This is a genomic window from Rhizobium sp. P28RR-XV (assembly GCF_012641385.1).
Lineage (GTDB): Bacteria > Pseudomonadota > Alphaproteobacteria > Rhizobiales > Rhizobiaceae > Rhizobium.
Genome location: NZ_JABAIG010000015.1, coordinates 1 through 56894 on the forward strand (window position 1 = coordinate 1; position 56894 = coordinate 56894).

55 protein-coding genes and 3 pseudogenes (1 of these 58 running past the window's edge) are annotated in these 56894 nt (G+C 58.3%); 23 read left to right on the plus strand and 35 right to left on the minus strand.

The window, feature by feature from the left end; genetic code table 11:
* Window positions 1–208: 208 nt before the first annotated feature.
* The 14 genes from HGP12_RS34550 to HGP12_RS27175 form a co-directional block, all read right to left on the minus strand.
* Window positions 209–808: a PAS domain-containing protein gene (locus tag HGP12_RS34550; RefSeq protein WP_168879767.1), complete on the minus strand. Its 600-nt coding sequence runs from the start codon at window positions 806–808 to the stop codon at window positions 209–211.
* A 116-nt stretch (window positions 809–924) separates the two neighbouring features.
* Entirely contained in the window at window positions 925–2262 is a 1338-nt protein-coding gene (locus HGP12_RS27115) for an NAD(P)-binding domain-containing protein (protein ID WP_168879768.1), read from the minus strand.
* Window positions 2263–2330: 68 nt separating this feature from the next.
* Window positions 2331–3371: a heme-dependent oxidative N-demethylase family protein gene (locus HGP12_RS27120; RefSeq protein WP_168879771.1), complete on the minus strand. Its 1041-nt coding sequence runs from the start codon at window positions 3369–3371 to the stop codon at window positions 2331–2333.
* A 28-nt stretch (window positions 3372–3399) separates the two neighbouring features.
* Window positions 3400–4365: a PDR/VanB family oxidoreductase gene (locus tag HGP12_RS27125; RefSeq protein WP_168879774.1), complete on the minus strand. Its 966-nt coding sequence runs from the start codon at window positions 4363–4365 to the stop codon at window positions 3400–3402.
* Window positions 4362–4967: a dimethylamine monooxygenase subunit DmmA family protein gene (locus tag HGP12_RS27130; protein WP_168879777.1), complete on the minus strand. Its 606-nt coding sequence runs from the start codon at window positions 4965–4967 to the stop codon at window positions 4362–4364. The genes HGP12_RS27125 and HGP12_RS27130 overlap by 4 nt, the downstream gene beginning before the upstream one ends.
* 9 nt (window positions 4968–4976) lie before the next feature.
* Window positions 4977–6110, minus strand: a complete 1134-nt coding sequence (locus tag HGP12_RS27135; RefSeq protein ID WP_168879779.1) for an aminomethyltransferase family protein — start codon at window positions 6108–6110, stop codon at window positions 4977–4979.
* Window positions 6111–6221: 111 nt separating this feature from the next.
* A complete protein-coding gene (locus HGP12_RS27140) occupies window positions 6222–7121 on the minus strand; it encodes a bifunctional methylenetetrahydrofolate dehydrogenase/methenyltetrahydrofolate cyclohydrolase (RefSeq protein WP_168879878.1) in 900 nt (299 codons plus the stop codon).
* A 9-nt stretch (window positions 7122–7130) separates the two neighbouring features.
* Window positions 7131–8015, minus strand: coding sequence for a formyltetrahydrofolate deformylase (gene purU, locus HGP12_RS27145; RefSeq protein WP_168841379.1), 885 nt, complete (start codon window positions 8013–8015; stop codon window positions 7131–7133).
* 99 nt (window positions 8016–8114) lie between these two features.
* Window positions 8115–9422 (minus strand): type III glutamate--ammonia ligase, encoded by a 1308-nt coding sequence (gene glnT / locus HGP12_RS27150; protein ID WP_168879780.1) that lies wholly within the window; start codon window positions 9420–9422, stop codon window positions 8115–8117.
* 78 nt (window positions 9423–9500) lie between these two features.
* On the minus strand, window positions 9501–10829 hold the full coding sequence (locus HGP12_RS27155) for an FMN-binding glutamate synthase family protein (RefSeq protein WP_168843091.1): 1329 nt from the start codon (window positions 10827–10829) through the stop codon (window positions 9501–9503).
* Between the two features lie 15 nt (window positions 10830–10844).
* Entirely contained in the window at window positions 10845–11531 is a 687-nt protein-coding gene (locus tag HGP12_RS27160; RefSeq protein WP_168879781.1) for a GXGXG domain-containing protein, read from the minus strand.
* 31 nt (window positions 11532–11562) lie between these two features.
* Complete coding sequence (locus tag HGP12_RS27165; RefSeq protein WP_168879782.1) at window positions 11563–12471, minus strand: glutamine amidotransferase family protein; 909 nt, start codon at window positions 12469–12471, stop codon at window positions 11563–11565.
* Between the two features lie 93 nt (window positions 12472–12564).
* On the minus strand, window positions 12565–13248 hold the full coding sequence (locus tag HGP12_RS27170) for a helix-turn-helix domain-containing protein (protein WP_168843094.1): 684 nt from the start codon (window positions 13246–13248) through the stop codon (window positions 12565–12567).
* 78 nt (window positions 13249–13326) lie between these two features.
* Entirely contained in the window at window positions 13327–14286 is a 960-nt protein-coding gene (locus tag HGP12_RS27175) for a GlxA family transcriptional regulator (protein WP_168879783.1), read from the minus strand.
* Between the two features lie 88 nt (window positions 14287–14374).
* Here HGP12_RS27175 and HGP12_RS27180 point away from each other — a divergent pair, with 88 nt between their 5' ends.
* The 7 genes from HGP12_RS27180 to repC all read left to right on the plus strand — a co-directional run bounded on the left by HGP12_RS27180 (window position 14375) and on the right by repC (window position 23360).
* Window positions 14375–15625: a sarcosine oxidase subunit beta family protein gene (locus tag HGP12_RS27180; RefSeq protein WP_168879784.1), complete on the plus strand. Its 1251-nt coding sequence runs from the start codon at window positions 14375–14377 to the stop codon at window positions 15623–15625.
* 12 nt (window positions 15626–15637) lie between these two features.
* Complete coding sequence (locus tag HGP12_RS27185) at window positions 15638–15916, plus strand: sarcosine oxidase subunit delta (protein ID WP_168843097.1); 279 nt, start codon at window positions 15638–15640, stop codon at window positions 15914–15916.
* Entirely contained in the window at window positions 15913–18843 is a 2931-nt protein-coding gene (locus tag HGP12_RS27190; RefSeq protein WP_168879785.1) for a sarcosine oxidase subunit alpha family protein, read from the plus strand. Before HGP12_RS27185 ends, HGP12_RS27190 begins: the two co-directional genes overlap by 4 nt.
* Window positions 18836–19381, plus strand: coding sequence for a sarcosine oxidase subunit gamma family protein (locus tag HGP12_RS27195; RefSeq protein ID WP_168879786.1), 546 nt, complete (start codon window positions 18836–18838; stop codon window positions 19379–19381). The genes HGP12_RS27190 and HGP12_RS27195 overlap by 8 nt, the downstream gene beginning before the upstream one ends.
* Window positions 19382–19692: 311 nt before the next feature.
* Window positions 19693–20916: a plasmid partitioning protein RepA gene (gene repA, locus HGP12_RS27200; protein ID WP_168843100.1), complete on the plus strand. Its 1224-nt coding sequence runs from the start codon at window positions 19693–19695 to the stop codon at window positions 20914–20916.
* Window positions 20913–21941, plus strand: a complete 1029-nt coding sequence (gene repB, locus HGP12_RS27205; protein ID WP_168879787.1) for a plasmid partitioning protein RepB — start codon at window positions 20913–20915, stop codon at window positions 21939–21941. The genes repA and repB overlap by 4 nt, the downstream gene beginning before the upstream one ends.
* A gap of 195 nt (window positions 21942–22136) precedes the next feature.
* The gene (gene repC / locus HGP12_RS27210; protein WP_168879788.1) at window positions 22137–23360 is read left to right on the plus strand and encodes a plasmid replication protein RepC; all 1224 of its coding nucleotides are present in this window, start codon (window positions 22137–22139) and stop codon (window positions 23358–23360) included.
* 165 nt (window positions 23361–23525) lie between these two features.
* Here repC and HGP12_RS27215 read toward each other — a convergent pair whose 3' ends face one another.
* Window positions 23526–23696, minus strand: a complete 171-nt coding sequence (locus tag HGP12_RS27215) for a hypothetical protein (protein WP_168843103.1) — start codon at window positions 23694–23696, stop codon at window positions 23526–23528.
* A 367-nt stretch (window positions 23697–24063) separates the two neighbouring features.
* Here HGP12_RS27215 and HGP12_RS27220 point away from each other — a divergent pair, with 367 nt between their 5' ends.
* A complete protein-coding gene (locus HGP12_RS27220) occupies window positions 24064–24831 on the plus strand; it encodes a methyltransferase (RefSeq protein ID WP_168879789.1) in 768 nt (255 codons plus the stop codon).
* A 246-nt stretch (window positions 24832–25077) separates the two neighbouring features.
* Here HGP12_RS27220 and HGP12_RS27225 read toward each other — a convergent pair whose 3' ends face one another.
* Window positions 25078–25692, minus strand: coding sequence for a TetR/AcrR family transcriptional regulator (locus tag HGP12_RS27225; RefSeq protein ID WP_168843105.1), 615 nt, complete (start codon window positions 25690–25692; stop codon window positions 25078–25080).
* 101 nt (window positions 25693–25793) lie between these two features.
* Here HGP12_RS27225 and HGP12_RS27230 point away from each other — a divergent pair, with 101 nt between their 5' ends.
* Both HGP12_RS27230 and HGP12_RS34245 read left to right on the plus strand, forming a co-directional pair.
* A complete protein-coding gene (locus HGP12_RS27230) occupies window positions 25794–26825 on the plus strand; it encodes an MFS transporter (RefSeq protein ID WP_246703557.1) in 1032 nt (343 codons plus the stop codon).
* Window positions 26744–27226: an MFS transporter gene (locus HGP12_RS34245; protein WP_246703565.1), complete on the plus strand. Its 483-nt coding sequence runs from the start codon at window positions 26744–26746 to the stop codon at window positions 27224–27226. Before HGP12_RS27230 ends, HGP12_RS34245 begins: the two co-directional genes overlap by 82 nt.
* Window positions 27227–27316: 90 nt before the next feature.
* Here HGP12_RS34245 and HGP12_RS27235 read toward each other — a convergent pair whose 3' ends face one another.
* Window positions 27317–28522, minus strand: coding sequence for an MFS transporter (locus tag HGP12_RS27235; RefSeq protein ID WP_246703558.1), 1206 nt, complete (start codon window positions 28520–28522; stop codon window positions 27317–27319).
* 153 nt (window positions 28523–28675) lie between these two features.
* Between HGP12_RS27235 and HGP12_RS27240 the strand changes: the two genes are divergently transcribed.
* Window positions 28676–28954, plus strand: coding sequence for a hypothetical protein (locus HGP12_RS27240; protein ID WP_168879791.1), 279 nt, complete (start codon window positions 28676–28678; stop codon window positions 28952–28954).
* Window positions 28955–30063: 1109 nt separating this feature from the next.
* Here HGP12_RS27240 and HGP12_RS27245 read toward each other — a convergent pair.
* From HGP12_RS27245 to HGP12_RS27255, 3 genes are all read right to left on the minus strand, one after another.
* Complete coding sequence (locus tag HGP12_RS27245) at window positions 30064–30591, minus strand: HIT family protein (RefSeq protein WP_246703559.1); 528 nt, start codon at window positions 30589–30591, stop codon at window positions 30064–30066.
* A 1741-nt stretch (window positions 30592–32332) separates the two neighbouring features.
* Window positions 32333–32806 carry a VOC family protein gene (locus tag HGP12_RS27250; protein ID WP_168879792.1) on the minus strand — a complete coding sequence of 158 codons (474 nt, stop codon included), beginning with the start codon at window positions 32804–32806 and terminating at the stop codon, window positions 32333–32335.
* Window positions 32807–33189: 383 nt separating this feature from the next.
* Window positions 33190–33456 (minus strand): hypothetical protein, encoded by a 267-nt coding sequence (locus HGP12_RS27255; RefSeq protein WP_168879793.1) that lies wholly within the window; start codon window positions 33454–33456, stop codon window positions 33190–33192.
* A gap of 614 nt (window positions 33457–34070) precedes the next feature.
* Here HGP12_RS27255 and HGP12_RS27260 point away from each other — a divergent pair.
* Entirely contained in the window at window positions 34071–34373 is a 303-nt protein-coding gene (locus HGP12_RS27260) for a DUF982 domain-containing protein (RefSeq protein ID WP_168843112.1), read from the plus strand.
* Between the two features lie 239 nt (window positions 34374–34612).
* Window positions 34613–35047 carry a DUF4168 domain-containing protein gene (locus HGP12_RS27265; protein ID WP_168843113.1) on the plus strand — a complete coding sequence of 145 codons (435 nt, stop codon included), beginning with the start codon at window positions 34613–34615 and terminating at the stop codon, window positions 35045–35047.
* A gap of 225 nt (window positions 35048–35272) precedes the next feature.
* On the opposite strand, the gene HGP12_RS27270 is transcribed toward HGP12_RS27265, so the two are convergent.
* From HGP12_RS27270 to HGP12_RS27285, 4 genes are all read right to left on the minus strand, one after another.
* Window positions 35273–35629, minus strand: a complete 357-nt coding sequence (locus HGP12_RS27270) for an avidin/streptavidin family protein (RefSeq protein ID WP_168879794.1) — start codon at window positions 35627–35629, stop codon at window positions 35273–35275.
* Window positions 35630–35713: 84 nt separating this feature from the next.
* A complete protein-coding gene (locus HGP12_RS27275; RefSeq protein WP_168843115.1) occupies window positions 35714–36016 on the minus strand; it encodes an alkylphosphonate utilization protein in 303 nt (100 codons plus the stop codon).
* Between the two features lie 193 nt (window positions 36017–36209).
* Window positions 36210–37220 (minus strand): polysaccharide pyruvyl transferase family protein, encoded by a 1011-nt coding sequence (locus HGP12_RS27280; RefSeq protein WP_168879795.1) that lies wholly within the window; start codon window positions 37218–37220, stop codon window positions 36210–36212.
* 55 nt (window positions 37221–37275) lie between these two features.
* On the minus strand, window positions 37276–38760 hold the full coding sequence (locus HGP12_RS27285; RefSeq protein WP_168879796.1) for a lipopolysaccharide biosynthesis protein: 1485 nt from the start codon (window positions 38758–38760) through the stop codon (window positions 37276–37278).
* Window positions 38761–39415: 655 nt separating this feature from the next.
* Between HGP12_RS27285 and HGP12_RS27290 the strand changes: the two genes are divergently transcribed.
* The 3 genes and pseudogenes from HGP12_RS27290 to HGP12_RS34250 all read left to right on the plus strand — a co-directional run.
* Complete coding sequence (locus HGP12_RS27290) at window positions 39416–39814, plus strand: DUF1236 domain-containing protein (protein WP_168843118.1); 399 nt, start codon at window positions 39416–39418, stop codon at window positions 39812–39814.
* Between the two features lie 322 nt (window positions 39815–40136).
* Window positions 40137–42068: a methyl-accepting chemotaxis protein gene (locus HGP12_RS27295; protein WP_168879797.1), complete on the plus strand. Its 1932-nt coding sequence runs from the start codon at window positions 40137–40139 to the stop codon at window positions 42066–42068.
* A gap of 159 nt (window positions 42069–42227) precedes the next feature.
* Window positions 42228–42357: pseudogene (locus HGP12_RS34250) on the plus strand (type II toxin-antitoxin system VapC family toxin); the annotation flags it as partial.
* Here HGP12_RS34250 and HGP12_RS27305 read toward each other — a convergent pair.
* Window positions 42352–42927 carry a LysR substrate-binding domain-containing protein gene (locus tag HGP12_RS27305; RefSeq protein WP_246703560.1) on the minus strand — a complete coding sequence of 192 codons (576 nt, stop codon included), beginning with the start codon at window positions 42925–42927 and terminating at the stop codon, window positions 42352–42354. The pseudogene HGP12_RS34250 and the gene HGP12_RS27305 sit on opposite strands and share 6 nt — an antisense overlap.
* Before the next feature lie 458 nt (window positions 42928–43385).
* Here HGP12_RS27305 and HGP12_RS27310 point away from each other — a divergent pair, with 458 nt between their 5' ends.
* On the plus strand, window positions 43386–43856 hold the full coding sequence (locus tag HGP12_RS27310; RefSeq protein ID WP_168879799.1) for an Hsp20 family protein: 471 nt from the start codon (window positions 43386–43388) through the stop codon (window positions 43854–43856).
* A gap of 325 nt (window positions 43857–44181) precedes the next feature.
* On the opposite strand, the gene HGP12_RS27315 is transcribed toward HGP12_RS27310, so the two are convergent.
* The 3 genes from HGP12_RS27315 to HGP12_RS27325 all read right to left on the minus strand — a co-directional run bounded on the left by HGP12_RS27315 (window position 44182) and on the right by HGP12_RS27325 (window position 45365).
* The gene (locus tag HGP12_RS27315) at window positions 44182–44457 is read right to left on the minus strand and encodes a hypothetical protein (RefSeq protein WP_168879800.1); all 276 of its coding nucleotides are present in this window, start codon (window positions 44455–44457) and stop codon (window positions 44182–44184) included.
* Between the two features lie 346 nt (window positions 44458–44803).
* Complete coding sequence (locus tag HGP12_RS27320) at window positions 44804–45028, minus strand: hypothetical protein (RefSeq protein ID WP_168843124.1); 225 nt, start codon at window positions 45026–45028, stop codon at window positions 44804–44806.
* A gap of 127 nt (window positions 45029–45155) precedes the next feature.
* Complete coding sequence (locus tag HGP12_RS27325) at window positions 45156–45365, minus strand: cold-shock protein (RefSeq protein ID WP_168843125.1); 210 nt, start codon at window positions 45363–45365, stop codon at window positions 45156–45158.
* A 283-nt stretch (window positions 45366–45648) separates the two neighbouring features.
* Between HGP12_RS27325 and HGP12_RS34255 the strand changes: the two are divergent.
* Window positions 45649–45816: pseudogene (locus tag HGP12_RS34255) on the plus strand (GntR family transcriptional regulator); the annotation flags it as partial.
* Window positions 45817–45898: 82 nt separating this feature from the next.
* Here HGP12_RS34255 and HGP12_RS27335 read toward each other — a convergent pair.
* The 4 genes from HGP12_RS27335 to HGP12_RS27350 all read right to left on the minus strand — a co-directional run bounded on the left by HGP12_RS27335 (window position 45899) and on the right by HGP12_RS27350 (window position 48920).
* A complete protein-coding gene (locus HGP12_RS27335) occupies window positions 45899–46690 on the minus strand; it encodes an amino acid ABC transporter ATP-binding protein (protein ID WP_168879801.1) in 792 nt (263 codons plus the stop codon).
* The gene (locus HGP12_RS27340; RefSeq protein WP_168879802.1) at window positions 46687–47355 is read right to left on the minus strand and encodes an amino acid ABC transporter permease; all 669 of its coding nucleotides are present in this window, start codon (window positions 47353–47355) and stop codon (window positions 46687–46689) included. Before HGP12_RS27340 ends, HGP12_RS27335 begins: the two co-directional genes overlap by 4 nt.
* A complete protein-coding gene (locus HGP12_RS27345; RefSeq protein ID WP_168843128.1) occupies window positions 47352–47993 on the minus strand; it encodes an amino acid ABC transporter permease in 642 nt (213 codons plus the stop codon). The genes HGP12_RS27340 and HGP12_RS27345 overlap by 4 nt, the downstream gene beginning before the upstream one ends.
* Window positions 47994–48092: 99 nt before the next feature.
* Window positions 48093–48920, minus strand: coding sequence for a transporter substrate-binding domain-containing protein (locus tag HGP12_RS27350; protein ID WP_168879803.1), 828 nt, complete (start codon window positions 48918–48920; stop codon window positions 48093–48095).
* Window positions 48921–49146: 226 nt separating this feature from the next.
* On the opposite strand from HGP12_RS27350, the gene HGP12_RS27355 reads away from it, so the two are divergent.
* The 3 genes from HGP12_RS27355 (at window position 49147) to HGP12_RS27365 (ending at window position 52279) form a co-directional block, all read left to right on the plus strand.
* Window positions 49147–49890 carry a UTRA domain-containing protein gene (locus HGP12_RS27355; protein WP_168879880.1) on the plus strand — a complete coding sequence of 248 codons (744 nt, stop codon included), beginning with the start codon at window positions 49147–49149 and terminating at the stop codon, window positions 49888–49890.
* The gene (locus HGP12_RS27360; RefSeq protein ID WP_168879804.1) at window positions 49887–50819 is read left to right on the plus strand and encodes a LysR family transcriptional regulator; all 933 of its coding nucleotides are present in this window, start codon (window positions 49887–49889) and stop codon (window positions 50817–50819) included. The genes HGP12_RS27355 and HGP12_RS27360 overlap by 4 nt, the downstream gene beginning before the upstream one ends.
* A gap of 113 nt (window positions 50820–50932) precedes the next feature.
* Window positions 50933–52279 carry an LLM class flavin-dependent oxidoreductase gene (locus HGP12_RS27365; protein WP_168879805.1) on the plus strand — a complete coding sequence of 449 codons (1347 nt, stop codon included), beginning with the start codon at window positions 50933–50935 and terminating at the stop codon, window positions 52277–52279.
* Here HGP12_RS27365 and HGP12_RS27370 read toward each other — a convergent pair whose 3' ends face one another.
* Both HGP12_RS27370 and speB read right to left on the minus strand, forming a co-directional pair.
* Window positions 52280–53443, minus strand: coding sequence for an aminotransferase (locus tag HGP12_RS27370; RefSeq protein WP_168879806.1), 1164 nt, complete (start codon window positions 53441–53443; stop codon window positions 52280–52282).
* A gap of 130 nt (window positions 53444–53573) precedes the next feature.
* Window positions 53574–54623: an agmatinase gene (gene speB / locus HGP12_RS27375; RefSeq protein WP_168879807.1), complete on the minus strand. Its 1050-nt coding sequence runs from the start codon at window positions 54621–54623 to the stop codon at window positions 53574–53576.
* A gap of 207 nt (window positions 54624–54830) precedes the next feature.
* Between speB and HGP12_RS27380 the strand changes: the two genes are divergently transcribed.
* Entirely contained in the window at window positions 54831–55067 is a 237-nt protein-coding gene (locus HGP12_RS27380; protein WP_312862950.1) for a hypothetical protein, read from the plus strand.
* Between the two features lie 177 nt (window positions 55068–55244).
* On the opposite strand, the pseudogene HGP12_RS27385 reads toward HGP12_RS27380, so the two are convergent.
* Window positions 55245–55457, minus strand: a pseudogene (locus HGP12_RS27385) (VOC family protein); the annotation flags it as partial.
* Window positions 55458–55802: 345 nt separating this feature from the next.
* Here HGP12_RS27385 and HGP12_RS27390 point away from each other — a divergent pair.
* Window positions 55803–56894: the 5' portion of a hypothetical protein gene (locus tag HGP12_RS27390; RefSeq protein ID WP_168879881.1), read on the plus strand. 867 nt of this gene lie beyond the right edge of the window; only the first 1092 of its 1959 coding nucleotides appear in the window; it begins with the start codon at window positions 55803–55805; the stop codon falls past the right edge of the window.

The window sequence follows — 56894 nt, forward strand, 5'->3', positions numbered from 1 at the left end:
CTTTTTTCTTGCTTTTGTTGGGGGTGGTCTTGGTCTTTTGTGGGCGGGTGGTTTTTTTTTTACCACCCCCCCCCCACGTCCGCCGGCCGCTTCTTTAAGGTTGCCGCAACGCAACACAGCTCTACGAGGAACCGCGAGGGAACTCCTTAGCTCACGCATTATCGGAACCTGAGCTGCGCCGAAGTTACGGAAATACCTAGAGAACGCTTTACTCTGCTTTTCGCTGCGCGCTCGAAATCGCGCGCGCCGCTTCTTCCGAGGAGTTTGCGAGCGTACGCATCTCCGCCGCCAATACGGCAAAGCCCGATCCGGCCGTACCCGCTCTTGCCGCCTCGATGCCGGCATTGACGGCAAGCAGCTTCAGGTAGCGCAAGGACTGCAGGATCTCGTTGGTCTTGGATGCCGTGACCCGCATTCCGGCGGTCTGTTCGTCGAGACGCTGATAAAGGGATTCGACGTTCAGGATACTGCCCTCAAGATAGAGCAGCTCGCCAGCCTCGTCCCAGACACCGCCGCCGGTCTCCGTCACCCAGACAAGATGTCCGTCGCTGTGGCGAATGCGATATTCCATCGTCCAATCCGTGCGAGCTTCCAGCGCCTTGCCGACGAGCTCGTCCATGATCGGAATGTCGTCCTCGTGCATGATCGAGGTAAATGTTCGCGTGCGGTTACCGATAATCTCGTTGGCGGGATAGCCGAAGATCCGCTCGATGCCATCGGTCATTTCGAGCATCGTATAGTTTTCGTCTGCCCGGCAGCGATAGAGGAAACCGGCCATGCGGCCGAGAACGCTTGTCTGGAAATCCATGGATGCCATGCCCGAAGAGAAGGTTGCGGATGAACTCGTTTCGTCTCGACGCACAAAAGGCCGGCAAGGGCTGCACTTCGCCTCCCTTGCCGGTTAGGTGGGGAAATGACCTCGGATCAATTGCGCAGATATTCCTCCATCGAATCGTCAAGCGCGTCGACCCAGGGTGTATGATGTTTCGGCGACATGTTGCCGGTCATCAGCGAGCGATAGGCGTGGTCGCGGAAGCCCATAATGTTTTCCGCCTTGTGATGCTCCCACTCCATGAAGGTCTTGTTGGTGCCTTCGATGTCGAAGCTCGGATAATCTGTTTCGGCGAGCAACTCCTTCACGTAGTCGCCCTGATACCAGATCATCTGCTCGGCATCCTCGAGCGTTTCCTCGCGGGCGCGCCACTTGTCGAAGTTCGCCTGCAGCTCTTCTTCCGGCGGCAGCTTGATGCGGCCCATGATGACATCGCGCGCCCACCAGGCCTGCACGTCGAACATGTTGAAGGTGTAGAACTGATCCTGCATGCCGATGTAGAAGAGCTGCGGATTCTTGTCGAAGATCACGCCCTTGTAGAGATGGTCGGCCCATAGGCGGTTGGCCGTCTTCAGGCGGAGATCATCCGGCAGGAAGGGGAAATGATGCTGATAGCCGGTGCAGAGGATCAGAGCGTCGATATCCTTCGATGACCCGTCGAGGAAATAGGCCGTCTTGTTCTCAAGATGCGTCAGCAGCGGGCGCTCCTCGAAATTGTCAGGCCATTTGAAGCCCATCGGCTTGGAGCGATAGCTCGTCGTGACGGATTTTGCCCCGTATTTCCAGCATTGCGAGCCGATATCCTCGGCCGAATAGCTGCGGCCGACGAGCAAGACGTCCTTGCCCTTGAACTCCAATGCGTCGCGGAAGTCATGCGCATGCAGCACGCGGCCGTTGAAGGTCTTTACGCCCTCGAAATAGGGCACGTTCGGCGTCGAGAAGTGACCTGACGCAACGACGACATAATCGAACTCCTCGTCATACATCCGGTCCTGCGCGCGATCGTGCGCGGTCACGGTGAACTTCTTCGTCTCTTCATCGAAGCGCACCATGCGCACGGGCGTGCTGAAGCGAACCCATTTGCGCACATCGGCCTTCTCGACACGGCCCTTGATATAGTCCCAAAGCACGGCGCGCGGCGGATAGGAGGCGATCGGCTTGCCGAAATGCTCTTCGAAGGAATAGTCAGCGAACTCGAGGCATTCCTTCGGCCCGTTCGACCATAGATAGCGATACATGCTGCCGTGAACGGGTTCGCCATATTCATCGAGCCCCGTGCGCCAGGTGTAATTCCAAAGACCGCCCCAATCCGACTGTTTCTCGTAGCAGACAACTTCCGGAATATCAGCGCCCTTCCTTGCAGCCGATTGAAAGGCCCTCAACTGTGCAAGGCCCGAAGGGCCGGCACCGATAACGGCAACTCGTGTCATGTCGCATTCCCCTTCTCGATTATTTCGAAGTTCTTATGGCAGTCAGAAGTTTGGTGCGGTGCCCGGCATCAATCCGGAAAAATGCCGGGGCTGGTCGGCGCCCCGTCGTCATATTTCGAAAGCCAGTCGATCGTGGTCTCGTGGAAGCGCGTCAGGCCCTTGTAGTTGATGAGTTCCGGCGGCAGGGTTTTCAGCACACGCGGGAAGCGGCGCGCCCATTTCGGCACGGTCACGAGCTCATTCATATTCATCAGATAGCAGCGGATGACGAAGAGAATGGCGTTCGAGCGCGGCAGGCGCCACAGGCTCTGCAGCTCGACACGAAGATGCACCTTTTCGCCGACATTCTCCGGCGTCACCGTGGTGCGATCCGGCCCCCATTTCGGATAGTTTTCGGGGCTGGTATCGAGGCGGGGATTGATCGTCATCGTCCAGTTGAAACGGCGCGTCGGCTTGCCTTGCTGCAGGTTCAAGAGGAACTTCAGCGCGCGGTCGAAGACGCCGATCTGGTGGGCGAGCGGCACCGGCCCGTGCCACTCCATGAAATTCATGCCGATATCGAAATCGAGCGACCAGTCGGCCTGGGTCGTCACCATGCCGGCATCCATCCAGAGATTGCTGTCACGCTGGTCGACGATGCAGAAATCGCCCTGCGCCTGGCGGGTAATGTATTCGAATGGCTCGTAGGGCAGCGTCGACGCATCGCCGAATGTGAAGGTGTCGTCGATGCCAAGGGGACGGTTGGTCCAGCGCCATTGATCGCCGTTCTTGGTGAGCGTGAAATGCTCGGGATATCCGGCCGCTTGCTCTTCCATCAGCAATTCCAGCGTATCCCATTGCGCTGTCATCATGTGCGGCAGCGCTTGATATCGTAAGGGGTCCTCCTTCAGGACGAGCGCCCGGTCGTGCATTTCGGCGACGTAGTGCTCATCGACGTCGATAAGGCTTTCGTAGACCGTGTTCTTCTGGCCCTTCACATGCGGTTCCATGTTGACGGAATACATGTACTCGTCGCGGTCGAAGGGAAACGGGAAGCGCCGGATGTTTTCCGGACTGTTGCGATAGCTGAAATCGTCCCGGAACGTTTCCTGCTTGAAGGCGATTGCCATGTCCGTTCTCCTGGGTATCGGCCGAAGCCTAGAGGTCGAGATGCAGCGCGCTTCCTTCGAAGCGGGAAACGCAGATCATCACCTTTCGGCCGGAAGCCTTTTCTTCGTCGGTCAGATAGACGTCATTATGCAGAAGCTTGCCGTCGCAAACGGCAACACCGGTCTCGCACTGGCCACAGGCGCCGCCGCGACAGAGAAACGGCGCGTCCACACCGGCTGCCTCGATCGCTTCCAACATGCTTTCATGATGGCCGACGTGCACTGTCTTGCCTGATCGGGTCAGCACGATGGAGAAGGGTTTGCCGGGCTGCGAGGACAGGAACCGCTCCGAGTGCAGGTTCTGTTCCGGCCAGCCAGCCTCCAGACCGGTTCTCAGCACGCCGTCGATCATGCCGGCAGGTCCACACACATAGAGATGCGTGCCGAGCGGCTGGCTTTCGAGAAGCCGGGCAACGGACAAGAAATTGCAATCGGCGTCGCAGTAGATCTTTATGCGCTGCGAGCCATATTGCTCGACAAGTTCGCGGCAATAGGCCCCACGATCCAGCGAGCGTACGGCATAATGCAGCTCGAAATTGGCGCCTTCGCGGGAAAACTGCTGCATCATCGCGATGAAGGGCGTGATGCCGATGCCGCCGGCGATCAAAAGGTGCTTGCGGCCACGCCAGTCCGGCTGGAAAAGATTGACGGGATAGCTGACCCTGAGCTCGTCACCCTCCCTCACCTTCTCATGCATGAAGGCAGAGCCGCCACGCGAATCCTCGACGCGCAGCACGCTGATCTCATAGGCCGAGCAATCATGCGGTGGTGACATCAGAGAATAGGCATTGCGCCGCATATGTCCTTCATCGTTCATCGACACGATCACATGGGCGCCGCCGGAAAAATAAGGCATCGGCTTGCCGTCGAGACGCTCGAAGCGGAAGCGCTTGATGCGCTCGGCAATGGGAGTGACCTTCGCCACGCGAACAGGAATTTCCGTACCACCGCTCACAGGAACAGCTCCTCTGGATCGGGCGCGCTGCCGGGCTCTTCCGCATCGATATTGACGCCCTGGAAAGCGCCGAGGCGACGCGAATAATGGTCACGCACCAGAAGCGGCAGCCCGCAATGGCTGCAGGCAAAGGGGCTATGCGTGACATCTTCGGTAATGCCCTTGCAATGGACGCATTGCACGCGGCGGGCCAGCGATCCACGATGTTCCGTGATGATCGAGGCATGGTCCATGCCATAGTCGAGCGCCACCATCATTGCCTGGCCGATAAAGCCTTCGGTGCCGGCGATGTAAAGCCGGGTGCCCATATGCGCCGTCGAAAGCGACCCTTTCAGCCGAAAGAGCAATGTCGCGATCGTCGGCGCCCTGAAGAACATATCGGCGCCGAGCCTGCGCAGGGCCTCGTCGTGGCCTCTGCCCTGCGAACCGCGCGCGACATAGAGCACTTCGCTGCGAGGCAGGATGGCATCGTCAAGTGCCGTCACCTGGTCGAGGAGGGCGTTGGCCCCCTCGCCTTCGAGCACAAACAGATGCCGCCGGGCGTGCGGCTGGATGGAGAGACCTTTGTAGACCGGTCGGCTCTTTATGCCTTCGACGAGCATGAGCGCCTCCTAACCGATGGCCGTCCTCTTCTTCTTTTCCGGATCGTCGAACGGCAGCGTATGGGCAATCGCGCTCGCCTTGAGGCTCTTGCCCCGCACTTCCAGCCTTGTGCCCTGCACGGCCTTGTCGACATCGAGACGCGCGATCGCCATGGATTTGTTGGTCAAGGTCGAATAGCAGGGGCAGGTGATGACACCGACCTTCTTGCCCTCGGCATAGACCTCGTCGCCGAGATCTGCCGGGTCGTCTGCATCGATGAGCATGCCGAAGATCTTGAAGCGCTCCTTGCCCTTGAGACGGGCATGTTCCTCGGCGCCGCGGAAGCCGGTCTTGCCGGGGCTGACCGTGAAATCCAGGCCGAGTTCCCATAGGCTGTCGCCGGGCGGTTGGTCGGCGAAAGGATACATCTGCGAGTTATCATAGGGATAGAAGAGCAGGTAGCTTTCGACCCGAAGCATATCGAGGACGCTGAAACAGCAGGGCATGATTCCCATCTCCTCGCCTTCCGCGACGATGCGGTCCCAGACCATCGGAGCATCCTGGCCGCGAACGAAGATCTCATAGCCGCGCTCGCCGGTATAGCCGGTGCGCGAGATCATGACCGGTGCGCCGAACAGCGTTGTCTGCATGTGATGGAAATATTTGAGGTCGCGGATGCCGGGCACGTATTTGGCGAGATAGTCGACCGCGACGGGGCCTTGCAGCGACAGGTCGTGCAGATCGTCGTCGAAGAGAACGGCGCAGTTGCGGCCGGCGGCCTGCTTGACGAGTTCTTCGTGACCCGAGCCCGAACCATGCACCAGCATCCAGGAATTCGGTCCGGTGCGATAGACAATGCAGTCGTCGGTGAAGTAGCCGCGGTCGTTCAGCATCGCGGCATAGACCGAGCGGCCAGGATAGATCTTCGACATATCGCGGGTGGTGATATAGTCGAGCACCGCAATGGCATGCGGCCCGACCAGATGCACCTTCTTGAGGCCGGAAACGTCCATCAATCCGGCCTTGGTGCGGATCGCGACATGTTCCTGCGACATGTCCTTGTCGTAGGTCCAGGCGGTGCCCATGCCGCTCCAGTCCTCAAGCTTCGATCCGAGAGCACGGTGCCGGTCCGCCAAGGCGGAGAAACGCCATGATAATGCCATTTCGTTCCCTCATTTTCTTCTATGGAATATTTATTTCCTGACTATAGTCGTCTTTCACGCCTTGGCAAGCCGATCCGAGTGGTTTTTGTCATCTATGGGATGGCATTTTCTTCAGAACTTCGGCGGCTTTTTACCGGCGGCACGATGCGCTGCGATGACGGTATTGGCCATCAGCATGGCGATCGTCATCGGACCGACACCGCCCGGAACCGGCGTGATCGCACCGGCGACATCCAAGGCTTCGGCATAGGCGACATCGCCCACCAGCCGGCTCTTGCCCGCGCCGCGCTCAGGGGCCGCGATCCGGTTGATGCCGACATCGATAACTGTCGCGCCGGGCTTCGCCCAGTCGGCCTTGACCATCTCCGGCCGGCCGACGGCCGCCACCAGAATGTCGGCGCCGCGTGCGACGGAGGCGAGATCCTTCGTCCTCGAATGCGCCGTCGTGACCGTCGCATTGGCATTGAGCAGCAATTGCGCCATCGGCTTGCCGAACAGGTTGGAGCGGCCGATGACCACGGCGTTCAGTCCCGACAAGTCCTCGCCATGGATGCGCCGCACCAGAAGCATGGCGCCGGCCGGCGTGCAGGAGATCAGCCCGGTTTCGAGATCGCCGGTTGCTAGCTTGCCGGCATTGACGACATGCAGGCCGTCGACATCCTTGTCCGGCCGGATCGACTGGATGATCGCATCGGAATTGAGATGCTTCGGCAGCGGTAGCTGCACGAGGATGCCATGAATGGACGCATCTTCGTTCAGCGAAGAAACCAGACCTCCGAGCGCGTCCTGCGTCGTCTCGGCCGGCAACGTGTGCTGGACGGAGTTGAAGCCGCATTCCTTGGCCATACGGCCCTTGGCGCCGACATAAGTGTGGCTGGCCGGATCGTCGCCGACGATGACGACCGCAAGTCCGGTCTTCACGCTCGCGTCGGCTTCAAGCCCGACTGCTGCAGCCTTCACGGCCTCGATCACCGATGCGGCTGCCTGTTTCCCGTCGATCACTGTCGCGATAGGCATGGCTTAGCCCATCCTTTCGGAGGCGTATGATCCCGGGCTTGCCGGGAAGACGACGGTGCGGTTGCCGTTGAGGAAGGTTCGGAAGTGGATATGCGCGTGGATGGCACGGGCCAGCACCTGGCTCTCGACGTCGCGGCCGATCGAGACGTAATCCTCGGCCGACTGCGCATGCGTGATGCGGGCCGTGTCCTGCTCGATGATCGGACCCTCGTCGAGATCGGCGGTGACGTAATGCGCCGTCGCCCCGATCAGCTTCACGCCGCGCTCATAGGCCTGCTTATAAGGATTGGCGCCCTTGAAGGACGGCAGGAAGGAGTGATGGATGTTGATGATCCGGCCCGACATTTTTTGGCACATCGAGTCCGACAGGATCTGCATGTAGCGGGCCAGCACGATCAGCTCCGTGCCGGTCTGCTCGACCACGTCCATGATCCTGGCTTCGGCCTCCGGCTTGTTGGCCTTGGTCACCGGAATATGATGGAAGGGGATGTCGTGGTTGACGACCACTTTCTGGTAATCGAAATGGTTGGAGACGACGCCGACGATGTCGATCGGCAATGCGCCGATCTTCCAGCGGTAGAGCAGGTCGTTGAGGCAATGGCCGAAGCGCGACACCATCAAGAGCACCTTCATGCGCTTCTTGGCATCGTGGATATCTGAAACCATGGCGAACTTTGCCGCGATCGGCTTGAAGCCTTCCGCCAGGGCGGCTTCGCCCACCCCTTCCTCGGAGATGAAGGAGACGCGCATGAAGAACATGCCGGTATCGAGGTCGTCGAACTGGCTGGAATCGACGATGTTGCAGCCCTGCTCGGCCAGATAATTCGAGATCGCCGCCACAATCCCGCGCGTCGACTTGCACGCTACTGTCAGTACATAGCTCGTCATGGTGAACTTCCTCCGCCGTCTACGGGCAAAAACCTGCCGCTGCGCCGAAGCATCCCGCTCCGGCGCATGTGCCAATTCAGGCATTTGTTTGCTCCGCGCTCAGATATCGAGCGTGCTGTCGCGCTCCCACTGGGTAAAATGCGAGCAGTAGGCATTCCATTCTTGATGCTTGAGCTTGAGATAGGCTTCGGAGAACTCCGAGCCGATCGCCTGCTTCAAGCCTTCGTCCTCGTCGTAGGCCCTCAACGCATCGAGCAGGTTGAGCGGCAGGCGCGGCGCATTCTTCACCAGATGGCCCTCCGCATACATGTCGATATCGTGGTGCGGTCCGGGATCGGCTTTGTTGCGCAAGCCGTCGAGGCCGGCGGCGATAATGATCGCCTGCAGCAGGTAGGGATTGACGGCGCCGTCAGGCAGACGCAGCTCGAAGCGGCCGGGACCGGGCACGCGCACCATGTGCGTCCGGTTGTTGCCGGTCCATGTCACGGTATTGGGAGACCAGGTGGCCCCCGAGGTCGTGCGCGGTGCGTTGATGCGCTTGTAGGAGTTCACAGTCGGATTGGTGATGGCCGCCAGCGACGAAGCATGTTTCATGATGCCGCCGAGGAAGTGCTTGCCCTCCGCTGAAAGGCCGAATTCCGCCTCTCTATCGGCAAAGACGTTGGTCCTGCCGTCATTGCTCCACACCGAAATATGGCAATGGCAGCCATTCCCCGTAAGACCCTTGAAGGGCTTGGGCATGAAGGTCGCGCGAAGCCCATGCTTTTCAGCGATCGACTTGACCATGAACTTGAAGAAGGAGTGCTTGTCGGCCGTCTGCAGCGCATCGTCGAACTCCCAGTTCATCTCGAACTGGCCGTTGGCGTCCTCATGATCGTTCTGATAGGCGCCCCAGCCGAGTTCGAGCATGTAGTCGCAGATCTCGGCGATGACGTCGTAGCGGCGCATGACGGCCTGCTGGTCATAGCAGGGTTTTTCGGCGGTGTCGTATTCATCAGATATCTTGCTGCCATCTGCGGTGATCAGGAAGAACTCGGCTTCAACACCAGTCTTGACCCGCTTGCCTTCCGCCTCGGCTTGGCTGACGAGCTTCTTCAACACGTTGCGCGGGGCCTGGGCGACGATCTCGCCATCCATCATCAAATCAGCGGCGACCCAGGCAACCTCCTTCTTCCACGGGAGTTGGATGACGGAGGACGGGTCTGGCACGGCGAAAAGATCGGGATGCGCAGGTGTCATGTCGAGCCAGGTCGCAAAACCGGCAAAGCCCGCACCATCTTCCTGCATCCCGGCAATCGCCTGGGCCGGCACCAGCTTGGCGCGTTGGCCGGAGAAAAGATCCGTATAACTGATCATGAAATATTTGATGCCTTTGTCCTTTGCAAAGGCAGCAAGATCCAGTGTCATTCTCGTTCCCCTTTGGATTTCTTCGAGACACTTCGATTTATGTATGCAACCGCCGGGCTCTTCGGCCCGGCCGGAAAGTCAAAAGCCTCCTTTGCCCGGATACCAGTTGGTACCGGCAAGCGGAATCTGCGCCATGGCGGCGGCTTCCATCGTCAGCGCGCACAAATCCTCCGGCTCGAGGTTGTGCAGGTGATTCTTGCCGCAAGCGCGCGCGATCGTCTGCGCTTCCAGCGTCATGACTTTCAGATAATTGGCAAGACGACGGCCAGCGGCAATGGGATCGAGCCGGCTTGCGAGCTCCGGGTCCTGTGTTGTGATGCCGGCCGGGTCCTTACCCTCGTGCCAATCGTCATAGGCGCCGGCCGTCGTGCCAAGTTTCTGATACTCTTCCTCCCACTTGGGATCGTTGTCGCCGATCGCAACCAGCGCCGCCGTGCCGATGGCGACCGCATCCGCGCCGAGCGCCAAAGCCTTTGCCACGTCGGCACCGGAACGGATGCCGCCGGAGATGATGAGCTGCACCTTGCGGTGCATGCCAAGATCCTGCAGCGCCTGGACGGCGGGACGGATACAGGCGAGTGTCGGCATGCCGACATTCTCAATGAAGACATCCTGGGTCGCCGCCGTGCCGCCCTGCATGCCGTCAAGCACGACGACGTCGGCACCGGCCTTTACCGCAAGGGCCGTATCGTAATAGGGACGCGCGCCGCCGACCTTCACGTAGATCGGTTTTTCCCAGTCGGTGATCTCGCGCAGTTCCATGATCTTGATTTCGAGGTCGTCCGGCCCGGTCCAGTCCGGATGACGGCAAGCCGAGCGCTGGTCGATGCCCTTCGGCAGATTGCGCATATTGGCGACGCGATCGGAAATCTTCTGGCCGAGCAGCATGCCGCCGCCGCCGGGCTTTGCGCCCTGTCCGACGACCACTTCGATGGCATCGGCGCGGCGCAAGTCCTTAGGGTTCATGCCGTAGCGCGAGGGAAGATACTGATAGACCAGCATTTGCGAATGGCCGCGCTCCTCGTCCGTCATGCCGCCATCGCCCGTCGTGGTCGACGTTCCTGCCAGCGTCGCGCCACGACCGAGCGCTTCCTTGGCGTTGCCTGAAAGGGCACCGAAGCTCATGCCGGCAATGGTAATCGGGGTCTTGAGCGTGATGGGCTTCTTGGCAAAGCGGCTGCCGAGGACGACAGTCGTATCGCACTTCTCGCGATAACCTTCGAGCGGATAGCGGGAGATCGACGCACCGAGAAAAAGCAGGTCGTCGAAATGCGGCACCTTGCGTTTCGTGCCGGCGCCGCGAATGTCATAAATGCCGGTCGCCGCCGCCCGGCGGATTTCCGCCAGCGTATGATCGTCGAAGGTCGCGGACTTGCGCGGCGGCGTATGCGGATTGTGGTAGCTCATAAGGTCCCCTTCGCCTTAGTACGCGTCGGCATTGTCGATGTTGAAGTTATAGAGCTTGCGCGCCGATCCATAGCGCTTGAACTCTTCCGGTCTGACGCCGCGCACGCCGGCCCTTTCCAGAAGCTCGGAGAGCTTTTCCAGGTGCTCCGGCCGCATCTCCTTCTCGATGCAATCGGAGCCGAGGCTTTTCACCGAGCCGCGAACGAAGAGCTTGGCCTCATAAAGGCTGTCGCCGAGTGCATCTCCGGCGTCGCCAAGCACCACCAGATGGCCGGATTGACCCATGAAGGCGGACATGTGGCCGATACTGCCATGGACGACGATGTCGATGCCCTTCATCGAAATGCCGCAGCGCGAGGCGGCATTGCCCTTGATGACGAGCAGGCCGCCGTGGCCGGTCGCGCCGGCATACTGGCTGGCATCGCCTTCGATGACGACCGTACCGGACATCATGTTTTCCGCAACGCCGGGGCCGGCGGAGCCATGCACGGTGACATTGCCGCCATCGTTCATCCCGGCGCAGTAATAGCCGACGGACCCTTTAATATCGACGGTGACCGGCGCGTCGATGCCGGCGGCGACCGCATGATGGCCGCGCGGATTGACGACTTCGAAGGCTGTATCGTTGGCGCCCGCCGCAAGGCCATGGAGAGCGCTGTTGAGTTCACGCAGCGGCGTGACTGATAGGTCGAAAACTGGCATGAAAGAACTCTCTCGATTGCGACAAGCCTGATCAGGCGGCTTTTTCGTGATCCCAGAAATAGACGGTTGCCGGCTCCGGCTCCCAGATGCGGGCATTCTCGATGCCCGGGAGACTGACCAGCGCGCGATATTCGGAGCCGAAGGCTACATATTGATCGGTTTCCGCCATGACCGCCGGCTTGCAGGCGATGGGATCACGAACGACGCCAAAGCCGGACTTGGTACCGACGACGAAGGTGAAGAAGCCGTCGAGATCGTGGACCGCGCTTTCGAGTGCTGCCCCGAGATCCTTGCCTCTTGCCATCTCGGCCGTGAGATAAGCGGCCGCCACTTCGGTATCGTTTTCCGTCTCGAACGTCATGCCCTGGCGCTTCAGCTCACGGCGCAGGTTGTTGTGGTTCGACAGCGAGCCGTTATGGACCAGGCATTGATCCGAGCCGGTCGAGAACGGATGCGCTCCGAGCGTGGTCACGGCCGATTCCGTCGCCATGCGCGTATGGCCGATGCCGTGCGTGCCGGACATGGCGGTGACTGCGAAGCGAGAGAGGACGTCCTTCGGTAGACCGACTTCCTTGTAGATCTCGACGGTATCACCGCTGCTCATGACACGGATATTCGGACGCATTGCCGTCAGGGCCACCCTGCCCTCATCAAGCTTGTCTTTGGCAAGAGTGATGACTGCATGCGTGCTCTTGACCACCACGGTCACCGGGACATCGAGCGCCCGCCTCAATTCATATTCCAGTCCGTCGAAATCCTTTACCGGATCCGCCGACTGAACGGTTATCTTCGCCGTGTTGCCATTGTCGTTCCCGTAGATCGCAATGCCCGCGCTATCAGGTCCGCGATCGGTCATCGTGATCAGCATGGAAGACAAAAGCGCGCCGAGTTTCGGTTCCAGCGCCCTGTCCTTCAAGAAGAGACCGACAATTCCACACATGCCCAAACCCTCCGTTTTCGCATCTGCAAAAATGGCTATCAGGTCTAATGCCGTTTTTCAACTCAAAAGAATATTTTTTTCTTTTAAGGCAAGTCAGTCGGTCTTGCCGCGTTGTGGGTAACTGATGATCGACAGATATTTTGCCGGCAGTTTCACCAGTACTTCCGGCCCATGCGGCGCGTCTGCATCGAAGAAGAGACTGTCGCCTGGCTGCATGGGATAGAGCTGATCGCCGTGGCGGTACATCACCTCGCCTTCCAGCATATAAAGGAACTCCATGCCCTCATGTTGGAAAGTGGGGAAGATATCGGAATCCGCCGTCAGCGTAATGAGATAAGGCTCGACGATGACGCCGCTCGAATTGTTGTCGATATGGCCGAGGAGATTATACTGATGGCCGGCACGCGTGCCGCGGCGTTCGAGTTCGACACCCTGGCCGGCCTTCACGAAAACAGCATTGCGCGGCTCTTCGTACCGACGGAAGAAGGCGGTGAGCGGCACGCCGAGCGCGCGCGACAGCGACTGCAGCGTCGTCAGCGACGGCGAGATATTGCCGTTCTCGATCTTCGACAGCATGCCAAGCGAAATACCGGTTGCGGCCGCTAGATCCGTCACCGTAATGCCGAGCTTCTTGCGATAGGCGCGAACCTCGTGGCCGATCGCCATTTCGAGATTGTTTTCCTTCGGTTCGCGAACCGCATGCGGATTCTGCAAGAATGCCGAGCGTGCAGCATGGGATTGGTCGTCGGTCGATATTTTGTCTGCCTTGGTTTTCATTCTATATCCTTTTTGCCGGCAGGGCTTGCTGGGAAGGACTCTATCCTCTCAGTGAAATTTCCTCAACTGCCACGAAAATCAGGCGCGTCGGGTTTCGCCGGGCGCGATCCCATAGCGAGAGCGGTAGGCCCTGGAAAAATGCGCGCCGCTGGAAAAGCCGGTGGCGATGGCGATTTCGGAAATCGACAGCGGGCTCTGCTCCAGGAGCCGCCGGGCATGCTGCAGCCGTATCAGCCGATATTGATCGAGGAATGTCGCGCCGAGATGAGCGGCAAACAGCCGGTCGAGATGACGCGGCGTGACGCCGGCAATTCGCGCCATCGCGGCACGGTCGAGCGGCATCTCGATCGTCTCCTCCATTTTTTCAAGCACGCTCAGCAGACCCGGGTGGTGAACGCCATAACGTTCGGCAAGCGAACCGCGTTGTGGCGCCGTCGGCTCGCCGACTTCGGTGTGCAGATACCAATCGCTGACGCGCCGGGCGAAATCGGCGCCCATGCGCTCGGCAATCAAGACATGCATCATGTCGAGCGGCGCGATACCGCCGCCGCAGGTGATCCGATTGCCGTCGATGACGAAGCGTGCCTGGCGCGGCGAAAGCGCCGGAAAGGCTTCCAGCAAGGCGGGCGCATGCTCCCAATGAATGGTGAAATCGCGCTCCGCCAGAAGACCGGCGGCGGCGAGCAGATAGGGACCGCCGGAAATCCCGCCGATTCGGACGCCTTCGCGTGCCAACTGGCGAAGACAGGCGAGAACAGCGGGATAATGCCAATCGCGCGGTGACCCGCCGGCGCAGACGAAGACCGTGCCGAGGCCGGATCCGCGACCTGGAAGAGGCCCGGCCGGCACCGGCACGCCGCCCGACGATACCGCCGGAGTGCCATCAGGCGAGAAAGTCGACAATCGATAGATTTCTCGCCCGGCCAGCAGATTGGCGGCGCGCAGCGGCTCGCTCGCGGACGCAAATGACATCAGCGCGAATCCCGGGATCAGGATGAAGCCGATATTTTGGATATTCCTTGCGTCAATCGAAGCCATGTCCCTTTTCTATCGAAATAGGTCCTAATTGTGCAAGTCGACATTTTCTACTCTGTCATCATGGCCGGAATTCAAAGCGGACACGACCATGCGCTATTCGGCTTTCTCTGTCTTCCTCAACGGGCTTCGCGGCAATACAGGCTGGGCGCCCGCCTGGCGCCAGCCGCAACCGAAACCGCATTATGACGTCATCATCGTCGGTGGTGGCGGGCACGGTCTGGCAACCGCCTATTATCTTGCCAAGACGTTCGGCATCACCAATGTCGCAGTGCTGGAAAAGGGCTATCTCGGCTCGGGCAACATCGGCCGCAACACCACGATCATTCGCTCGAACTACCTGCTGCCCGGCAACAACCCCTTCTACGAGCTCTCCATGAAGCTCTGGGAAGGACTGGAGCAGGACTTCAATTTCAACGCCATGGTCTCGCAGCGCGGCGTGCTTAACCTCTTCCATTCGGATGCGCAACGCGACGGCTATACGCGGCGCGGCAATGCCATGCGCCTGCACGGCGTCGATGCCGAATTGCTCGATCGCGAAGCCGTTCGCAAAAAGCTGCCCTTCCTGGATTTCGAAAACGCGCGCTTCCCGATCATGGGGGGGCTATTGCAGCAGCGCGGCGGCACCGTGCGTCATGACGCCGTTGCCTGGGGCTATGCCCGCGGCGCCGACAGCCGTGGCGTCGACATCATCACCGGCTGCGAAGTGATCGGCATCCGCACCGACAATGGCCATGTCCTGGGCGTCGAGACCACGAAGGGCTTCATCCGTTGCGGCAAGCTGGCGCTTGCGGCGGCCGGCAACTCCACTGTCGTCGCCGACATGGCGGGTCTGCGCCTGCCGATAGAAAGCCATGTGCTTCAGGCTTTCGTTTCCGAAGGCCTCAAGCCGTTCATCGACTGCGTCGTCACCTTCGGCGCCGGGCATTTCTATGTCTCGCAATCCGACAAGGGCGGCCTCGTCTTTGGCGGCGATATCGACGGCTACAATTCCTATGCGCAGCGCGGCAATCTTGCGACCGTCGAGCATGTCGCGGAAGCGGGCGTGGCGATGATCCCGGCGCTGACGCGCGTGCGCTACCTACGCAGCTGGGGCGGCGTCATGGACATGAGTATGGACGGTTGTCCGATTATCGACCGAACCCATATCGACAATCTCTATCTGAACGCCGGCTGGTGCTATGGCGGCTTCAAGGCGACACCGGCGTCGGGCTATTGCTACGCCCATCTGATCGCCCGCAACGAGCCGCATGAGACGGCTCGGCAGCTGCGTCTCGATCGATTTCGGCGCGGCTATCAGATCGATGAAAAGGGCGTCGGCGCCCAACCGAACCTGCATTGAGGACATGACGACATGGCCAGCCTGATTTCCTGCCCTCATTGCGGCATCCGCCCAAAGGAAGAGTTCACTATCAAAGGCGATGCGAGCCTTGCGCGTCCGGCTCCGGATGCGGGTTCCGATGCTTGGTACGACTATGTCTACCTGCGCGACAATCCGAAAGGGCGGCATAAGGAATATTGGCACCACTCCTCGGGCTGCCGCCGCTGGCTGATCGTCGAGCGCGACACAGTCACCCACAAGATCCATGGCGTCAGCGATGCGGCGCTTGCCAAGCTTGGGGGTGGCGCATGAGCAGCCGTCGCCTCCCCTCCGGTGGCCTGATCGATCGCTCCAAAACCATTGCCTTCCGTTTCGACGGTCGGGATTTGAGCGGTCACCCCGGCGATACGCTTGCCTCCGCCCTGCTTGCCAACGGTGTCCAGCTCGTCGGCCGCAGCTTCAAATATCATCGGCCGCGCGGTATCCTGACGACCGGTGCCGCCGAACCCAACGCGCTTGTCACGACCGGGACCGGCGGGCGCACAGAGGCCAACACTCGCGCCACGATGATCGAGCTTTACGACGGGCTGATCGCGCGCAGCCAGAACCGTTGGCCTTCGCTCGCCTTCGATGTCGGCGCCGTCAATGGGCTGCTCTCGCCTTTCCTCAGTGCCGGCTTCTACTACAAGACCTTCATGTGGCCGGCAGCCTTCTGGGAGAAGGTCTACGAACCGCTGATCCGCAAGGCAGCCGGTCTCGGTAAGGCATCCTACGAGATCGATCCCGATTCCTACGAGAAATGCTGGGCGCATTGCGATCTGCTCGTCATTGGCGCCGGGCCTGCTGGCCTTGCCGCGGCGCTGACGGCGGGACGTGCCGGTGCGCGCGTTCTTCTCGCGGATGAAGGCTTCGCTCTCGGCGGCAGTTTGCTTGCAGAGCGCAGTTCGCCGATTCAGGAGATGCTGGACGAACTTGACGGTTTGCCAAACGTGCAATGCCTGCCGCGCACGACGGTTATCGGCTGGTATGACGATAATGTCTTCGGCGCGGTCGAACGTGTCCAAAAGCATGTGGCAGCGCCCGATCCACGCCTGCCGGTCGAACGCCTGTGGCGCATCATCGCCAAGCAGGCGATCCTTGCGACCGGGGCCGAGGAGCGGCCGCTCGTCTTCGGCGGCAACGACATTCCAGGCGTCATGATATCAGGTGCCATGCGCAGCTATCTGAATCGCCAGGCTATTGTCCCCGGCAAGCGCGCTGTGCTCTTCACGACCAACAATTCCGGCTACCGGACCGCCGGTGACCTCGAAGCCGCGGGTGTCGATGTGGCCGCCATCGTCGATACGCGCGCCAATAGCGAACACTGGAACGGCAAGGCGCAGGTGCTGACCGGCGCATCCATCATCGACGCGCTTGGCACTAAGCAAGTCCGTGGCGTCAGCATTGCAAGCGCGTCGGGCCTGCAGCATATCGATGCCGATGCTCTGGCCATGTCCGGCGGCTGGAGCCCGATCATCCACCTTGCCTGCCATCGCGGCGCCAAGCCGGTCTGGTCGGAAAAGCACGCGGCCTTCCTCGCGCCCGAGAGACAGGATGGCTTGCTGATTGCTGGCTCCGCGGCCGGCCTTTCCTCCACGGATACTTGCCTTGGCGATGGGGCGATCAAAGCTGCCGAGGCGCTGGAAGCAATCGGCTTTGGAAAGATTGATCCCGCCTTTGCTTCAACAGAGGAAGCGCCGTCCGCCGCCAAGGCGCTCTGGCATGTCAAGGGCGGAAAGGGCAAGGCCTTCGTCGACTATCAGAACGACGTGCACCTGAAGGATCTCGGCCTTGCCGTTCGCGAGGGCTACGGTGATGTTGAGCTCGCCAAACGGTATACGACCAACGGCATGGCGACCGATCAGGGCAAGCTCTCCAATATCAACGCCATTGGCATCCTCGCCGAGGCCCGCGGCATCTCGCCGGCGGATGTCGGCACCACGACGTTTCGGCCTTTCTATACGCCGGTTTCCTTCGGCGCGCTCACGGGTGCCTCGCGGGGCAAGCACTTCCAGCCCGCGCGCAAATCCCCTTTACACCAATGGGCGAAGAAGAATGGCGCGATCTTCATGGAGACCGGCCTCTGGTATCGGTCCTCCTGGTTTCCGCGCGAGGGCGAAAAGACCTGGCGCGACAGTGTCAATCGCGAAGTGCTGAACATCCGCAAGAATGCCGGCATCTGCGATGTCTCGACACTCGGCAAGATCGAGATCTTCGGCAAGGATGCCGCCGCCTTTCTCGACCGCATCTATTGCAATGGTTTTGCCAAGCTGCCTGTCGGCAAGGCGCGCTACGGCATCATGCTGCGCGAGGATGGCATGATCTATGACGACGGCACCACCAGCCGCCTGAGCGACGATCACTTCTTCATGACCACGACGACGGCGCTTGCCGCCGGCGTGCTGACGCATCTGGAATTCTGCGCACAGACCCTGTGGCCCGAGCTCGAGGTCTATTTTGCCTCGTCGACCGACCAATGGGCGCAGATGGCGGTCGCAGGCCCAAAATCACGGGCAATCCTCTCGGAGATCGTCGACGAGGACATATCCGATGCCGCCTTCCCGTTCATGAGCGCACGCACGGTTTCACTATTCGGTGGCAAGCTCGAAGGCCGCCTCTTTCGCATCTCCTTTTCCGGCGAGCTCGCCTATGAGCTTGGCGTGCCCGCCGCCTATGGCGAATTCGTCGCCGATGCCATCATGCAGGCTGGTCAGAAACATGAGATCTGCGCCTATGGCGCCGAGGCGCTCGGCGTTCTGCGCATCGAGAAAGGCCACGTTACCCATGCCGAGATCAACGGCACGGTAACGCCGGGCGATCTCGGTTTTGCCCGGATGGTCTCCGCGACGAAGCCCGACTTCATCGGCAAGGCGATGCTCGCCCGCGAGGGTCTCCAGGCTGCGGATCGTCCGCGCCTCGTCGGCATCAAGCCGCTAGATCCGGCCACCAGTTTCCGCACCGGCGCCCATATCCTTGAGGATGGCGTGGCGGCGACGCTCGAAAATGACCAGGGCTATGTCACGTCGAGCGCCTTTTCGCCGAGCCTCGGCCATACGATCGGGCTGGCATTGGTCAAGAACGGGCCGGAGCGCATCGGCGAGAAGGTCACCGTCTGGAATGGCCTTAGAAACGAGTACACGGACGCGGTAATCTGCAGCCCCGTCTTCATCGACCCTCAGAACGAGAAGCTCCATGCCTGATTTGCCGACATTAAAGCCGGTTCTTGCCGGCAAGGCCGTTTTGCAGGGCAAGACCATCCGGCTGGAAGCGTTGCCGGAAGGCCACCTCCTGCATGTGATGGGCGCGACCACGACGGAGGAGATCAAAGCGCATCTTCTTGCGGCCGGCGCCGGAGAAAGCTCCGTGCGTCCGGCCGGATACCGGCAATGGTTCATCGCCGGCGGTGATCAGTTTTCCGTTGTGCATCTGCGGGCATTGAGCGAGACGCTTGCGGGCTGCGCCTTTATCTCCGACCAGAGCCACGGCCGTGTCCGTATCCGCGTCTCGGGCCTCAATGCCGCTCAGGTGCTCAACAAGGGCACCGCCGTTGATCTGAATCCGTCAGCCTTTCCGGTGGGAAGCACGGCGATGACGCTCTTCGGTCATATCTCGATGCAGCTTACGCGCACCGGTTCGGACGATTTCGAGCTGACCGTGCTGCGCAGCTTTGCGGAATCGCTCTATGAGGAGATTGAGGAAGCGGCCTTATCCCAAGGCGCTGAACGCCTCGTATCCTGACGATCTTGCCTGCCGGCTGCAGTGATTCGCTGCAGCCGTGCCGACTGCTCCAAATGTTGGGAACGCATTGTCCGTTGGGCTATGTCTCGCATTCTGCTACCAAAAGTGTGGGTAACCGTATCGAGCAACTCTTGCGGCATAGTAAAGAAAATATAACGATATCAAATAGATAAATGTTATCAGGCTGATATGGTTTCGTCATACGCTGATCAGCCATTACGCCTTAATCTCTGGACGGCCTGATAGAATCGTGTTCTACCTTTTGTCGGGCATAGGTCGGCAAACCGGCATTAGGCCGCCAAGAGGGACAAATGGCGATAGCGGGACGCATGGAGACGATAGCTCCTTCCAAGGAAGACGCAGGCGGCAAAATTGCGCGCCATGCAAACCTGCTGTCGAGCCAGCTACAGCAGCTCAGAACCCGAATGTATCCGCCGAAGTCCGAAAAGATACTCCGGCAGTTCCTGACCAACGAAGTGTCTAAGCTGACATCGATCCCCGATTCGACCCTGAAACTGATGTCGAGCGAGGGACGAGGCCCCGTGCCCAGCCGATTGGAGAACAATCATCGGGTCTACACGCTCGCACAAATCAATGAATTGCGCGAGCTGTTTGCGAAGCAGAAGCCTTCGGAAGCCTTGCGCTTCCTACCGCGCCGCCGCCCTGGCGAACATCTTCAAGTACTTGCGATCGCCAATTTCAAAGGCGGAAGCGCCAAGACCACCACCTCCGTCCATCTTGCCCATTACCTCGCGCTTCACGGCTATCGCGTGCTTGCGCTCGATCTCGATCCTCAGGCCTCGCTGTCGGCCATGTTCGGAGCGCAGCCCGAAGTCGATGTCGGGGCAAACGAAACCATCTATGCGGCCTTGAGATATGACCAGGCCGAAAGACGTTCCATCCGTGAGATCATCCGCAAGACCTATTTCGATGGTATCGACCTCATTCCGGGCAATCTGGAGGTCATGGAATATGAACACGAGACACCTCGTGTTCTGGCGCAGAAATCGGGCGCCGGCGCCATCTTCTTCGAACGGCTCAAGCTGGCGCTCGCCGAGGTCGAAGCAGATTACGATGTCGTCATCCTGGATACGCCCCCGTCGCTCGGTTTCCTGACGCTGAGCGCGATCTACGCGGCGACCAGCATGATCATCACGGTGCATCCGGCCATGCTCGACGTGGCATCGATGAGCCAGTTCCTCCTGATGATGGGAGATCTGATCAGCGTACTGAATGAAAGCGGCGCCCAGCTCGACCAGGATTTCATTCGTTATTTGATCACGCGCCACGATCCGAACGATGCGCCGCAGTCGCAGGTCGTTGCGATGTTGCGCCACCTGTTTGATTCCGATGTGCTGTTGCCGACGGCGATCGAAAGCACCGCCGTCGAAGCCGCCGGTCTTGCCAAGCGCTCGGTCTACGAACTCGAAATGGGCCAGATCGGCCGCGATACGCAGAAGCGCGCCCGCGAGGCCGTGGATGCGGTCAACGAGGCGATCGTTCAACTCATCAACACAAGTTGGGGACGTGGATGAGCAAAAGCCCGAGGAAATCCATCGTCGCGAGTTTCGGCCTTCTTTCCGCCGAATTGGAAAGCAGCGAGGCTGCGGCAGACCAGCCTTCGCCGCCCCCTGCCCCCACGACGCAGCCAGTGCGTGTCGGCGCAGGCGTTATCGGGGCGGCGCACCGCGCCATTGGCGATATTCGCGCGGAACGTGATCGGCTGCGAGCCATCGTCGAATCCGGTGAAGGCTGGATACAGGATCTGGATCCCCATATCATCGATCCATCTCCCTATCCCGATCGTCTGCCGGACGACCACCCCCATGATTTCGAGAGATTCAAGCGCTCGGTCGAGGAGGAAGGTCAGAAAGTTCCGATACAGGTGCGGCGGCACCCGTCTTCGCCCGACCGATATCAGGTGGTCTACGGCCATCGCAGATGGCGGGCCGCTCTAGAGCTCGGCCGCAGTGTCCGCGCCATAGAAGTCGAGATTTCGGATCTCGATCTCGTTCTCGCACAGGGCATCGAGAATGCCAGCAGGCAGGATCTGACGTGGATCGAGCGCGCGTTGTTCGCCTTGCGCATGGACGATGCCGGCATCAAGGCGCGGCATATCTATGCGGCGCTCTCGATCGAGGACGCGGAGCTAGCGCGGATGCGCAGCGTCTATCGGGCTATCCCGGCCGACGTGATCGAAGCGATCGGCAGGGCGCCGAAGGTCGGCCGCCCGCGTTGGCTGGAATTGGCCAAGGCGGTTTCCGCACAGCACGATGCACTGGAGGCCGTGCGCTCCGCTTTGTCCCACGCGGGCAAAGCGAAGGAAACCTCGGATGAAAGATTCCAGGTGGCATTGCATGCGATCAAGCCCCGCGCCGGCTCGCGCAATTCCCAAGTGCCGATTTCCGATGCGTCGGGAACGAGGCTGGGAGCGTGCGTGGTATCGCCTCGCGAGATGCGGATCTCTGGAGAGGGTAAGCTGGGGTTGGAATTCATTAAATTTGTCGAGGAGGAGTTGCCCGGCCTGGTCGAGCGCTTCGCTCTCCGGAAGAAACCGTAACTCCTGACAGGTGTCAGGGTTTTTCAGATCGAAAAGGAAGCCTAGCAAAAGAAAAAAGGCCCCCAAACGTTGCCGTCGTGGAAGCCTTCTCTTCAATGTAGCAACTGAAGAATCGCATTTCCACGAATCCTAGTCAAGCGTTTTTGGCACCGTTTTTGGTGAGCGGATTTCTTTTGCCTCGCGAGGGTGAGGGAAATGCAAAATGGAAGTGTAACGACGCCCTTTGGGCGGCGGCCGATGTCGCTTGCCCTGGTGCGACGCCAGGTTGCCACGGCCGAGATCGCGCCCGGCAAGACGGCCGATAAGTGGAAGGTCTTTCGGGATGCATCCGAGGCCAGGCAATTGCTGGGACTGCAGGATCGCAGTCTGGCGGTACTCGACGCATTGCTGAGCTTTTATCCTGATAACGAGCTCCGCCAGGATGCCCAGCTTATCGTATTCCCCTCCAATGCGCAGCTGACGTTGCGCGCCCACGGCATTGCCGGGGCTACGCTTCGCAGACATCTCGCGCTCCTCGTCGAGGCTGGGCTGATTGTTCGCAAGGACAGCGCCAATGGCAAGCGCTACGCCAGGAAGGACAGGGCGGGGGAGATCGAAAACGCTTTCGGCTTCGACATCTCGCCGCTTCTGCTGCGGGCAGAGGAGCTTGCAGGCATGGCGCAGCAGGTGGCAGCGGATCGCGTCGCATTCCGGCGTACCAAGGAAAGCCTGACGATTTGCCGGCGCGATGTGCGCAAGCTCATTACGGCCGCGGTCGAAGAAGGCGCTGCGGGCGATTGGGCAACAGTCGAAGATATCTACATAGGCCTCGTCAGTCGCATTCCACGCTCTCCCACGATGCTGGAGGTTGCTGCCATCCTCGAAGAGATGGAGCTTTTGCGCAGCGAGATCGTCAACCTTCTGGATAACCAGCAAAAAGCCGCAAATAATAGCAGCAATGATGCTCATAATGAGCGCCATATACAGAATTCAAACCCCGAATCCATCTATGATCTTGAACCAAGCTCTGAAAAAGAGCAGGGGGCGACGCCTGAGGGGAAAAGTGGGCTGCGCAGCGAGACGATGCGCACGTTCCCATTGGGTTTGGTGCTGAAAGCGTGCCCCGAGATTATTGCCTACGGCCCGAACGGGGCTATCAGCAATTGGAGGGAACTGATGGCTGCCGCAGTCGTGGTTCGATCGATGTTGGGCGTCAGCCCTTCGGCCTATCAGGATGCCTGCGAGACGATGGGACCCGAGAACGCTGCCACGACAATCGCCTGCATTCTTGAAAGGTCGGGGCACATCAACTCCGCCGGCGCCTATTTGCGGGATCTCACGATGAAGGCAAGGCGCGGCGAGTTTTCTGTCGGACCAGCGATCATGGCTCTGCTCCGGGCAAATGGCCATAGTGACCATGTGACAGGAAAAGCTTCATGAGATAGTCGTCCTGGGGATATGCCAAATGTTGTTTGACGCCGGCGACGGGATTGGCACGACGACAGAGTGGCCGCTTGTTTTTCCCATAAGCGATACGGCCACAGCCGAAAGATTTGGCCGTGGCCGACGAAATGCGGTCAAAGATGGTCGATCAGGAATACCGGCTTAGCGGCAGACGCGTTCCTTGCGAATAACCCAATGACCATGAACCTTGTGCTTCACGGTCTTGACGAAGCAGTCATGATGATGGCGATGGAACGGAGCTGCCTGAGACGGGGCGCTGACAGCAACGACGGATGCCAGGGCGATTGCGGAAGCAAGAAGCAGGTTTTTCATGTTGGTCCTCGTAAGCATTGGGGGTTGATGCTGCGCGATAACGCCTGACTTTGATGCCCCAGTTCGACTTAACCGAAAATGAATAGGATGCTTACAAATTTGTAATGCTTCGACAGTGTCTCATTGAAAGGGAGCGACGGATTGGGTGTCGATACTATTGATGATCGCATACCGCCCTATCACGAGAAGGATGGTGCTGTTCCCTCCCTTCCCTTGACTTAGCCATCCGGCGAAGAATTGTCCGTCCGAGCAAACGGCACATCACTCGCGAGAGATATGCGCAGAAAGCTGGATCAGCGCATGACCAAAACTCGCGGTAGGAGGCCGGAACGATTGAAGCCTTATCGACTGAGAGATGGAGGACGATATGCCGCTAAATGATTTCGGAAATGTCGGAGACGCCTACCAGAGATATTCAGACGGAATACGCGGCAGAATACGACACGAACTTGTATTCCAGGTCGTAGCTGGACTGATAAATGCTGGAGGAACCGTTCTGGATATGGGATGTGGTGGCGGTGAGATATCCGTGCGTCTATGCGAAGCGGGCTTTAGAGTTCTCGGTGTCGACACATCGAGCGAAATGCTCCGTCGGGCAAATATGCGTAAGGCGCAATTGCCGGAGCAAGCCCGCAAACGGCTTAACTTTGAGGTCGGCACTATCGAAAACTTTGAGCCGGGACAAACATTCGATGCAGTCTGCTGTCACGGAGTGTTGATGTACTTGGATGACAGCTGTGCTGCAATTCAAACATTGGCAGACCATGTCAGCCCTGGCGGCGTACTCAGTATTCTGACCAAGAACGCACTCTCCAACGGTTTTCGCGAAGCACTCCGGGGAGACTATACGCTCGCACGCGAGTTGATCGAGACCGGCGCGGCGAGTAGCATCGGCAATCTCGGCATCAGCACGCGCGGTGACAATCCTTCAGCAATTGTTGATCTCATGAAGCAGTTTGGTTTTGACGATTGTCAGTGGAGGGGTATCCGCATCTTCTCCGATCATCTCGATGCGGACCGCTTTAACGACAGTATGGCTGATGCGCTCATTGCGCTGGAGCAGGCCGCTTCGATGCGTGACCCGTACAGGATAATGGCCCGACTGTTTCACGCAACTGGTCAAAAAGTCCGATAAGCTTACCACTGGGCTGATTAAGAGCGAAATGCTGCCATCGCCGTCGCGCCGTTCTCCCTCCCACGGTCTCTGCGCATGCGGGTCGCACTCGAGGTCGTTCGTGCCGCGTCGCAAATGACGAGAGTGACGTAGGCTATGCGGAGCTCGGCGTTCTTGTCGGGCCCTTTTGAAGATTGCAGCGTCCGACATGCAACAGGCCGAAATTAGCCGGGTTATCGGGAATTTGGAATGCGGGCCGCGGTCGGTTCAGAGATTGTCGGCGTTCGCGGACATGGCGCTCTTCAATGGCAAGAGCGCGGGAGACAATGTGGATAGCAGGATGTCTCTTGGCACACCGTCGGCGGCCTGCACCGATAAACCGTGGAGAAAAGCAGCGTAGAATTCCGCCAGCGCGCGGGGGTTTGCATCTGGTTTCAACTCCCCGGTCTCCGACGCTTTTCTCAGCCGCTCATTTAACGAAGCAGCGCGGTCCCGCCGGTATCGACCGAGCCGTTCGCGCACGGCTTGGCTATTGATCGTGTAATTCGTGGCCGCCATCACGATCATGCAGCCGCGGGGGTGATTTGGGCGAGTATAGAGCAAGATTGCATCCCGCAGCAGCCGCTCGAAGGCATCGAGAACATTCGGCTCCTCCGCCAAGGCGCGTGTTGCAAATCCGCCTTCGCCGGAGGCGTAAAGCATCACCGCTTCCTGGAACAGCGCCTCTTTCGATTCGAAAGCGGCATAGATGCGCGCCGAAGCGATGCCCATAGCATTGACGAGATCGGCCATCGAGACTCCTTCGTAGCCTCGCGTCCAGAAGAGGTCGCGGGCCTTCGCCAACGCCTCGTCGCGATCAAATTCACGCGGCCTTCCCGCCATGCTCGACCTCAATCTTTGTCGATCAACAAATAAACGGCTTGACTCAGATTTACAAGCTTCACATTATTTGTTGATCGACAAAGAAATAGCGGAGAGGAAAAATGGATAAAATTGGGGAAAGGCCTTCACTGGGAGCCCGTGCGACGAATTTCAACCGGACGGCTGCGCTGGCGCTCCTCGCATTCGCGCAGCTAATCATCTCGCTCGATATCAATATCGTTTTCGTGGCCCTGCCCCAAATCGGCCAAGGCCTCAGCTTCTCGGATCAGACGCTGCAGTGGGTCGTCAGCGCCTACACGGTCTTTTGCGGCGGTTTTTTACTATTTGGCGGGCGTGCGGCGGACCTTATTGGCCAACGCCGATTGTTCATCACGGCGCTGGGGCTTTATGCGGCATCCTCGCTGGTTGGGGGATTGGCTTGGGAGCCGGCAATCATCATCGCAGCGCGGGCGGTCCAAGGCATCGGCGGCGCGTTTCTTTTTCCCGCCACGCTTTCCCTCGTCAACCGGCTTTTCCCGGAGGGGACAGCGCGCAACCGGGCTCTAGCGGTCTGGGGAGGGGCTGGGGCCAGCGGTCTTACGATCGGGTCGCTCGCCGGCGGCTTTCTAACAAGCGCTTTTGGCTGGCCGTCGGTGTTTTTTGTCAATGTCGTCCTCGCCTCGATTGCCATCGCGGCGGCGTTTTTTGTCATCCCGCAAGATCCTCGCCAGGCTGTTCGTCGCTCCTTCGATCTGCCGGGAGCGCTGACTGTCACGGGAGGCGCTACGCTGTTGGTGTTTGCGCTCGTTCAGGGACCCGTGTTCGGATGGAATGCCGCACCGATCCTCTCCGCCTTCGGCCTATCGGCGCTACTACTGCTGGCATTCGTGATCATCGAGTTGCAAAGCCGCGATCCATTGATGCCTGCCAAGCTGCTTAGTAATCGCATGCTCGTGGCGAGCATGGCCATCACCTTTCTCTATATGGGTACGTTTGGAGCCCTGCCGTATTTTTTGACAGTGCTGTTCCAGGATATCACCACTTCACAGCCTCCGAAACGGGCCTGGCCTTCCTGGTTCCTTCACTTGCCATTGCTGTCGGTACTCAAATCGGCGAGCGATATGCATCACGCCTTTCGGCACGATCGAGATTGATTGCGGGAATGCTGGCGGGGGCGGCAGGCACGGCCATTATGGTGGCCGGGGCATGGCCGGAAAGTAGCTACGCAGTCATCGTTCCGGGTCTGGTCGTTTCAGGAATTGGTCAGGGCATTGTGTGGACCGCAATGTGGATTATTGCCAGTTCCGGAGTATCGGATAGCGAACAGGGTGTTGCGTCAGGGATGGCGTCGACCACGATGAACATAGGCAACGCTGTTGGTCTTGCCGTCCTCGTTGGCTTTGCCAATGCTCATGCCGGTTTCGCAAAGGGTGAGGTATCGGCCGGCGATCTAGCGAGCGGCGTTCGTCTCGCGTTCTGGCTCTGTGCGACGGGCGGCGTCATCGCCACGGTTATTGCCATGGCAGTTCTGGTTCCACCGCGGCAATTGCGGTAGAATCCATGAAGCATTTGCCACGTTGATTTCATCGATCCCAAGTCGGATAACGAGGTTTGAGTTGGCCGTGTTACCAGATTTCCTGCGTTTTTAATTTTCCCGCAGCCGCAGCGTCAGGAAACCGGCAGCGACAGCGGCGGCCATGCTGAAGAGTATGGGGCCAAGATAGCTGCCGGTTTTGTCGAAGATGAGCCCTGCCATTGTCGGCCCCAGCAACGCAGCGACCCCCACGGCCGTATAGAGATAACCGAGTATTGTTCCAATGTGTCTGACGCCGAAAAGATCGGCAGCCACCACGGGATACAGTCCGACGCAACCACCATAACTCATTCCAAATAGCAGGGCGAATAGCACGAGCATGGCGATGCCGTTGGCGACGGACCATAGGAGGAACGAGCCGGCGACGGCAAATGTGAGGATTGCCAAAAGGCGCAAGGAACCGATGCGGTCACCCAGACCGGCCAGCACGAAACGTCCAAAGATATTTCCGATGCCGATGAGTGCGATAAGGATTGTGCCGCTTTCGAGTGACAGACCCACGTCGTGCGCTGCCGGGACGATATGAACGTAGGGTATGAATGTCGAGAACGACGCCAGGACCAGCATAACGAAGAACAGGCGGAACCGGCTATTGCGCCAGACTGTGAAAGGACTAGGCCGGTCGTTGGATCGCGGTTCTATGGAAGTTTTGTCACCTTGACGTTTGCGTACCAGTATTGCGGCCGGCAAACCGATCATAGCGATGACAACCGCCAAACCGATGAAACATCCGCGCCACCCGAGCTCGGGGACGAGACGGCCGATTGTAAAGGGTAGCAGGAGCGTGCCAAGACCGAGGCCGGCCGTAGCAATACCGGATGCGCGGCTTCGCTTCAGAACAAACCAGGACTGCACGGCGCCGAGCGCGGGAACATAAGAGAGGCCGATCCCAAGTCCCACGCCGGCACCATACCAAACGTAAAGCGAGACAAGGGTCTGCGCTTGGCTGGCTCCGATATAGCCAATGATCATTGCCACCAGACCAGTCGCTATGACCGCACGAGACGACCAGCGGTCGGCAAGCGCGCCGGCGATCGCGCCGAGCGAATAAAACACGAAGGCCGATATGGAGAAGACAAGTGCGATTTCGCCACGCGATGCCGCAAATTCCTCGGAAAGACCGGGAAACACGGCAGAGAACGCGTAGGCTGATCCGAAGGTTACAGCTGTCAGTGCATGCGCGCCGCCGACGACCCGCCACCCGCTTGGTGAATCTGTGTCTTCCGACAGGGGGTCGGGTAAGGATGTAGACGACAAAATCAAACGCCTTTCGAAGATTTATGGCTCGAAGGAATGAGTGTGGCAGATGCGGATAGCTCGGAGAATTGAATAGATTTGATTTCCCGTATTCAATGCGCTGATAATAATGTGGCCCTTTCCACTTAATTGTTGATCTGCTGAGAACTTTCCTTGGCACTGTCGAAGGCCGCACCGGTGGTTTATGCCGCAGTAGGTATGCAGATCCAGTATCTGGAACAGTCGGTTGGCACAGAACGTCTCGTAGGTTTCCCGCAGGCGGCAAATTCAAATCCCGCCGGCGAGAAACCGCTTTCCTTTGCCGGGAAAATGCTGCGGTTGGGCGACGAGGCCAAGCGGCGATCCGCTCGGTCGGAGAAAATCAGTTCGGTGCGTCTTGGTGGCCACCGGTGCTCGCGTAATTTGCAGCCGGGCATCCCGGGGTTGCGGTGAAACGGGTCTGTGAGACATCGTCTCAGCTCATGCCGACCGTGCAGAACAGACACTTGACTGGACCGTTGTTACGGGGCGACCGGCCGATGCGTTCGCGGCTTACCGGGGAGACCCCTTGGTCTGGTTTAGATCCGGTCAACCATGTAAGCTGAGAGCTCCCTTCCCCTATCGCCTTGTTCGAGATCGACGGTGGACCCGCGCATGCGGATGTTCTGTCCGCTCAAGAGTGCGATCCGGGCCTGACCGGTATGTTGCCAGAAAGGCATGACCTCATATCCCAATCCGTGACTAGCCGCATCAGCCGCCAAGACGCCAGCCAGATGAATTACAAAATGTCGTTCCTGCCGCGCTGATGGTCGTCGGCTGGTTACCAGCTTCCTAACGACGACGGAGACCTGATCCTGCGACGAGGTCCACTCGCCCGTCCCGTTTCTGTTTCTCGTTGAATGTCGCCGGTCTCCAACGTACCCGTCAGTCTCGGAAGGCCAGGCTGCTGCGCAATAGAACAGGAGCTGAACGCGGCTCGACTGCAAGTCGGGGTGACTCGATGAGAAAACTGGCGGCTTCAAGTTCCCGAATTTGCGGCGGGTTGTTGAGATTTGTCTTGGGCTCAAAATACGTATGGGTAATCGAAGTTAATGCATGTGTAGCTTCCTTATAGCGGAAAATGTATAATTAAAACAAATGGATAACGGAGTAGAAAATTCACCATCTGAGGACTAAAATGCGGTAGTCGGAGCATGTTCGGCCGCCCTGCAGTTTCGGCATCCAACGTCCGTCGGATTAGCGCGATCCAACTGCCTTCACCTCGGCTGTTCCCAGCAGGGCGCGCGATAAAGCTGCCCGCGCTAAGATGGCATAACGGACAAGCTTTCGATTTCGCCGATGTGTTGTCGTCTCGCGTCAACCCGCTGCAGGCAGCAAGGGTGTAGTTCCCAACGCCCAAGCTATAAGATCTGGCTGATCAAGGCGGAAAGTTTCAGGCGCGGATCACGCGGTACTATGGCTTTAGAATGGACCATTTTGCTCCACAGTCAATGTTGCAATCTGTGAAGCGGCCTACGTCGACTGTCGCTTGAACGGTCGAAGTTGGGGGCGGCTCGGACTCGCTATTCAATCTTATCGGGTCGGACTTGGTAACTGAGGTCCACACTCGAAACGGAATTCATGTGCTCGCGCAGCAGCTGGATGGCTTGGTGAACGGTTGGCCCAATAGTCGGTGGCGGGTCCGAGCGTTCGCAGAATTCGCGCCATACGTACAGGGTTAATTCGGCGCCATCGGTTCCGCGCTCCCCCTCCCCTTCCGCAAAATTTTCCAGCACGCGATAGCGGGAATCCTGCCAGAAGAGTTCCTCGACCCAATCGTAAATCGGGATTACATGAAAATGGATCGTATTGCCGGGAAGATGTCCATATCGGCCTATATAGACGCGTCGAGCATTCAGTCGCTGCTTCAGTTCGGCCTGAGCAAGCGCCAGCAGCGGGCCAAGTTCCCTCAGGGGGCCTGTGGACAGTTCCGATAGATCGGTAGCGAAGTATTTGGCGCTGATGACGAGATAACCTGGGAGAGCGGAATTTGCACGATGGCTGACAAGCCATCCGCCGGTCTCGGCTATAAGATATGGATCCGATTTCAAACAGCCTCCCATTTTTCCCGGCAGCGTTCTCGCGCGGCCTTTCACTTTCCCGAGATCGCTGGCAGCACTGAGCTTTAATGTCGACCACGGTTAGATAGGGACATTGCCCAACCTATTCATGTCGAGAGCTGAATGGCAAGCGCTGGATGCTCCAAGGTCTTGCCGGGCGTCGCCGGCGGGCCGGTCACCTGGGTCAGTGAAACCCTGACAGCTGTCAGGGTTTTGATAACAGAGCTAGATTCCAATTGGAGGACCATGGCGTGCTTTCGAACTTATCTCGGTGGATGTGAGGGTGTTTGGCACGCTGGTTTCCCGGCCGAGTATGCAATGAATGAAAACCCTGACAGCTGTCAGGGTTTTCATGGCACAAGGCTCTCGTCCTACAGTCGCGAATAACCGCGAGTTCCGGCGGGTGCGGTATAGTCAACCATCGAAGTATTCTAGCCCTGAGCAACATTGCGCAGGTTCGAGGCGAGGGGCCGCTGCGTCAGCACCCGAGATGCATTCGACGTAAGACAGAGCAGAGACCTGGCTCTGTGCCTACTCGTTGATCCAGATAAGGACCAGCTCCTACGCCGTGACCTGTGAGCTGCCTATCCGTACGAGTAGATAATCTCCGGCCGACCGAATCGTGATAGGCAGCGGATCCGCTGCTCCACCACGCGACTTTAATGGAACCGCACGGGCGGCTGATGATATGCTATATCAGCGCAACTCTGACGACCCACCGGTGTTGCCTACGACACCGGCGGCTAGTCAAGCTTGCCAGAGTTGTCGCCGGAATCAGTGTTCTGGTCACCATCATCACCGGAAGCAGGTGCTGAACGGCGGCCTCACGACCCTTTGGACGTCGACGGCTGGAATCTTGTGCGTAATCACCCTGGGATTATTAAGGCCAGAGGATAGATCAAGGCAACCGCGACGACGAACCTCGACCTGTGTTAGCTGTCTGCTGAGGTTGGCATCCGCTCCAGCGTGGCGAAGAACGTCGTTGCGAGAACCGCGCCGAACAAGGCTCCTACCCGCATTTCTCAAGCGGAAAGCTGTCGGCGAGGTTGGATTGAGCGACTGGCACCGCGCCGCCGTCAATGCCCTATAGAATTCGGGAGCCAATAAGCCGCACATCACCGAACTGGCGATGAAAAGTGCCAGACAGCTCAGAACGCTTACCGTGCGCTCGGCAATGCTTGCGGGGAAGATGAAAAAGCTTGGCGTGCTTCTGTCGGCTTTAGCCCCCGCCGGTTCGGCATCTGACTCGTTTCTGACGGAGAAGTCTGGCAATCGCGGTCGTCGATCCGGGCAGTCACGCCGCCGGTGTTCCCATGTACATGTTAAGAAAAACATGTTCAGGGTAGTTAGAAGCGCTTTCGAATGGTAGGCGTCCCGCTCGTAAAGCACGCTATAAAGCACAGACGATCGAGCTTTGCGCAGCGCAATTGCCGAGGCGACACACCAATAGGCAGACGAAGGCGGAAGAGATCAGATCCTTATGGTCTTTCGCAGGGGATGATCCTCAAGCGACCCGATATATTTCAATCGACCTAATCCTGTTGCCGATGTTGTTACGGGCCGAAGCGGGGACCTGGCGCAGATGGAGGATCATGTACGAGAGGCGACGTCATTTTTTCCGTGGCTGCGCATTCCGCCCCATCAATATAGCCGGCCGATTTCGCCGCGACCATCAGGCCTGGGCAGCGGGTATTGAGTATTGGTCGATGTCCACGCCGCGCGCCGAACTGGCTCAGCCGCGACGAGCAGCCTCGATCGCCGCGACGTCGATCTTGCGCATGGTCATCATCGCATCAAAAGCACGTTTTGCCTCATCCCCGCCGGCGACGAGTGCTTCCATCAAGATGCGCGGTGTGATCTGCCAGGAAACACCCCATCTATCCTTGCACCAGCCACACTCACTTTCCTGGCCGCCATTGTTAACAATGGCGTTCCAGTAGCGATCGGTCTCTTCCTGGTCTTCGGTGGCGATCTGAAACGAAAATGCCTCGTTGTGCTTGAATACGGGACCACCGTTCAGCCCGACGCAGGGAATGCCCGCAACGGAGAATTCGACGACCAACACATCGCCCTGCTTGCCTTCCGGATAATTGCCGGGAGCGCGGACGATGGCCCCCATCGCACTATTCGGAAAGGTTTCGACATAGAAGCGGGCGGCGGCTTCGGCGTCCTTGTCGTACCATAAGCAGATTGTGTTCTTTGTCATTAGCGCGTTTCCTTCCCAACTGGCGTGATTTTCGATGTGAAATAGGCTGCAGGCTGACTTTCTCGATCCTTTGGGAAGCAATTTTGCACCAATACCCTCCCCGCCGCCAGCTTGCGCGAACGCGAGATTAACGCTTCAACGCCGTTGCGGCTATTTTAGGTCAAGGACTGACGGAAGTGATATGAGCTTTAAGTTCAAAATAGGGAAAAAGCGATACTCATTCATATGGTTAACATGTAAGAGAATTGTGCATCACCCTGAAGATACGAGTACCTAAGATATTTTGGGGGCGAAGACGCGCTTTCCAGGCTATCCCACATAATTCGTGGGACCGGGCAACCCTGCGTATACAGGGACCTCCTCGCGTTTGGCAGACCTACCTATTAGGCGAAGCGAAATATCCATACGATGAGGAGAATGTCGATCAGCAATGCGATCAGCAGAAGCAGGCTTATGAGCTTTCGTCGCTCTACCGTCGCCTTTGCTTCAATTTGGAAAGCCGCTTTATAGGCGTTTTCGGTGTCTCGGTCACTCACTGGTCTAATAGAGTTTCGAGGGCGTGTCATATTGACGAGGCCGCATGTGACGAAGATGAAAAACAATAGCAGATAAGGGGCCATCTCAAACGCAGCCTTTTGCTGTCCAGCCACTTAGCGGTTTCTCATTAGATAAGCAGGTTTCACTGTCCACCACAATTGAAGACCGCTTGCATGCGCAGGCGGTTCTGCGTTGCCAGACATTTTGCTCCACTTATAGAAATGATGCGGCGCTGAAGGGTGATATCGATTTGACGTCGTGGTCACGATCAGGCCACTAAATCGTCGATCGGGTACATCTATAGCGGCGTGCAGCGGAGGGTTGGAATGATCGATCGCCAGCCATTGGCTCTCAAAGCCTTTGTGCAGAGGATCGAAACAAGGCAGTGCTTTGTCTGGGCCTGGTGAGAAATGATCCCTCGTTTTTTCACCACCGCATTTTCGATGACGAGGAGAGCAGCAATACTACGCATTAATGGCGGAACATGAGGTGATGCGCATTTCTGTTGACGAAATGGCCCATATGGCACAGCAGTTTACGACAGCTTTCCATTGTGAGAGGATCACATCCGAGGCGCCTAAGAGTGCAGGGTGGATATTTGCGCGGACCCGGGACGTTACGATTATCTCAAATTACGAAAGCAGCGTATACTCCGCTGACTGTCGGATGTTTTGTTTCGGTAGGAACAAAGATGACATCGCCTCCGTTTCAGCGCCAGAGGTCGATTATGTTGATCTATGGAACATGGCAGAGACCTGTAAGTATTCAACTGCAGCGCGTCGGCGAGTTCCGAGCGATCAACAGCAGTTCGGAAGCACTTGACTATTTGTTAGCGGATTGGCCCGCCGAGGAAGATCAGGCTTATCAGGATGCGTTGATAATCTGTCGCGCCGCAGTCGAGGGCCATTCCAATCCCGAGATCGCGAGGGATGCCTTCATCGTGGCGGCGTATGAGGCTCACATCTACATGAAACTCGGATATATCGACCGCGATTTTATCGCCATCGAACCACCGAATCCAGCATTCTGAGATCGTAGCACATTCGGTTCGAAACTCACACCGCTCCGAACGGCGACAGCCATAAAGCCGCCGTTCCGTGGTCAGCAGATCGCCGTACTATTGCCCCACAGAAATCGTTTGGCGGCCACATTGTCGCCCGATCGGTCTTCAACCCTAACTCGCGGCTAAATCAATGCGACATGCCGCCGTTCGCTCTGCGCCATTAAAGAGGTGTTACCCCCCCCCCGCACTATCGAAGAGGAATTAAGATGATCACTCGTTATATCTCTGCCGCATCGGCAACCGCCGCGGTCTTGAGCTTGATGTTTGTCAGCAATCCCGCGTCCGCGCAGCAGGCAACGCAAGAAAACCAACCCACTCAGGTGCAACCGAATAGCAACGGGACGCCTGCCGCCGTCAGCGATCAAAAGATCGAGGCTTTTGCGGTCGCGTATCTGCAGGTGGACAAGATCAGGCAGGAATACTCGGCTAAGATCGGAGCGACGTCGGATGCGACCGCGAAACAACAGCTGCAGACCGAGGCAAGCAAACAGATGGTACAGGCTGTTCAGACCTCTCCGGGCATGTCGGTAAACGAATATAACGCAATTCTCACGGCCGCCCAGAAGGATCCGGCGCTCGTTAAGAAAGTTCAGGACAAGATTCAGAAATCCGCGCCTGCGCAGCAGCCCGCACAGCAGTAAATAACGCCACGATCGCTGGTCAAATCGATCTCCACCACGACCGTGCCGAGGACCGCAATCTCGGCGCGGCGCGGATGAGGGCTCGTTCGTCACAATCGCCGCAAGCTGTCACGCCGGATGAATGGCAGGATGGCTTCAATCCTATGCTCTGCCTCAAGAAGCACCAATCCAGTATCGTAGATCGAGAGCAATAGCGGGTACCGGACTCTCGTGATATTTGGTGCCTCAGGTGTATCGCTCGAATGTATCGACGTTCGTCTGCACCGAATGAACCCAGCCTAACTTCTCAGCTTGGCCGGAATTTCCAACCTTCGCACTGGTTACGACGTGCCAAACTGCTTGGAGCTTGTTCTCACGCAGCATTCCGGTGAATGAGCAGATTGATGTCGAACGGTCTCCTGCCATCCCAAAGGCAAAATTAATGCAATCATCGAACCAGACGCCCGTCACCGGCAATTCATGGCCAAAGAAAGCACTATCCTGGAGAGCCGTTTTGAATGTGCCTTTGATCAGCCCGCCCCGATCCTCGGTGATTGTTAGCGTAGAGCCGTATTGATTGCGCCAGGTTCCCGTCCAGGTCATTTCGAAATCTCCTCATCGTGTGATAAGGAAACTAGTCTCGCGCGCGGGTGTTCCGCTTCGACTTGGTAGCGGAGGGAATTCCGTTCAGCGCTTGCGGACGAATTCGGTGCGCAACACCAACCCTTTGATGGTGTCATGCCGGCAATCGACCTCCTCAGGATTGTCGGTGAGGCGGATCGATCTGATGACGGTCCCCTGCTTGAGCGTCTGGCCGGCGCCCTTCACCTTGAGGTCCTTCACCAGGACCACGGAGTCTCCGTCTGCCAGTACATTGCCCGATGCATCGCGGACCTCCGCAGCTTTCGCGGCCTCCGCGGCGATCTCCGAAGCTGGCCGCCATTCGCCGCTCGCCTCGTCATATATGTAATCGTCGTTCTGACCGCTCATGTTTGCCCTGCCGTGTTGCCTTGTTTAGCTGCGTCGGGGTTGCCGACATGCTTTCAGCACGGACGAGCAACTCACCTGAGCCCCTTTATCCCGCAAAGGCCGCGAAATCAAATCGCGGGCACTAACCGTCGACCGCGATAAGAATCCGGCGCGATCGAGAGGCGCAAGGCTGAGGCCGGGCCGATGGCCGCGTTCAGGCGGCCGGTACGAGGGTCTGATCAGCCTGGTGGCGCGCCCAGGCGATTCCGTCGTCGAGCGAGGTTGCGCGGTAGGCCAGGTCGGTTCCCCCGGAAAATGCGGCCATGAACCGGCGTATCTTGCCGTAGCTGTTGTCCAGCACCGCATGCGGTCGCCCAAGCAGGATCGAGCAGATATGGACGTGAAGCCGGTCGGTGACGAGCGCACGGCCGCGGGAAATCTGGCGGATGCCGCGACCCAATCGATTATGGGCGGCCGCATCGAGCTTGCGCAGCCGTACTTCGGCCGGCTTGAGAGCGAGCAAAGCTGTTGCCGCGCCAAGCGCTTTGGAAATACGCACCCGCCTGGCGGATTCGGTGGTCCAATCTTCTTTCGGAATATCGGGATAGGCGGACAGGTTGGCATCTCCTACCTTTTCGAGATCGGATCTCAGCATGGCAAGGACGGGAAATTCCGGTTCCTCGGCCTGGATTGCTCCGATGGAAAAGGCCATGTCCGGGCAAAGGCGCACCTCGCAATCGAAATGCTTGAGGGCAAATTCCTTCGACTCCTCGTCACGCACCAGCAATACGAAGTTCTTGTGGCGTCCGATGACGCGGGCGCTTTCATCCAGGCGCGCCTGGGACTTGTAATGGATGGATTGCGGAAACTGGATCACCTGACGATTGGGAAACCGCTCCAGCACCCGTTCGCGGAAATCCTGATGCGCATCCCAGATGTCGCCGAAATTGCCGCCGCCATGAATGAAAATCGGACCGGTCGGCATGGTTCGCTCGAGTTGCTCGGGCGAAAAATCATTGATCCGCGAGACATAGGTCGGCCGCTTGCCGTATCTCCTTTTGAGATAGGCCATTTCGCCCAACCAGATGGCGGAGTCGCCGCAGTTGCGGATGTCGGGAAAGTCGAGGATCGCCAAAGGCTCATCATGGCTGATGTAGTCTTTCAGGCAATCGTGGATCATGTTGTCCAATTTCGCGATCAGGACTTGATTTGATTGCAATGTCATTTCCCCATTCCCCTTTAGATGACAAGGCAGTTCGGCCGGCCTGGCCGAACGTTTCTCAGGCGAGGCGCAATTTTGGCAGCACCTTGCCGAGTATGGTTTGAACCTCTGTTTCGGGACCACTCGGCCGTTTCATGAGCCTCCACAGGAGGAACGTCGAACCGCAATAGAGCAGGCCGCCAAGCAGGATCAGCATTGCGAGATGCGTTACGAGGACGAGCTTGTCGTCCGTCGGCGCCAGATGGCTCGAGGCGAGCGAGACGCCGGCCGCCATCACGGCGACGCTTGCGAGCGCCCGAAGGTTCACCGACAATTGCTTGGCGACACTGATGCCGGTGAAGCGCCGCACGAGCATCATGTTGACGGCGGTGCTGAAGAGGCCGGTGAACACACGGCCGGCAATGACCCCTGGCAGGCCATAGAGTATCAGGCCGCCAATCATGATCGGCACGCGCAGGCAGAACATTTGGGTATCGCGAACGAAGAGCACTCGCGTCTCACCCTTGGCCATGCCGAGCGGCTGCACCAGCGAGCCGAGCGTCTGAAGCGCAAAGACCGAGGCAAGCGACTGGATGATGAAGATGACAGGCGCCCATTTGTCGCCCAGCGCGAGCCTGACGAGTGGGTCGGCGGTGACCGCAACCCCGATGCCGGCGGGAAGCGCGACGGCGGCGACCAGTGCCTGTACGCGCTGATAAGCGGCGGCGAGCCTGCTGGGGTCGTTGTGAATGCCGGCAAAAGCCGGATAGATCGTCTGGGTGAGGGGCGCGGTCGCTTCCCGCGTCGGCATCATGGCGAGATTGCTACCGACTGAATAGTAACCGAGCTGGATTCCGCCGAGCATCTTGCCCACCAGCAGATAATCGAAGCGCCAGTTGAGCGTGCTGACGATCTGTCCGGCAGTGAGCCAGGCGGAAAAGGAAAAGAACTCCCGCATATGCTGGAACGTGATCCTGGGCCGGAAGGGCAGCACGAGATAGGAGACGATGACATTCGTCGCCTGGCTTATGAGGGTTCCGACGACCAGTGCCCAGTAGCTCTGATAGATCACCGCTATCGCAACGGAGGCGATGAAGCCGGCGAACTTCTGCGATACGGCGAGCACGAACTCCTGCCAGAAGATCAGATCGCGCTGAAGCATGATGCGGCGGGGATTTGTGAGGCCCCCCATCAGCATGCTGATGCCGAGCGCCAGCATGACGCCCGTCAGTCTGGGCTCGTTGAACAGGACGGCGGCCGGATAGGCAAAGATCGCAAACAGGATGCAGATCGCCAGTCCGCGCGCGGCATTGAGGGTCCAGGCCGCGCTGAAATGGGATTCGTCCGGTGCGGCGTGCCGGATTAGCGCCTCGGAAAGAGACAGTTCGGTAATGGTCGTGACGATCATGAGGATCGTCATGCCCAAGGCGACCACGCCAAAATCCGCCGGTGCCAGATAGCGCGCCAATACGAAAGTGCTGAGGGTCGCAAGCCCGTTCACGATCGTCCGGGACAGGCTCAACCACATGCTTCCCTTGACGAGGCGTCCGCTGATGCTGCTCATACGATATCCAACTTCCCACTGCGCAACTTAGGTGACCGGAGGTGCGATCCGCATGAAAAACCATGCCGTACCGACCCTTGAGGGTCGGAACAGCTCGGAAGAGCCATATGGTCGCTGTAAGCAAAGGACGCCCCCCGGGCATCTCACCGGGAACTAGTTCGACGATTTCTTATGTCAACGCCTCTAGATCATTTTCGCATCATTTATGGATCATTTTCGCATCAGTTTCAGATCATCGACCCGTGGCACTTGATTTATCGGAGAGTAGGTCGGCCTCTCCTCGCTCTCGGCGCTAGTCAGCGATGTGCATAACACGCCGTCAGCCGAGGCGCGTAGATGCGCCGCGGCGGAGGTCGTCCGATCGAAAAGCCGTCAGTTCTGATGCCTGCGGGGATCTTGTCAGGTCGAGAATAAAAGTGGACGTTTAGCATTGGGCATTGGCTTACCCGCCGCAATGTTCAGGCGGGTTTGATGCCGCTGAGAACCGCTGCTTGCGATCAAGCAATTCAGGTCGGTTCACACACTCGCCAATCACGAATTTTGTCAGTCTGGTTCCAACTTGTGATGGCAGCAACCAACGCCAAAAGCGGAACATTCCAGTGTCAATCGTATTCCTCTTTCAGCTCCTCGGAGCCAATAAGCAAAGGAGAATGCTATGTACACGAAACTTATCGTTTCAGCGGCGGCCGCCTTTGGTCTTCTCGCTGGTTCGGCCCTGGCGCAGTCGTCAACAGTCACAGGCGCTGCGGGCGGCGCGGTTACCGGCGCTGTTGTGGGCGGTCCTGTGGGCGCCGCTGTCGGCGGTGTGACGGGCGCCATTGTAGGTACCGCAATTGATCCGCCGCCGCAGAAAGTGGTCACCTATGTACAGGAACAGCCGATGCCTCCTTCTGAGGCCGTGGTGCAGGATCGGATTGTCGTAGGCCAGCCGCTTCCCGAGACCGTTGTCGTCACGCCGGTTCCCGAAAATCCGGCTTATGCCTATGCGGTTGTGAACCATGAGCGCGTTATCGTTCAGCCGAAGACGCGCAAGGTTATCAAGATCCTCGAATAATACCTGCGAAGGGCCTCCTTAAGAGGCCCTTTTCGCGCCGCATTCGATCTTGATGGCCACCTGGTCAATTAACGAGAAAGAAAATCTAGAGGTAACCGTTGCCGACAAACATGATGAAAATGGTATTGTATAGATGCCGCCGTAGTTAGATATTTTCCTATGAACCCCGAGCTTATCAATGATTGGTGCACATCTAAACATAATGTATCGTCTTAGTTGTATTTTAATTGTTAGTCATAAATTTCCTGACGATTGACTTATTTGACGGATAATTAACGACGATCCCACATTCTTCTCTTGAGGAAATCTTGGGATATGTTTCATGGCATCTATCCAGCAGAAAATCATTTTTGCGAGCGTGGCGATATTTGCAATTGCCGGCGGAGCAACCGGTGTGGGCATATGGTCGGCCTCGACTCTGACGCAGAATGCCGAGAAAATAGCAGCTTCGGCTCAGGTCCTGCGTAACCACATGCAGGCAGATATGATGCACGACGCTTTGAGAGCGGATGTGCTGGCTGCATTGCTCGCTTCTGATCCTGCATCCGGCATTGGCTTTGAAACCGTTAACTCGGATCTTTCGGAGCATGTCGCGTCATTTCGCGAGATGATCAAGGCTAACAAGGCGCTCGCGACGGATCCGGACACTCAAAAGGTGCTTGCCGGCGTTGAACCTCCATTGCTGGCCTATATCGATAATGCGACCGGGATGGTGGCGACGGCACAGAAGGATCCGGCCGGTGCTTTGAAGGCGTTACCCAATTTCATGAAGCAGTTTTCCGCTTTGGAAACCGCCATGGAAGAGGCGGGCGATCAGATACAAAAGGTATCGGAATCGATCTCTGCAGAAAGTGCCAGCACGGCAAATTCCATTCGCGGCGTGATGCAGGGACTTCTTGGACTGACGGTACTGTTCTCCGTCATGCTCTTCGTATTGTTCCGCAGGACCGTGTGCAAACCTATCCTGGCGCTCTGCGCAGATATGGCCAAGCTTGCGGGCGGCGAGACCAACATCGCTTGCGCGGGCATCGGCCGGCGCGACGAAGTAGGAACGATGGCGGAAGCTGTCGAAGTATTCCGAAAAGCGGCGATCGCCAACGGCCAGCTCGAAGCGGACGCCGCAAGGGAACGTCACCAGGCGGAAGCCGACAGGATCGCTGCCCAGCAGCAGGCGGAGGCCGATGCCGCAGAGCGTCTGCGGGTCGCAACATCCGGTCTTGCCATGGGGCTCAAGAGATTGGCATCCGGGGATCTTTCCTTCCAGCTCGACGAGCCGTTCGCCGCGGATTTCGAAGCGCTTCGCCATGATTTCAATACGTCACTGAAGCAATTGAGTAACACGTTGAACGCAATTACCGAGAGCATCGTATCGATCGATAGCGGCACGCAAGAGATCTCTTCCGGCGCCAACGATCTCTCGCGCCGAACGGAGCAGCAGGCAGCGTCGCTTGAAGAGACCGCCGCCGCCCTCGATCAGATTACGGTCAATGTAGCCAATTCGAGTAAGCGGACGGAAGAGACGCGGGCGGTAGCAACCGCTGCCGATCACAGCGCCGCCCGGTCGGCCGAGGTCGTCAGTCGAGCTGAGGAAGCCATGCAGCGAATAGAGAATTCCTCCCAGCAGATTTCTAACATCATCGGCGTGATCGACGATATTGCCTTCCAGACCAATTTGCTGGCGCTCAATGCCGGGGTGGAAGCCGCGCGCGCTGGTGAGGCGGGCAAGGGGTTTGCCGTCGTGGCGCAAGAAGTGCGCGAATTGGCGCAACGCTCCGCGGCGGCGGCAAAAGAGATCAAGGCGCTAATCAATGCTTCTTCGTCCGAGGTCAGTGGTGGGGTCAAGCTCGTGCGTGAAACGGGTATTGCTCTGAAGGAGATCGGTGAGCGCATCTCGGGCATAAACGAGCATATGAACGCCATAGCCGCATCCGCCAAAGAGCAGTCGACAGGCCTTGCCGAAGTCAATGCGGCGGTCAATACAATGGATCAGACGACGCAGCAAAATGCGGCCATGGTCGAGCAGACGACGGCAGCCTCCGCTGCACTTGCCGCTGAGGCCAGCAAACTGAGTGAGCTGGTATCGCAATTCCGCCTCGAGGCTTCTGCCTCCGGCGCGTCGGGGATGTTGAGGCAGACGGCACGCACCATGGCGGAGCCATCACATAGGCCGTCATTTGCAGAGCCGGTTGCTCAAGTGACGCGCAGAGCAGCGGCAGCAGGCGGTCGGCCTGCTGCCGGGTGGAAAGAGTTTTAAGGGCGTCGCCAGCCTAGCGGCAAAGGCGCGCGTCGTTTGTTTGAACCCTTTGCCGCAGGTCCGACATTGAAATCTCGGCTCGCTGGCATAGCAAACAGTAATATTATGTTTTGAGTTGCACCGATATCATGAATAGCTCCGGATGGTGGGCTTCCTCGCATCTTCAGTATAGGCATTGGCTACGCGGATGCCCCCTCTGCTTGCGTCCGTTCTGCTTGACCGCAGAGCGACCTTATGGACCAGAGACAAGCGATTGCGGGCCGCGGCGGAGATAGCGCGCGCCTCATTGCTTGCCGGCGACTTTGCCCGCCAGGCTGCAGATCCAGTCAACGGCCGGATCGGGTGCGGCCCCCGCCAACCGTGCAAGACCGATAGTCCACGACGGGGCTGGGGCTGGTTGCGGATGAACAGCGATAGCTGCGACACCGGCAAGCCTATGCGCTACGCGTTCGGCCAGCAGGGCAACGAGGTCTGTCTCTGCTACAATAAAAGGCGCTGCCAGAAAGTTCGGCAAGGTCATCACGACGCGTCGGGAAAGGCCGGCGTCGCTCAGGCGCTCATCGAGGCTGCCCGTCGCATCGACGCTTTGCGAGACCAGCAGGTGCTCGAGCCCGGCGAGCATGGTCAGGGACATATCGGCGGTCAAAGCCGGATGGGCTTTTCGCGTCATCAGCACCAGTCGCTCAGTGAAAAGGGGCACTAGGTCCAAGCCGTCCGGCGCCGCCGCGAGCGGGCCGATCGCCATGTCGATGTCGCGGCGCCTCAAATCGCCCAGCACGGTCTCCCGGCTGGTCGGCCGCCGCCGGATGTTGAGACCGGGCGCGGACACACGCACCGTACCGATCGCCGTCACCACCATCGCTGTGGCAGTGTGTGCTCCCTTAGCTGTAATGCTGTGGCTGAGTGGACTTTCCGGGCTACTCCAATTGCTTGACGGCTATATCGGAACACAGCTGCGCAACGCCCGCACGACTTGGGGACCTATCTTCCTCGGCGTAGTCCAGTGTGCGTTGCTCACCGCGGTCGTGTTTGGAATCTCCTCAGCTGAAATTGTTGCGGAAGCTTCTTAATACAGGATTGGCACGCCACATTACCCCCTCTAGATCACTGATCGAGCTGCTGTGAGTGAGGAATTCTGTGGTGACGGCCGTTCCTCATAGATCGCGCAGAGAACATCATAAAAAATATGTTGGACGATCTTGAAACCTGTTTTTCGCAAAATTAGATCATTTTCGCCGGTCGCCGTAAGGGACCGGCAGAACCGGAGACGCTAGTTTCCGCGTCTCCATTCCATCTCGCTTTACGGAGGATTTGGTTATGAGAAATGATCTTGATTTTGCACCTCTTTATCGCTCCAGCGTCGGCTTCGACCGCGTATTCAATCTGTTGAGTAACGCGCAGCGTCTGCAGCCGATTGAGACTTGGCCTCCCTACGATATCGTCAAGACGAGCGACGACGACTACCGCATCGAAATGGCAGTCGCCGGTTTTGCCAATTCCGATCTCGACGTCGTCCAGGAACGCAACGTTCTGGTCGTGAAGGGACAGAAAGCAGACCCGAAAGATGGCGAATATCTCCATCGAGGTATCGCAGGACGATCTTTCGAACGGCGGTTCGAGCTTGCCGACCACGTCAAGGTCGAGGGCGCGTCTCTGGTCAACGGCCTTCTGCGCATCGTGCTGAAGCGCGAGATCCCGGAAGCCATGAAGCCGCGGAAGGTAGCAATCGGCACTACCGCCGAGCAGCCCGCGCCGCTGCAGATCGAAGCAGGGCGCCAGGTAGCATAATTCCCATGGCGAAGCGCATCGCGAAAGCCTTCGTGGTGGAGATCCGAAAGCGCCGCGGCCGAAAGGCGAAAGCTGCAGAGAACGCGCTCGCCAGCGCGTCTAAAAGCTTACGGTCAGAGCAGCCGCGTCCTGTCGCAAGGACATGACCGCAGTCGGGAGCGCTGTCGAGCGCTCCTTACTCTCCATATGCGACCCGACAAGCAGTTGGGAGATAAAGGCGCCATGAAGCCAGATGTTCGACGAACCTATTATCGTTCTTCCTGGCAGCTTTGACGCGTGCCGGTCGGCCGGATGGATTTTCGCTTCCCTTGTTCGACGCGAAAATTCACGCCCGGTCATATGTGAACGACGTCAAAAGGGTCGTCACGAAATTGCTGGCTCTTTCCTTGACGAGAACCTCCGTCCATTCGTCAGTACCGCGGAGTCTTAGGTCGGTGTAAATGCTGTCAACTGCCGCTTCTTCGATCCGTTTGATATGCGCATTGAACGCCTCTTCTCCCCTTGCACGGTACATGTCACGGATGACCATGCGCAGGATTTCCTGGATCGCAATTTGCCAAGACGTGTTGATCGCTTGAAGCTCGGTCGTATCCAGTGCCATAAAGGCTCTCCTGTTGTTTGAGTCAGTCTCCCGGGGCGAATTGATCACATCTGCCGATCAGCGAAAGCTATCGATCGCCGGCGCCGCAAGCTTAAGCCGGTCTGGCGCTGCGGTTTTCATAACGTCTCGCTAAGCCTTGCAAACGGCTTCATCCTCGACCATTCCGGCGATATAGGCACTCTTAGGCGATGCGCGCCTCCGGGCTTTTGCCCCTGCCCCTGGGAGAGGCGCCTACTCTTCAGCCACGCTGCCTTCAGGAACCGTGCGCTCCACAAGTTTCAGGCGTTGCGTTTCAGTATTGGCGCTATCGGTTTTTAATTTTTTATCTCGACGGAAAGTGGTTCGATCAACCTAGTCGGCCACGTTTGGCAAGCAGTGCAGCCGTGGCGGAGGTCCTGTCGGCGAGTTCCTTTGCCAGCCGTGCTTCACGCAACCGCTGAGTCTTCGCGTCTCGAGACTGAGTGATTGCCTCGAGTTCGTCCATTGCGTGATTTTTGGCAAAGAACGTGGTTTGAAGATTACCAAAGGCGATCTCCGCGGCCTGGCGAGATTTGCTATAGGTCTGTGTCATTGAAAATTCCTAAGGGGTCCACCGTGTGAACCGAATGAAAAAAGGCCAGGCAAAATGCCTGGCCTTGAAGTGATACGTGCTTCCGGCAGTGCCAGTACATCCGTGGTCAAAGGGAAGCCGATATCGATTACGCGGACTGCAGATTGCAGGCCGACATCTTGCCCGACTTCACGTCGCGCTCAAGCTCGAAGCCGATCTTCTGACCTTCGGTGAGCTCGCGCATGCCGGCGCGCTCGACAGCCGAGATATGAACGAACGCGTCAGCGCCGCCGTTGTCAGGTTGGATGAAGCCGAAGCCCTTGGTGGAATTGAACCATTTTACTGTGCCAGTGGTCATGATGAACCCTTTCAAAGCATAGAGTGAGGGACCGCGAAGCAGATGCCACGCGGGTTGAAACCGACTATTTTTGAAACGGAAGTTCGCTTAGAGCGCGGTGCCAATCGCGCGGTAGACAAAGCTCGGCAAGCAAAAGATCGATAACGCATCTATACGGAACCTAGAGGGTCGCGTCAACGTTTAGTTTTTGTTTGATGTCTCTTTCTCTCCTGGGTTGCGTCCATAAATTGGCTGCGCGAAGGAAAAGTCCTTCCGGGTCTGGAGCTAGCGGCAACTTACCAACACTGTCCTGTTCGAGATCGATCGACTGAAAGATCGGCTGAAGCCGGATTCGACAGAACACCTCCTTATTATTGAAGCATTGGAACGTGGCGATGTGGAGCAAACACGCGTTACCGTAGCTGGCCACGTGGAAAGCCTTATCGCTTTCGCGAGAGATCAATTGGGATGATCGTTCTTGAAACAATGACTTTGCCGGCCCGAGCAACCTTTTTTCTACGTGTGTGGGGCATTGGTCGCCGTCACAGCGGCGCTCAAAGAAGCATTGACGCGCCGCGATCGAGATAGGTGTCCAGAAATTGTTCCAGACGTGGATTTCGCGGTTTCTTGAATACCGCCTGCGGTGTCCCGGTGAACAATATCCTGCCGTGATCGAGGAAAAAGATCTGCTGGCCGACTGTCGCTGCGAAGCCGATCTCGTGGGAGACGACGACCATGGTCATGCCCTCGGCTGCCAAATCGCGCATGACATTTAATACCTCACCCGTCAACTCCGGATCGAGCGACGAGGTCGGTTCGTCGAACAGCATGATCTTCGGCTTGAGCGCTAGTGCGCGGGCAATGGCGACACGCTGTTGCTGACCCCCGGAAAGCTGCGAGGGATAGTGCCCTGCGCGCGCTTCCAGCCCGACCTTGACGAGCTGGGCCAGCGCCAGATCCTCAGCCTGCTTGCGGCCCATCTTGTGAACCGTCTTTAACGCCTCGCTGACATTGCCGAGCGCGGTCATATGCGGCCAGAGATTGAACTGCTGGAAGACCATGCCGATCTGTGCGCGGATAGCCCGGTTCGTGGCAGCAGGAACCCGCTCCCGCACACCCTCGGCGTTCTCGCTGAAGCCGAGTACCTCTCCATTAATGGCAATCGTGCCGCGGGTCGCCTCCTCAAGAAAGGCCATGCAGCGCAAAAGTGTGCTTTTGCCGGAGCCGGAAGGACCAATAAGGCAGGAGACCTGGCCCTGCGCGATCTCGAGATCAATGCCATGCAGGACGGTGGAATCACCGAACTTCTTGACGAGATTTTTGACTGCGATTGCGGGAACGCTCATGCGTTGAAAAACCTGAATCTGGAAAGTTTCGTTTCGGCAAGATTGCCAAGCCAGCCGGTGAACTCGACCAGCACCCAATAAAAGAGCGCGAGTGCGGATAGAGCCTCGACAAAGGCATATTGCTGCGAACCTATGGCGCTCAGCGTCGCCGTCAGCTCCGGCACGGTGATGATGGAGAGAACCGCGGTCTCCTTCATGAGAATGATGGTCATGTTCACCGACGGCGGCAACACCAGCATGGTCATTTCCGGCAACAGGATGCGCCTGACGATCTGCCCTTGCGTGAGGCCGACGCATTCACCGGCCTCGATGTGCCCCGTTGGAACGGCCTGAAAGCCGGAGCGGAAAATTTCGCTGAAATAGGCCGCACCATAGATCGAGATGCCGATCAATCCCGCCGGTAGCGGATCGAGCGACAGGCCGATGAAAGGACCGCCATAATAGACGAGGAAGATCTGGATCAGGAAGGGCGTGCCGCGCAGGACCGCGACGGCAAGACCGAGCGCCTTGTCGATCAGAAGGCCGCAATATTGTCTGGCAACGGCCAGCAGAAAACCGAGGATGGCAGCGGCAATCGTGCCGAAAACCCAGATCATGATCGTGACGCCCGCGCCGCTGATGATCGCTGGCCATTGATCGAGAAGGACATTGACGTCGAAGGTCATCGCGGCACTCCGGGAAGAGAGCGCTCGATCAGGCCGCCGGCCAAGGCTACGATCCAGTTGATCACCAGATAGATCAAGCCGGCAGACGCAAAGAGCTGCAGAGGCAGAAAGGTGCTGCCGGCGAGATCCTGCGCCATGCGCGTCAATTCGACGATGCCGACGACGGAGACGAGGGACGACGCCTTGAGGATAAGGATCGCTTCATTGACAAGGGCGGGAAATGTCAGGCGAAGGGCGGTCGGAACTTTTATGCGCCGGAAGATTTGGCTGGGTGTCAAACCCACCATTTCGGCGGATTCGATCAGTCCAACGGGAACGCTGGCAAATCCGCCCCGCAGGTTTTCCGCCTGGTAGGCGGCGGTGCAGAGTGATAGGCCGATCACCGCCGCGACAACGCTCGGCACATTGATGCCGATCACAGGAAGAAGATTGTAGATCAGCAGCAATTGCACCAGCAGCGGCACGCCACGGAAAAAGCTGATGAAAATCTGGGCAGGCAGCATCAGATGGCGCCGCCGCGAAAGCAGCATGCCCGACAACAGGATCGCAATCGCGAAACCGATCAGGATCGATACGACGCTGATCGTAACCGTATAGATGGACGCCTGCAGCAGCAATTCGAAGAGTTTGAAGGACATGGGGGTTGGATGTCGTCCACTTGGCGGTCATGAAACCGGATCGGTCTCCGAACATGCCCCGGTACATCCAAGGCATGTTCGGTGATGATGATCAATCGATCAGAATGCCGGGTCCTTGACGGAGTCCGGCGTATCGAAAGTCGCGCCGAACCATTTCTTCTGCAATGTGGCCATCCGGCCGTCCGCCTTGATCTTCAGCATGGCGGCATCGATTGCGTCCATCAGGGGTGCGTGATCGGCATCCTTCAAGCCGATAAAGCCGAAATAGGATTTCTTGCCGAAGGGCGGCAGAACGACCTCGAAGACGCCTTCCCGCTGCTTGGCGACGAACGCAATGTTCGGCAGAGAATTCGCCACGCCGGCGATGCGGCCGGCGGCAAGATCGGCGTAGGATTCGGTGAAGGCGGGATATTCGCGAATGTCCGCCTTGGTCGGCAATGTCTCGGAGAATTCCTTGAGCTGATCAAGCTGCGAGGTTGCCTTGCCGACGCCGATCTTCTTGCCGGCGATGTCTTCCGGCTTGTTGATGGTCTTGTCGCCCGCCTTCTTGAGGATGGCAATGGTCGCTTCGGCCAGCGGCGGCGTGAAACGGTAACGCTCCATGCGCTTCTTGGTGATCGTTGCCGGGCCGGCGACCACATCGAACTTCCCGGCCTCCAGAGCCGGGAAAACACCGTCCCAGGGCAAGGTCACCCACTCGATCTTCACACCGAATTCCTTGCCGATCTCGTTAAAGAGATCGACGTTTAATCCGACATGTTCGCCGGCATCGATAAAGTCGAAGGGGGCGAAGGCCGTTTCGGTACCAACCTTCAGGGTGCCGGCAGCCTTGACAGCCGAAAGCGTATCGGCGGCGTGCGCGGACAGTGTCGCTCCCAGAAGGAACGCGGCGCTCACCAACCCTTTGAGCAGAGAATTCTTTTTCATGATCGTCTCTCCAGTTTTTTGCCCTTCCTGCGGAAGAGTCCAGGTTCCCCAGCGTATTCCCGCCGAACGAGCTTCTTTGGCCCGCTTTTGTCTATACAAATAGATATAGGCAGGCCTACAGTGTCAATGTAAAAGTCTTGGAACGCAAAAATCGTGCCGGACCTTTCGCCGAAACTGCCTCGCATAGAGGCGAGATTTGTGCGCCGTCGCGGGATCGAGGTGGATGTTGGTCTCAATTCATCAGAGAATTTTCGCAGACATAGAGACGAAGATCATGAATGGCGACTGGAAGCCCGGCCAGCGCATCCCGATCGAGCATGAGCTGGCCGACCAATACCGATGCTCGCGAATGACCGTCAACAAGGCGCTCTCGGCGCTCGCCGAACGCGGCATGATCCTGCGGAGGCGCAAGGCGGGCTCCTTCGTCGCCTCGCAGCAGATCGACCGCACGGTCATGGATATTCAGGATATCAGCACCGAGGCGGAGCTTGCAGGACACGCGCACGCCCACCGCATCCTGAAGCGGCGAATAGAGAAGCTGGACGCCTCCAGCGCGGCCTTGTTGAGGGAAAAGCCCGGCGCGGAGGTTTTGAGGCTGCAATGCTTGCATCTGGTCGACGGCAAGCCAAACGCCATCGAGCGGCGCATCATCATGCTCGATGCCGTACCGCTTGCCAAAGATGAAAGCTTCGCAACCGTTCCACCGGCCAAATGGCTATTGGCACAGGTGCCATGGTCGAAGGCAAGGCACATCATTCGCGCCGTCTCGGCAGATCCGGCAACGGCCCGGCTGCTGGAGACCGAGCGTGGTGACGCCTGTCTGACGCTCATCCGCCAGACCTGGCAGAACGGCCGCACCGTCACCTATGTCGAAATCACCCATCCCGGTGATCGCTTTCAATTCGCCGGCGACTTTCAGCCGGCCGAACAGGAAATGCCCGATTATTCGTCCTGGAGAAATGCAACGTGAGCGAACCGCGCCTCTTCAAGGCCATTCCGCTGAAAGGCCTGCAGGCTTTCGAAGCTGTCGGCCGTTGCGGCAGCGTGACCGCGGCTGCGCTGGAATTGAAGGTTTCGCCCGGTGCGATCAGCCAGCAGATCCGCAAGATCGAAAGTTTTCTCGGCGTGACCCTTCTGGAACGCAACGGCCGCACGGCAGAGCTGACCTTATGGGGCAGGCTCTATCATCAGGAAATCTCCAAAGGTTTCGAGCAATTCGCGATCGCCGAACGCATGCTGGAGCGGGCGCGCAATGAAAATGCCCTCGTCCTGAGCGCCTTGTCTTCTGTCGTCAACAAATGGATCGGCCGGCGCATCTTCGACTGGCAGGCGCTTCATCCGGACGCTCATGTCCGGATTATCGGCCGCGATAAGGAGCCTCGCATGGGCTTCGACGAAATCGACTTCCGCATCAGCTACGGATCGGACGTGCTTCAGCACGAGCATTACAGCGAGCTCTTCCGCGACTGGGTCGTGCCGGCCTGCTCGCCGGCACTCATTCAAAAGCGCGCGCCATCGGCATTCGAACTTTTCGACTACCCGCTTTTGCATGTCGAATGGGAAAGACACTTCACCCCTTATCCCAGCTGGGCCGACCTCGCGGCGAAAGTGGGCGTGACGCTGAAAGAAACGGCGCCCGGGCTATCCTTCACCCTCTCGAGCAGCGCCATCGACGCTGCCGTCAACAAACGCGGTATCGTGTTGGCGCAGATGTCGATGATCGCCGACGAGCTTGAGGCGCAAACGCTCGTCATCCCCATCGATATCCGACTTCCGCTTCGCGAAAGCTACTTCCTGGCCTGGGATCGGTCGGCGCTGCAAAAGCCCCATGGCGCCGCCTTCCGCGATTGGTTGCTGGCGATCTCGCGGCAGCAGGCGCGAATGTCTGCCCCGCCATGATGGCCAGGGCAATCCTTTAGAAAAACTAAAACGAAACACAGCCCGGCATCATTGCGTAAAAAACCGGCACGGCGATAATTTGCACAATCGTCAGGACTGGAGGCTGGAATTTCATGGCACGCACAGACAAGATGAAGCTCGGCACCTTCGTCTACACGTTCGGCTTCCATCCGGCGTCGTGGCTTCATCCGGCCAGCAACGTCAACGGCGCCAACGATTTCCAGCATCTGCTTAACGTTGCCAAACGGTCAGAGGCAGCAAAGTTCGACTTCATGTTCATGGCGGATTCACCCGCCGCAGCCGTCGGCGACCCCGATGCTCTCGCCCGTATTCCCACCAAGATGAACCGCTTTGAGCCGCTCTCCCTGCTGTCGGCGCTTTCGGTCACCACGCAAAACCTCGGCTTGGTCGCAACCGTGTCGACGAGCTACTGCGAGCCTTACAACGTTGCGCGCCTCTTTTCCTCGATAGATCATCTGAGCGGCGGCCGCGCCTGCTGGAATGTCGTTACCTCCGACCACGACGAAACCGGCTATAACTTCAACCGCGAAGGCTTGGATCCGCATGCCCTGCGCTACGAGCGCGGCAACGAATTCGTCGATGTCGTCTTCGGCCTATGGGATAGTTTCGAGGACGGCGCCCTGCTTCTCGATCGCGAAAACGGCATCTATTACGACAAGGCGAAGCATCATACGCTGAACCACAAGGGCAAGCATTTCCAGGTACGTGGTCCCCTCAATATCGCGCGGACACCGCAGGGCCGCCCTGTCATCGCACAGGCCGGCGGCTCGGAACCAGGCATGGACATGGCAGCGCGCACGGCCGAGATCGTCTTCAGCCTCGCCTCCAGCATCGACCGCAACCGCGCCTTCTACGAGAATGTGAAGGCGCGCATGCCGGCCTATGGACGCGATCCGAACGACCTGAAGATCATGCCGGGCGTCGTGATCAATGTCGGCGAGACGAAGGCCGAGGCGCAGGCGAAGGTCGATTATCTGATCGACAAGATGCATCCCGACGTCGGCCGCCTGATGCTGTCGGAATTCCTGGAAGCGGATCTGCGGGGCGTACCTCTGGACAAGCCCTTTCCGATGGACCGTCTGCCGGCTGCGCCGAAAGGCTCGCGCGCGCTTTTCGACGAACTGGTTGACTTCGTCAGGAGCGGCCGCACGGTCGGCGAACTCATCCGTCACTACGCGGAAAAGCATACCGGCAACGGCATGACCGGCACGCCGGCCGAAATCGCCGACTTCATGGAAGAATGGTTCGAGACACGTGCAGCCGATGGCTTCATCCTAATGTTCCCAACCTTGCCGGCGAGCCTCGACGATTTCGTGCGGCTTGTCCTGCCGGAACTGCGCCGGCGCGGATTGTTCCGGAAGGAGTATGAGGGTTCGACGCTGCGCGAGAATCTCGGGCTCTCCATGCCCGCCAACCGGTTCGCGAAAACCCGGGCCTGATCAGCGCAGACGCTCGCCGAGCAGGCCGATCGAAGCCGCATCGGCATTGGCAAATGCCAGACGCAGATAGCGTTCCTGCCCTGCGCCGAAGTAAGCGCCGGGGATCGAGATGATTCCTGCCTGTTTCGCGAGCCGCTCGGCGACCGCCACGGATGGCTGATCGGCAAAGGGATGGCGGATGAAGGCGAAATAGGCGCCGATCGCAGCGATATCCCAGCCCGGCAGCCCGGCCATAACCGCCTTCAGCGCATCAGCCCGCCGCGCAATCTCCAGCCGGTTCTCGGCTCGCCAGCCGGCCAGCACCGGCAGGGCGTTGGCGACGGCATGCTGGGCCGAGCGCGGCGCGCAGATCTGCATATTGTCCATGACTTTGGTGATCTCGGCCAGCAGCCTCGGCCCGGCCGTGATCGCGCCGAGCCGGTGGCCGGGAATGCAGAAGGACTTCGAGAAGCTGTAAAGGAGAACGAGCGTCTCCTCCCAGGCGGGTTCGGAAAGCAGCCCATGCGGAGGTCCATAGCTCTCAGCCAGGAAATCGCGATAGGTCTCGTCTAGGATCAGCCATGCCCCATATTTGCGGCATAACAGGAAGAGGTCATGCAGCAGCGTCGGCGGATAGACGGCGCCAGTCGGATTGTTGGGCGTGACGATCGCCAGTGCGCGCGCTCCGGTGGACAGCGCCTGTTCGGCGGATGCGAGATCGGGAAGAAACCCGTTCGCCGCGTCGCATTCGACGAGCATGCGATTGATGCCGAGCATAGCAAGCGTCGTATCATGATTGAAATAGAAGGGATTGGTCAGTGCCACGGTTTCGCCGGCGCCGGCAAGCGCGATGGCCGCGCACATGAAGGCCTGATTGCAGCCGGAGGTGATGTGGATATTCTCGAGAACGACGGGCGCGCCGTAAACCTCGCTCACATGCCGCGCATAGGCCTCCCGCAGGACCGTCTCTCCTTCGATCGGTCCATAACCGGTCATGGTTTGCGACGCGGCTGCCTCGCCGAGCAGCCGCAGCATTTCCGGATGCGCGGGATAGCCCGGCACGGCCTGCGAGAGATCGATGAGCGGCCCCTTGGCGCCGGTATATTCGCGGCTCCAGGCAATGACGGAGGGAATGGGCGGGGGTGAAAGGCGGGCAACGAGACCATTGGGGGTGGCGACTGGCATATCGATTATCCTGTTGAAACCGATTGCTACACCGATATCGCTCGTCGTCTCAACTGCTTTGTCGAAGAGGAGAGGACAAGCGGCGGACAAGCCGCCGCTTCCTTCCCTCTTGGCTCGAAGCAGTCCCCCGCTATCTCACCGACGGACTGAAAACCATGAGGCTCAGGATCTCGAACAGCGTCTGCGCGCCGGCATGGGCCGTGTTGGTCGTGGCATCATATTGCGGCGCTACCTCAACGACATCGCCGCCGACCAGATTGATGCCCTTCAGGCCGCGAATGAGTTCCAGTACCTCGCGGGTGGTGAGCCCGCCGACCTCCGGCGTTCCCGTGCCCGGCGCAAAGCTCGGATCAAGGCTGTCGATATCGAAGGACAGATAGGTCGGGCCGTCGCCGACGATCCGCCTGGCCTTCTCGATGATGGCCGGAATACCGACGCCGGACACTTCTTCGGCATGAATGACCGTCATGCCGGACTCATAGGAGAACTCCCAGAGGTATTCCGCCGATCCCCTGATCCCGATCTGAATGGTGCGCGTCGGGTCGAGCACGCCGTCAAGCACGGCATTTCGGAAGGGGCCGCCATGATGGAACTTCGTCTGGTCGAAGGAGCCGCCGGTATCGCAATGGGCGTCGATATGAATAAGACCGACCGGCGCCTTCTTGCCGACGGCCTTGAGGATCGGATGCGTAATCGAGTGATCGCCGCCGACGGACAATGGCAGAACACCTGCATCGACGATCTGATTGACGCGCTTTTCTATATCGTCGTGGCTGAGTTCGAGACGATAGCGGCTCTGGAAGGGAACATCGCCGATATCGGCAACCCTAAGATCGAAGACGGGCGCGCAGCCGAGGACGTGGTTATAGGGGCCGATGCGCTCGATGGCGCGCAGAGCGCGCGGTCCGAAACGAGAACCCGGGCGGTTGGTGACGCCAAGATCCATCGGAATGCCGAGAAGCGCGACCTGCAGGTTGCCGAACTCCGGATTTTCCGCGTCGACCGGCATGTAGGGTGCCGACAGCAAGGTCGGAACGCCGGCATATGGGGCAAGCCGCGTGCCGCTCTTCGAGAATATCTTGTCAGCAACCTTGCGGAACTTGGCATCGAAAAGCTCTCCGCCGTGGCTCTCGCCATACTTCTTGCGCAGCGCACTTAGCTTTTCCTCGTCGAATGTCATTTGAATCCCTCGGTCAACTGATTGCTATCCTGGTGCTAATGCGGATATTCCCGTGCCGTATTTCTGAGGATCGCACTTTGGCGTCATCGAATCCGTGGCCTCGGCTTATTGCTTCCAGCGGAAAAATGTCATGCGCCCACAAGAATTAGTCAATAGATGCAACACGATCCTTCGCCCAACGATTTTGCTAACAACAACAGGAGTGTAATAGTGAGTGAACTGACCGTAGAAGATGCCATCAACCGCATTTATGAATCGCTCAAAGCGGACAACGCCGACATTGACTTGCATATTGCGAATCTCAAGGCAGCCTTGACGCGAGCGGGTTTGAAGGAAGCCGCATTCGACCCGACCAGGCTCGTACATAACAATCGTTCCGGCAGAAAACTTATGCAGGCGTATTTTCGGCAGCGTGGCGTGACGGTGACATTCACCGCCACGTGACGCCTTCCAACGGCGTTAAGTGGGCAACAATATACGTCGACCGGATCACCTCAATGAGGCTTGGCACCAAACTTTGGCCATCGGGCACGAATTGAGGTGCCGCCTCCGTTCCGGTGCATGATCTCTGCCAAAGTAACTCGGCGGTTTTCAGCCATATTCTGGTAGAGTAAGCGCGATCTATGACTTGATAGGCTTTATTCGCCAAGGCGGGTCGATGCGGTTCTTTCCAGCAAAATAAAGCAGAACGCGATTTCCGCCTGGGTCGAATAGGTCAGCTTCCCGCCATAACCAACTTTGGTCTTGGGGCGGACTAGAGAAGGAAATCCCTGCTGACGGCAGATCTTGAAATTTTTCGTCCACATCGTCGCATTCGAAATAAACAGTCGTGCCCCGCCGCATTGCCGTCCACTGCCGTGACGGTACCTGCTTCAAAGTCGCCAAGCGATAAGCTGGCTTCGCCTTTCACGCCCAGAAGCATTATTTTATACATGCAATTCTCCTTTGAAGGCGGCAATTGCAGGACATATCGATATTCAATGTAATGTGCAACGCAAACTATCATGGTGTTTGCGGTGCACAAGAAGATTCCGGCTGTTGAATCCGGCAGGATATTGGCACAAACTGCCATTAACATATACATTTACGGTTTCTAACCCTGCGGATCTGCGCCGCATTTATCCGCATTCCCATACAAATGCAGTGATCGAAAATTCATACCGCCTGGGCGCATTCAAAATGACATTTTCTTTGCAGACATTTGGACAACTCCAGCTCCTTGATGCGAAAGGCAAATCCGTTTCCTTTCCAGAGAAGGGTCTATTGATCCTTGCCTATCTACTTACAAGCCAAGAAGGTTCTGAGCATCGGGCGAAGTTGGCGCAGTTTTTATGGGGCGACGCGGATAGGCCGGTTTCACTCGTCAATTTGCGCTCAATCATTTCAAGGATCAAATCACGCCAGGATGAACTTGGGGCGGAGTTCCTTCGCTTCACGGATGGCATGATCTCGCTGGGGCAGACGGCAATCGCATCCGATCTTTTGTCGCTTGACAGGAAGGGCTTCGAGGAACCCGTGATCTGGCTCGGGCGCCTGGTTGGACTCTTTAATCGGACCTTTATAGGCCCGGTTAACTGCCAAAGTCGCGATTTTGACGCATGGCTACTCCAGCGTAAAATCTACCACAATGCCCTTCTTAAGGGGTTGCTGAAGGAAACCTCTCATTCAGCAAAAACACCCAAAGAAGAGGAGATCGTAAAGAATGCGGCAATCCTCATCTTTCATAATGAACCTGACGATCCGGATACACTCCGATTCCTTGTGCAATTATTCAACGCGGAGGAAGAGGTTGAATATTTCCGAAAATACCTGGAGCAGCGGAAACAGTCACTTTCCGAGGGACCCGCTCCGCTAGGTACCACTTCGAATAAAGCTTCTGCTGAAAGCGTTGTGAGAACGAAGGCACCCGAGCACTTCTCGGCGCAGGGTATGTCCATCACCGACTTCCCCCCTCAGTCCGAGAAAACACTGGCAAAAACTATTCCGCGTCTCGCCTTGCTGCCTCCCACGAATACTCATCGCGATCCGATTGTCGCCATGGTTGCGTCCTCGCTGGTTGAAGATATCACGATAGCGTTCTGCGCCCTGAATAGCCTTGAGGTTATTGCCCCTCATACTGCGGTGAGGATCGGAAAAACGTCGGAGGATAAGGCCAACGTTTATGAACGCTATGACATCACTTATGTTCTTGACACGCGTTTGAGTGGCTTGAAGGATCAGGATCTTTCCTTGTTCGTTCAGCTCATATATGTGGACAACTCCGAGATCGTC

Bases quoted from the DNA above. Each gene is read 5' to 3' on its own strand.
- HGP12_RS27290 (WP_168843118.1), top strand. From the start codon at position 39,416: ATGTACACGAAACTTATCGTTTCAGCGGCGGCCGCCTTTGGTCTTCTC.
- repC (WP_168879788.1), top strand. From the start codon at position 22,137: ATGCAAAATGGAAGTGTAACGACGCCCTTTGGGCGGCGGCCGATGTCG.
- HGP12_RS27265 (WP_168843113.1), top strand. From the start codon at position 34,613: ATGATCACTCGTTATATCTCTGCCGCATCGGCAACCGCCGCGGTCTTG.
- HGP12_RS27335 (WP_168879801.1), bottom strand. From the start codon at position 46,690: ATGAGCGTTCCCGCAATCGCAGTCAAAAATCTCGTCAAGAAGTTCGGT.
- HGP12_RS27370 (WP_168879806.1), bottom strand. From the start codon at position 53,443: ATGCCAGTCGCCACCCCCAATGGTCTCGTTGCCCGCCTTTCACCCCCG.
- HGP12_RS27275 (WP_168843115.1), bottom strand. From the start codon at position 36,016: ATGAGCGGTCAGAACGACGATTACATATATGACGAGGCGAGCGGCGAA.
- HGP12_RS27185 (WP_168843097.1), top strand. From the start codon at position 15,638: ATGGCCAGCCTGATTTCCTGCCCTCATTGCGGCATCCGCCCAAAGGAA.
- HGP12_RS27225 (WP_168843105.1), bottom strand. From the start codon at position 25,692: ATGGCGGGAAGGCCGCGTGAATTTGATCGCGACGAGGCGTTGGCGAAG.
- HGP12_RS27325 (WP_168843125.1), bottom strand. From the start codon at position 45,365: ATGACCACTGGCACAGTAAAATGGTTCAATTCCACCAAGGGCTTCGGC.
- HGP12_RS27160 (WP_168879781.1), bottom strand. From the start codon at position 11,531: ATGCCAGTTTTCGACCTATCAGTCACGCCGCTGCGTGAACTCAACAGC.
- HGP12_RS27215 (WP_168843103.1), bottom strand. From the start codon at position 23,696: ATGAAAAACCTGCTTCTTGCTTCCGCAATCGCCCTGGCATCCGTCGTT.
- HGP12_RS27350 (WP_168879803.1), bottom strand. From the start codon at position 48,920: ATGAAAAAGAATTCTCTGCTCAAAGGGTTGGTGAGCGCCGCGTTCCTT.
- HGP12_RS27180 (WP_168879784.1), top strand. From the start codon at position 14,375: ATGCGCTATTCGGCTTTCTCTGTCTTCCTCAACGGGCTTCGCGGCAAT.
- HGP12_RS27130 (WP_168879777.1), bottom strand. From the start codon at position 4,967: ATGCTCGTCGAAGGCATAAAGAGCCGACCGGTCTACAAAGGTCTCTCC.
- HGP12_RS27270 (WP_168879794.1), bottom strand. From the start codon at position 35,629: ATGACCTGGACGGGAACCTGGCGCAATCAATACGGCTCTACGCTAACA.
- HGP12_RS27175 (WP_168879783.1), bottom strand. From the start codon at position 14,286: ATGGCTTCGATTGACGCAAGGAATATCCAAAATATCGGCTTCATCCTG.
- HGP12_RS27310 (WP_168879799.1), top strand. From the start codon at position 43,386: ATGAGAAATGATCTTGATTTTGCACCTCTTTATCGCTCCAGCGTCGGC.
- HGP12_RS27195 (WP_168879786.1), top strand. From the start codon at position 18,836: ATGCCTGATTTGCCGACATTAAAGCCGGTTCTTGCCGGCAAGGCCGTT.
- purU (WP_168841379.1), bottom strand. From the start codon at position 8,015: ATGACGAGCTATGTACTGACAGTAGCGTGCAAGTCGACGCGCGGGATT.
- HGP12_RS27340 (WP_168879802.1), bottom strand. From the start codon at position 47,355: ATGACCTTCGACGTCAATGTCCTTCTCGATCAATGGCCAGCGATCATC.
- HGP12_RS27115 (WP_168879768.1), bottom strand. From the start codon at position 2,262: ATGACACGAGTTGCCGTTATCGGTGCCGGCCCTTCGGGCCTTGCACAG.
- HGP12_RS27190 (WP_168879785.1), top strand. From the start codon at position 15,913: ATGAGCAGCCGTCGCCTCCCCTCCGGTGGCCTGATCGATCGCTCCAAA.
- HGP12_RS27320 (WP_168843124.1), bottom strand. From the start codon at position 45,028: ATGACACAGACCTATAGCAAATCTCGCCAGGCCGCGGAGATCGCCTTT.
- HGP12_RS27345 (WP_168843128.1), bottom strand. From the start codon at position 47,993: ATGTCCTTCAAACTCTTCGAATTGCTGCTGCAGGCGTCCATCTATACG.
- HGP12_RS27230 (WP_246703557.1), top strand. From the start codon at position 25,794: ATGGATAAAATTGGGGAAAGGCCTTCACTGGGAGCCCGTGCGACGAAT.
- repB (WP_168879787.1), top strand. From the start codon at position 20,913: ATGAGCAAAAGCCCGAGGAAATCCATCGTCGCGAGTTTCGGCCTTCTT.
- HGP12_RS27285 (WP_168879796.1), bottom strand. From the start codon at position 38,760: ATGAGCAGCATCAGCGGACGCCTCGTCAAGGGAAGCATGTGGTTGAGC.
- HGP12_RS34550 (WP_168879767.1), bottom strand. From the start codon at position 808: ATGGATTTCCAGACAAGCGTTCTCGGCCGCATGGCCGGTTTCCTCTAT.
- HGP12_RS27165 (WP_168879782.1), bottom strand. From the start codon at position 12,471: ATGTGTGGAATTGTCGGTCTCTTCTTGAAGGACAGGGCGCTGGAACCG.
- repA (WP_168843100.1), top strand. From the start codon at position 19,693: ATGGCGATAGCGGGACGCATGGAGACGATAGCTCCTTCCAAGGAAGAC.
- HGP12_RS27220 (WP_168879789.1), top strand. From the start codon at position 24,064: ATGCCGCTAAATGATTTCGGAAATGTCGGAGACGCCTACCAGAGATAT.
- HGP12_RS27135 (WP_168879779.1), bottom strand. From the start codon at position 6,110: ATGGCATTATCATGGCGTTTCTCCGCCTTGGCGGACCGGCACCGTGCT.
- HGP12_RS27280 (WP_168879795.1), bottom strand. From the start codon at position 37,220: ATGACATTGCAATCAAATCAAGTCCTGATCGCGAAATTGGACAACATG.
- HGP12_RS27295 (WP_168879797.1), top strand. From the start codon at position 40,137: ATGGCATCTATCCAGCAGAAAATCATTTTTGCGAGCGTGGCGATATTT.
- HGP12_RS27155 (WP_168843091.1), bottom strand. From the start codon at position 10,829: ATGAGCTACCACAATCCGCATACGCCGCCGCGCAAGTCCGCGACCTTC.
- HGP12_RS27315 (WP_168879800.1), bottom strand. From the start codon at position 44,457: ATGGCACTGGATACGACCGAGCTTCAAGCGATCAACACGTCTTGGCAA.
- HGP12_RS27260 (WP_168843112.1), top strand. From the start codon at position 34,071: ATGTTGATCTATGGAACATGGCAGAGACCTGTAAGTATTCAACTGCAG.
- HGP12_RS27120 (WP_168879771.1), bottom strand. From the start codon at position 3,371: ATGGCAATCGCCTTCAAGCAGGAAACGTTCCGGGACGATTTCAGCTAT.
- HGP12_RS27365 (WP_168879805.1), top strand. From the start codon at position 50,933: ATGGCACGCACAGACAAGATGAAGCTCGGCACCTTCGTCTACACGTTC.
- glnT (WP_168879780.1), bottom strand. From the start codon at position 9,422: ATGACACTGGATCTTGCTGCCTTTGCAAAGGACAAAGGCATCAAATAT.
- HGP12_RS27305 (WP_246703560.1), bottom strand. From the start codon at position 42,927: ATGGTGGTGACGGCGATCGGTACGGTGCGTGTGTCCGCGCCCGGTCTC.
- HGP12_RS27170 (WP_168843094.1), bottom strand. From the start codon at position 13,248: ATGAAAACCAAGGCAGACAAAATATCGACCGACGACCAATCCCATGCT.
- HGP12_RS27250 (WP_168879792.1), bottom strand. From the start codon at position 32,806: ATGACAAAGAACACAATCTGCTTATGGTACGACAAGGACGCCGAAGCC.
- speB (WP_168879807.1), bottom strand. From the start codon at position 54,623: ATGACATTCGACGAGGAAAAGCTAAGTGCGCTGCGCAAGAAGTATGGC.